The sequence below is a fragment of the Pseudomonas sp. P9_2 genome, from assembly GCF_034008255.1.
In the GTDB taxonomy this organism is placed as follows: domain Bacteria; phylum Pseudomonadota; class Gammaproteobacteria; order Pseudomonadales; family Pseudomonadaceae; genus Aquipseudomonas; species Aquipseudomonas synxantha_A.
The window spans coordinates 5,292,275-5,349,945 of the sequence record NZ_CP125376.1; the positions used below are offsets into that span (position 1 = coordinate 5,292,275).

At 62.4% G+C, this 57,671-nt stretch carries 47 protein-coding genes and 1 pseudogene (2 of these 48 running past the window's edge); 25 read left to right on the forward strand and 23 right to left on the reverse strand.

The window, feature by feature from the left end; genetic code table 11:
• The 4 genes from QMK52_RS23330 to QMK52_RS23345 form a co-directional block, all read right to left on the reverse strand.
• Positions 1-660 carry the 5' portion of a helix-turn-helix transcriptional regulator gene (locus QMK52_RS23330; protein ID WP_320403493.1) on the reverse strand. Its footprint begins 117 nt before the window's first position, so the window shows 660 of its 777 coding nt (coding positions 1-660); the start codon lies at positions 658-660; its stop codon lies off the left edge, out of view.
• Positions 661-776: 116 nt separating this feature from the next.
• On the reverse strand, positions 777-947 hold the full coding sequence (locus QMK52_RS23335; protein WP_032803483.1) for a metallothionein: 171 nt from the start codon (positions 945-947) through the stop codon (positions 777-779).
• 89 nt (positions 948-1,036) lie between these two features.
• Positions 1,037-1,492: a DMT family transporter gene (locus QMK52_RS23340; RefSeq protein WP_005787594.1), complete on the reverse strand. Its 456-nt coding sequence runs from the start codon at positions 1,490-1,492 to the stop codon at positions 1,037-1,039.
• A 4-nt stretch (positions 1,493-1,496) separates the two neighbouring features.
• On the reverse strand, positions 1,497-1,985 hold the full coding sequence (locus QMK52_RS23345; protein ID WP_194440523.1) for a DMT family transporter: 489 nt from the start codon (positions 1,983-1,985) through the stop codon (positions 1,497-1,499).
• A gap of 117 nt (positions 1,986-2,102) precedes the next feature.
• Here QMK52_RS23345 and QMK52_RS23350 point away from each other — a divergent pair, with 117 nt between their 5' ends.
• Positions 2,103-3,080, forward strand: coding sequence for a LysR family transcriptional regulator (locus QMK52_RS23350; RefSeq protein ID WP_032876356.1), 978 nt, complete (start codon positions 2,103-2,105; stop codon positions 3,078-3,080).
• Here the strand turns inward: QMK52_RS23350 and QMK52_RS23355 are convergent.
• From QMK52_RS23355 to QMK52_RS23375, 5 genes and pseudogenes are all read right to left on the reverse strand, one after another.
• Entirely contained in the window at positions 3,037-4,356 is a 1,320-nt protein-coding gene (locus tag QMK52_RS23355) for an Nramp family divalent metal transporter (RefSeq protein WP_005787588.1), read from the reverse strand. The two genes, QMK52_RS23350 and QMK52_RS23355, sit on opposite strands and share 44 nt — an antisense overlap.
• Positions 4,357-4,397: 41 nt before the next feature.
• Complete coding sequence (locus QMK52_RS23360; protein WP_194440520.1) at positions 4,398-5,951, reverse strand: DUF726 domain-containing protein; 1,554 nt, start codon at positions 5,949-5,951, stop codon at positions 4,398-4,400.
• A gap of 209 nt (positions 5,952-6,160) precedes the next feature.
• Positions 6,161-6,466, reverse strand: coding sequence for an XRE family transcriptional regulator (locus QMK52_RS23365; protein WP_005787584.1), 306 nt, complete (start codon positions 6,464-6,466; stop codon positions 6,161-6,163).
• Positions 6,459-6,829 (reverse strand): annotated as a pseudogene (locus QMK52_RS23370) (type II toxin-antitoxin system RelE/ParE family toxin). Before QMK52_RS23370 ends, QMK52_RS23365 begins: the two are co-directional and overlap by 8 nt.
• A gap of 200 nt (positions 6,830-7,029) precedes the next feature.
• Positions 7,030-18,420, reverse strand: coding sequence for an autotransporter-associated beta strand repeat-containing protein (locus tag QMK52_RS23375; RefSeq protein WP_320403494.1), 11,391 nt, complete (start codon positions 18,418-18,420; stop codon positions 7,030-7,032).
• 329 nt (positions 18,421-18,749) lie between these two features.
• On the opposite strand from QMK52_RS23375, the gene QMK52_RS23380 reads away from it, so the two are divergent.
• Both QMK52_RS23380 and QMK52_RS23385 read left to right on the forward strand, forming a co-directional pair.
• Positions 18,750-20,558, forward strand: coding sequence for a monovalent cation:proton antiporter-2 (CPA2) family protein (locus QMK52_RS23380; protein ID WP_005787577.1), 1,809 nt, complete (start codon positions 18,750-18,752; stop codon positions 20,556-20,558).
• Positions 20,559-20,630: 72 nt separating this feature from the next.
• Complete coding sequence (locus QMK52_RS23385) at positions 20,631-21,185, forward strand: hypothetical protein (protein ID WP_032876365.1); 555 nt, start codon at positions 20,631-20,633, stop codon at positions 21,183-21,185.
• Positions 21,186-21,213: 28 nt separating this feature from the next.
• Here the strand turns inward: QMK52_RS23385 and QMK52_RS23390 are convergent, their stop codons facing one another.
• From QMK52_RS23390 to QMK52_RS23420, 7 genes are all read right to left on the reverse strand, one after another.
• Positions 21,214-21,930 (reverse strand): alpha/beta hydrolase, encoded by a 717-nt coding sequence (locus QMK52_RS23390; RefSeq protein ID WP_320403495.1) that lies wholly within the window; start codon positions 21,928-21,930, stop codon positions 21,214-21,216.
• A 10-nt stretch (positions 21,931-21,940) separates the two neighbouring features.
• A complete protein-coding gene (cobF, locus tag QMK52_RS23395) occupies positions 21,941-22,696 on the reverse strand; it encodes a precorrin-6A synthase (deacetylating) (protein WP_005787570.1) in 756 nt (251 codons plus the stop codon).
• A gap of 45 nt (positions 22,697-22,741) precedes the next feature.
• Positions 22,742-23,296: a histidine phosphatase family protein gene (locus QMK52_RS23400; protein WP_005787569.1), complete on the reverse strand. Its 555-nt coding sequence runs from the start codon at positions 23,294-23,296 to the stop codon at positions 22,742-22,744.
• A gap of 85 nt (positions 23,297-23,381) precedes the next feature.
• On the reverse strand, positions 23,382-23,858 hold the full coding sequence (locus QMK52_RS23405; RefSeq protein WP_005787567.1) for a YbjN domain-containing protein: 477 nt from the start codon (positions 23,856-23,858) through the stop codon (positions 23,382-23,384).
• A 144-nt stretch (positions 23,859-24,002) separates the two neighbouring features.
• Positions 24,003-25,343, reverse strand: coding sequence for an MFS transporter (locus tag QMK52_RS23410; protein ID WP_194440517.1), 1,341 nt, complete (start codon positions 25,341-25,343; stop codon positions 24,003-24,005).
• Positions 25,344-25,376: 33 nt separating this feature from the next.
• Positions 25,377-26,906 (reverse strand): class I adenylate-forming enzyme family protein, encoded by a 1,530-nt coding sequence (locus QMK52_RS23415; RefSeq protein ID WP_320403496.1) that lies wholly within the window; start codon positions 26,904-26,906, stop codon positions 25,377-25,379.
• A gap of 3 nt (positions 26,907-26,909) precedes the next feature.
• Positions 26,910-28,088 carry an acetyl-CoA acetyltransferase gene (locus QMK52_RS23420; RefSeq protein WP_005787560.1) on the reverse strand — a complete coding sequence of 393 codons (1,179 nt, stop codon included), beginning with the start codon at positions 28,086-28,088 and terminating at the stop codon, positions 26,910-26,912.
• A 130-nt stretch (positions 28,089-28,218) separates the two neighbouring features.
• Here QMK52_RS23420 and QMK52_RS23425 point away from each other — a divergent pair, with 130 nt between their 5' ends.
• The 8 genes from QMK52_RS23425 (at position 28,219) to QMK52_RS23460 (ending at position 34,846) form a co-directional block, all read left to right on the forward strand.
• Entirely contained in the window at positions 28,219-28,791 is a 573-nt protein-coding gene (locus QMK52_RS23425; RefSeq protein ID WP_005787559.1) for a LuxR C-terminal-related transcriptional regulator, read from the forward strand.
• A gap of 184 nt (positions 28,792-28,975) precedes the next feature.
• Positions 28,976-29,902 (forward strand): citrulline utilization hydrolase CtlX, encoded by a 927-nt coding sequence (ctlX, locus tag QMK52_RS23430; RefSeq protein WP_320403497.1) that lies wholly within the window; start codon positions 28,976-28,978, stop codon positions 29,900-29,902.
• Positions 29,903-29,913: 11 nt separating this feature from the next.
• Entirely contained in the window at positions 29,914-30,960 is a 1,047-nt protein-coding gene (locus tag QMK52_RS23435; protein WP_320403498.1) for an ornithine cyclodeaminase, read from the forward strand.
• Positions 30,961-31,186: 226 nt separating this feature from the next.
• Positions 31,187-31,966 (forward strand): ABC transporter substrate-binding protein, encoded by a 780-nt coding sequence (locus QMK52_RS23440; protein ID WP_194440514.1) that lies wholly within the window; start codon positions 31,187-31,189, stop codon positions 31,964-31,966.
• Between the two features lie 132 nt (positions 31,967-32,098).
• A complete protein-coding gene (locus QMK52_RS23445) occupies positions 32,099-32,800 on the forward strand; it encodes an ABC transporter permease (protein ID WP_005787550.1) in 702 nt (233 codons plus the stop codon).
• The gene (locus QMK52_RS23450) at positions 32,797-33,510 is read left to right on the forward strand and encodes an ABC transporter permease (RefSeq protein ID WP_005787549.1); all 714 of its coding nucleotides are present in this window, start codon (positions 32,797-32,799) and stop codon (positions 33,508-33,510) included. The genes QMK52_RS23445 and QMK52_RS23450 overlap by 4 nt, the downstream gene beginning before the upstream one ends.
• Before the next feature lie 3 nt (positions 33,511-33,513).
• The gene (locus QMK52_RS23455) at positions 33,514-34,344 is read left to right on the forward strand and encodes an ABC transporter ATP-binding protein (protein WP_005787547.1); all 831 of its coding nucleotides are present in this window, start codon (positions 33,514-33,516) and stop codon (positions 34,342-34,344) included.
• A gap of 4 nt (positions 34,345-34,348) precedes the next feature.
• Positions 34,349-34,846, forward strand: a complete 498-nt coding sequence (locus QMK52_RS23460; protein ID WP_005787545.1) for an Lrp/AsnC family transcriptional regulator — start codon at positions 34,349-34,351, stop codon at positions 34,844-34,846.
• 67 nt (positions 34,847-34,913) lie between these two features.
• On the opposite strand, the gene QMK52_RS23465 is transcribed toward QMK52_RS23460, so the two are convergent.
• From QMK52_RS23465 to QMK52_RS23480, 4 genes are all read right to left on the reverse strand, one after another.
• Positions 34,914-35,795, reverse strand: coding sequence for a TIGR03915 family putative DNA repair protein (locus QMK52_RS23465; protein ID WP_005787544.1), 882 nt, complete (start codon positions 35,793-35,795; stop codon positions 34,914-34,916).
• The gene (locus QMK52_RS23470) at positions 35,792-37,012 is read right to left on the reverse strand and encodes a putative DNA modification/repair radical SAM protein (RefSeq protein ID WP_005787541.1); all 1,221 of its coding nucleotides are present in this window, start codon (positions 37,010-37,012) and stop codon (positions 35,792-35,794) included. Before QMK52_RS23470 ends, QMK52_RS23465 begins: the two co-directional genes overlap by 4 nt.
• A 79-nt stretch (positions 37,013-37,091) precedes the next feature.
• Complete coding sequence (locus QMK52_RS23475; protein WP_194440512.1) at positions 37,092-38,429, reverse strand: lysine N(6)-hydroxylase/L-ornithine N(5)-oxygenase family protein; 1,338 nt, start codon at positions 38,427-38,429, stop codon at positions 37,092-37,094.
• Positions 38,430-38,548: 119 nt separating this feature from the next.
• Complete coding sequence (locus QMK52_RS23480) at positions 38,549-39,031, reverse strand: sigma-70 family RNA polymerase sigma factor (protein WP_122733357.1); 483 nt, start codon at positions 39,029-39,031, stop codon at positions 38,549-38,551.
• Positions 39,032-39,286: 255 nt separating this feature from the next.
• Between QMK52_RS23480 and QMK52_RS23485 the strand changes: the two genes are divergently transcribed.
• From QMK52_RS23485 to QMK52_RS23550, 14 genes are all read left to right on the forward strand, one after another.
• Complete coding sequence (locus QMK52_RS23485; RefSeq protein ID WP_005787537.1) at positions 39,287-40,459, forward strand: efflux RND transporter periplasmic adaptor subunit; 1,173 nt, start codon at positions 39,287-39,289, stop codon at positions 40,457-40,459.
• Position 40,460: 1 nt separating this feature from the next.
• Positions 40,461-42,434 (forward strand): MacB family efflux pump subunit, encoded by a 1,974-nt coding sequence (locus QMK52_RS23490; protein WP_320403499.1) that lies wholly within the window; start codon positions 40,461-40,463, stop codon positions 42,432-42,434.
• Complete coding sequence (locus QMK52_RS23495; RefSeq protein ID WP_320403500.1) at positions 42,427-43,839, forward strand: efflux transporter outer membrane subunit; 1,413 nt, start codon at positions 42,427-42,429, stop codon at positions 43,837-43,839. The genes QMK52_RS23490 and QMK52_RS23495 overlap by 8 nt, the downstream gene beginning before the upstream one ends.
• Positions 43,840-43,945: 106 nt before the next feature.
• Positions 43,946-44,701, forward strand: a complete 756-nt coding sequence (locus tag QMK52_RS23500) for an alpha/beta hydrolase (protein WP_194440508.1) — start codon at positions 43,946-43,948, stop codon at positions 44,699-44,701.
• A gap of 108 nt (positions 44,702-44,809) precedes the next feature.
• A complete protein-coding gene (locus QMK52_RS23505; protein ID WP_005787529.1) occupies positions 44,810-45,577 on the forward strand; it encodes a FadR/GntR family transcriptional regulator in 768 nt (255 codons plus the stop codon).
• 220 nt (positions 45,578-45,797) lie between these two features.
• Positions 45,798-47,000, forward strand: coding sequence for an ABC transporter substrate-binding protein (locus tag QMK52_RS23510; protein ID WP_320403501.1), 1,203 nt, complete (start codon positions 45,798-45,800; stop codon positions 46,998-47,000).
• 56 nt (positions 47,001-47,056) lie between these two features.
• Positions 47,057-47,917: a branched-chain amino acid ABC transporter permease gene (locus tag QMK52_RS23515; RefSeq protein ID WP_032876425.1), complete on the forward strand. Its 861-nt coding sequence runs from the start codon at positions 47,057-47,059 to the stop codon at positions 47,915-47,917.
• A gap of 1 nt (position 47,918) precedes the next feature.
• Positions 47,919-48,929: a branched-chain amino acid ABC transporter permease gene (locus tag QMK52_RS23520; protein WP_005787521.1), complete on the forward strand. Its 1,011-nt coding sequence runs from the start codon at positions 47,919-47,921 to the stop codon at positions 48,927-48,929.
• Positions 48,926-49,675, forward strand: a complete 750-nt coding sequence (locus QMK52_RS23525; protein ID WP_320403502.1) for an ABC transporter ATP-binding protein — start codon at positions 48,926-48,928, stop codon at positions 49,673-49,675. The genes QMK52_RS23520 and QMK52_RS23525 overlap by 4 nt, the downstream gene beginning before the upstream one ends.
• A complete protein-coding gene (locus QMK52_RS23530) occupies positions 49,675-50,370 on the forward strand; it encodes an ABC transporter ATP-binding protein (RefSeq protein WP_005787517.1) in 696 nt (231 codons plus the stop codon). Before QMK52_RS23525 ends, QMK52_RS23530 begins: the two co-directional genes overlap by 1 nt.
• Positions 50,371-50,383: 13 nt before the next feature.
• On the forward strand, positions 50,384-51,652 hold the full coding sequence (locus tag QMK52_RS23535) for a Zn-dependent hydrolase (protein WP_320403503.1): 1,269 nt from the start codon (positions 50,384-50,386) through the stop codon (positions 51,650-51,652).
• Complete coding sequence (locus tag QMK52_RS23540) at positions 51,649-53,052, forward strand: amidase (RefSeq protein ID WP_194440505.1); 1,404 nt, start codon at positions 51,649-51,651, stop codon at positions 53,050-53,052. Before QMK52_RS23535 ends, QMK52_RS23540 begins: the two co-directional genes overlap by 4 nt.
• Before the next feature lie 91 nt (positions 53,053-53,143).
• Positions 53,144-54,007, forward strand: coding sequence for a LysR family transcriptional regulator (locus tag QMK52_RS23545; RefSeq protein WP_005787511.1), 864 nt, complete (start codon positions 53,144-53,146; stop codon positions 54,005-54,007).
• 58 nt (positions 54,008-54,065) lie between these two features.
• A complete protein-coding gene (locus QMK52_RS23550) occupies positions 54,066-55,070 on the forward strand; it encodes a LacI family DNA-binding transcriptional regulator (protein ID WP_320403504.1) in 1,005 nt (334 codons plus the stop codon).
• Here QMK52_RS23550 and QMK52_RS23555 read toward each other — a convergent pair.
• From QMK52_RS23555 to QMK52_RS23565, 3 genes are all read right to left on the reverse strand, one after another.
• Positions 55,067-55,792: an SDR family oxidoreductase gene (locus tag QMK52_RS23555; RefSeq protein WP_194440504.1), complete on the reverse strand. Its 726-nt coding sequence runs from the start codon at positions 55,790-55,792 to the stop codon at positions 55,067-55,069. The two genes, QMK52_RS23550 and QMK52_RS23555, sit on opposite strands and share 4 nt — an antisense overlap.
• A gap of 77 nt (positions 55,793-55,869) precedes the next feature.
• Complete coding sequence (locus tag QMK52_RS23560; RefSeq protein WP_194440503.1) at positions 55,870-57,402, reverse strand: FGGY-family carbohydrate kinase; 1,533 nt, start codon at positions 57,400-57,402, stop codon at positions 55,870-55,872.
• Positions 57,403-57,406: 4 nt separating this feature from the next.
• Positions 57,407-57,671, reverse strand: the 3' end of a protein-coding gene (locus QMK52_RS23565; RefSeq protein ID WP_320403505.1) for an alcohol dehydrogenase catalytic domain-containing protein. The gene runs 827 nt beyond the window's last position; the window shows 265 of its 1,092 coding nt (coding positions 828-1,092); the start codon falls outside the window, past its right edge — the gene reads right to left on this strand; it ends in the stop codon at positions 57,407-57,409.

Here is a 57,671-nt window from a genome sequence, read left to right on the forward strand (position 1 = left end):
GCCCTGGATCAGTTCCGCCGCCGCCGTCGCCAACTGCACTTGGCGCCGCCACTGCGCGAAGCCCATGCCCAGGTGGTTCTGGAACAACCGCGCCAGGGTGCGCACGCTGGCACCGACAGTTTCGGCGTGCTGCTCGAAAGGGATGTCCAGGGACGGCGCAGCCATGACCGCCCGGCATACACTGCTTAGCCGACGATCAGTCGCCACCGGCATGACGATACGGATTTGCGAGCGGCGTGCCCGTTGCAGCTCCAACAGGGCCAGGCCAACGAGCGCCTCGTAGTAGCCGGCATCGGCGTGATCGATCTGCTCCACTAACGTCACGATCAATTCACGCAATAACCGGCCCACCTCAATCACCTGCACCTGACTGTCCAGCGTCGCCGCCAACGCCGGGCGCAGGTAGATGTTGCGCATCTGCAAGTCGGAGACAACACGGATGCCGTGTTCGACTCCCGGCGGCAACCACACGGCGCGCTGCGGCGCAACTATCAGGGCTTCACGGGGCGTCTCGACCCACATCACGCCGCTCATCGCATAGAGCAACTGGCCCCAATCATGGCGATGGGGTTCCACATACAACCCACGCGGGTACGTGCGTGCCAGGGGCTGCACTGGGACGGCTTGATCGCTGAGGTCGGGGGGCGCAGCCAGGGCCATGGCGGGTATATGTCAATCAAGGGAAAGGCGACCATGGTAAAGACTGGCCGCCGACAAGCGAACTGTTTTTACTCACCCGGCAGGCCCGGGTTGTCCGAGCCTGCAGGTAGATCACGTCAGGTGCGGGCCGACTTGGCGCACTCACAGCCGGTCGCGGCGGCGCAGGGCTCACCGTGGGCATGGTGCTCGGCACAGCCTTGGCAGCAATAACCCTTACCGTCCTTCATGATCGCATCGGCACCCAGTACGCATTTGCAATGAGGGCAAGCACAGGTTTTATCTGGCATGGTCAGACTCCTTCTTCATGGTCGTCCCGGTGCAGCGAACGCCACACCTTAAGCAGTGACTCCACGCAGAGCGCCAAGGTTCAGCGCCGTCAGTCGGCTGCCCGGGTATTGCTGCGGTACATGAACACCAGTGCCAGCGCCAGGCACAGCATCGCCACGATGCGGCTGCCCGACAATTCGATCGCCGGGTTGCCCAGCCAGCCAAAGTTGTCGATCAGCATGCCCATGCCCAATTGCCCGACAATCACCGCCACCGTGGCGACCGCCGTGCCAACCACAGGCACCGCGCCGACCATCACCAGCATGTACACCACGCCGAACAAGGCGCCGGTCAATTGCCATTTCGGCACATCCAGCAGGCTGACGGCGTGGGCCGGCTCGAAGAAGAATATCAACAACGCCGTGGTGAGCGCGCCGACGGCAAAGGTCAGCAGGCTGCTGCGCAATACGCCTACCGCCTGGCCCAGACGCCCGTTGATGGCGGCCTGCACACTCAACACCGCCCCCGCTGCAATCACCACCACCAGTAACATCATCAGATTCATCGTCTTACCCTCGTGCAATCAGAACCAGCGCCGCCACAATCAACGCCAATGCAATCCAGCGCTCGCCATTGACGCGCTTGCGCGCCGTGCCGAACCAGCCGAAGTGGTCGATCAACACACTCTTGCCCACCTGCCCCGACAAAATCGCAATCATGGTCATCGCGATACCGATATGGGGCGTGGCCAGCGTCAACACCACCACGTACATCGGCCCCAAAAGTCCGCCAATCAACTGCCAGCGCGGCAGTTCGGTGAACGCCGGGCCCTTCTGCGGGCCGCTGAACAGCAGCAGTAGAAGGAGAATCGCGGTGCCGACGCCGAAGATGCTCAAGGTCGCCCACAAATGCCCGACCTGCGCGCCCAATGGCCCGAGCAGGCCAGCCTCCACGGACAGGCCCATGCCCGCCAGAATCACCAACGGCAACAACAGCAACCGCAGAAAATTTTTGTTAGGTCTGGCCTGCGCCACACCTTCGATAGAACGTGCCTGCATAGATCACCTGCGCATCGACAAAGAAAACATGGCGCGCATTATCCGGTGGCCGTCCTGTGCGATAAATGGGAGCATACAAACAACACCTTTGCGCAATACGCACAGCCAGGAGAGATGATGCAGGGTTTGAATGAGCTGAGTTTCAAGGCGCTGCGCCTGTTCGTCGCCGTGCTCGACCATGGCAGTTTTTCCGAAGTGGCCCGCCGCGAGAGCCTGGCGCCCTCCTCCATTTCGCGGCAAATTCAACTGATGGAACAGGCCCTCGGCCAGCAATTGCTGTACCGCCACACCCGCGCCGTAAGCCCCACCGAAGCCGGGCGCCTGCTGGGGCGTCACGCGCGGCTGGTACTGGAGCAGTTGGAAACGGCGAACCAAGCCCTGCAGGAACAAGACAGTGAGCCCAGCGGGCTGGTGCGTATCAACGCGCCGATGGTATTCGGCCAGCGCCACCTTTCACCGTGGTTGGGGCAACTGTGCCGGCGCTACCCGAAGCTGCAACTGGATATCCAGCAAACCGACACCTTCGTCGACCCACTGCAAGACGGCACCGACCTGCTGTTTCGCATTGGCGTGCTCAATGATTCGGGTATGCAGGCACGCATCTTCGCGCCCCAGCGCTTTCGCATCGCCGCAAGCCCCGCCTACCTGGCGCAACACGGCACGCCGCGCCACCCCGACGAACTGGTCGACCACCACTGCCTGGCCTACAAAGGCATCACGGGCCAGCAACGCTGGTTCTTCCGGCGCGGCCAAAGTGACTGGACCTCCTACAGCGTCAAGGGCCCGATCACCGGCAACCACGCCGACACCCTGACCCACGCCGCCGAACAGGGCCTGGGCCTGGTGGTGTTTCCGTCCTGGCTGATTGGCGAAAGCCTGCGCGCCGGCAGTTTGCAGGCCGTGCTGACTGAATATGAAGTGGCGACCACCCTGGAGCCCCAGCAGATAGCCGCACTGTGGCCGGGCAGCCGGAGATTGTCGTTGAAAGTGCGTACGGTGATCGACTATTTCGTGGAGTGTTTTGGGACGGTGCCGTATTGGGATCGGCAGATCAAAACAACCACTGCCCAATCAACCACGCATTCGCCCCACTGATCACCGCGAACAGGAACCACGCCAACAGCCGCGTGGGCAGTCGATTGACGAAAGGCCCCATCAACTGCTTGTCACCGGTCATGCGAATCAGTGGATACAGCGCGAACGGCAACTGCAGGCTGAGTACCACCTGGCTGAGAATCAGCAGCTTGCCAATGGCATCGTCGCCCATCAGCCATACCCCAAGGAACGCCGGGATCAACGCCAGTCCGCGAGTGATCAGGCGGCGTTGCCAGCAGGGTATGCGCAGGTTCAGGTAGCCCTCCATGATCACTTGCCCGGCAATGGTGCCGGTAAAGGTCGAACTCTGCCCCGATGCCAGCAACGCGATACCGAACAGGATGCTGGCGAAGGCGCCACCTACCAGTGGGTCGAGCAGGTGATAGGCGTCCTGGATTTCCACCACATCGGTATGGCCCGTCTTGTAGAACGCCGCAGCGGCCAGCACCAGGATCGCTGCGTTGACCAACAGGGCCAGGGCCAGGGAACCGATGGTGTCGATACGCGCCAGCTTGACCGCGTCCTGCTTGCTCGCCAGGTCCTTGCCGATCAGGCGCGTCTGCACGATGGAGGTGTGCAGGTAGAGGTTATGGGGCATGACCGTGGCGCCAAGGATGCCGATTGCCAGGTACAACGGCGCCGCGTCGCTGATCGCCGACAGTGAAGGCGTGAAACCGCTGAGCACGTCGGGCCAGTAGGGTTTGATCAGCACCAGTTCGATAAAGAAGCACACGCCGATGGTCGCCACCAGCGCCAGCATGATCGCTTCAAGGCGGCGGAAGCCGCGGTTTTGCAGGGCCAGGATCAACAGCGTGTCGAAGGCGGTGATGACAATGCCGGTGGTCAGCGACACGCCAAGCAGCAGGTGAAACGCCAGGGCGCAACCGAGCACTTCGGCAAGATCGGTGGCGATGATGGAGATTTCCGCCAACAGCCACTGGGTACGTGAGGAGCGCTTGCTGTAACGCTCGCGGCACAGCTGCGCCAGGTCCTTGCCAGTGGCGATGCCCAGCCGTGAGCACAGGCACTGCACCGCCATCCCCGCAAGGCTGGCCAGCAGCACCACAAATAGCAGGCTGTAGCCGTAGCGTGAACCGGCTTCAATGGCGGTCGCCCAATTGCCCGGGTCCATGTAGCCAATGGAGATCAACAAGCCGGGGCCGGCGAACATCAACATGCGCTTGAAAAACGACGCCTTGGGGTCAACGGCAACAGAGCCGGCCACTTCCGGCGGGCAGAAGGGGGCGGTAGCGATTTTCGGCAGGTTGAATTTCACGCGCAATTCCAGACAATACACTAGGCTTGGGCAGCAGCTTATCAGTCGGACGCGACTGTGCGCATCACCGTATCTCGCGGCAAATCAAAGGCCTCTACCACTTGCACCACCAGGTCCAGCTCCTGGTTCAGCGCCTCGCGCTCCATGCGCTGACGAATCACACCAACCACCAATACCGCCAAGGTGGTGATCGAATACGCCGGGCCGGAAAACGCTCGCACGCCGCTGACCAGCAACATCGCCGCAGCCAGCGCCTGGCCCACCACCGGAATCGCCGTGGCTGCACCCCGACGCAGGATAAACCCGGTCAGCCCGGCCAGCGCGGTACCGCTCAAGGCCGTGGCGGCTGAACGGCCCACGTCGAAGCGGGTGAACACCCCCTGCTCTTTTTGCGCGGCGGCCTTGAGTTCGGCGTCGAACGCCTGACGGTCGGCGCGGCTGAGTTTGTCCTTGTACTGCTCGATCAGTTTTTCAGCGGCCTGCGCTTCGATATCCGCCAGCGCCACGCTTTCAAGCGGCTCGTCGAACTTGATGCCCAGGCGTTGCGCCACCTCCTCGGCAATCTGGCGATAGCTCACCCCGTGACCACGGGCCAGGTTCATGAAGCTATCACCGCCCATGCGCTGCAACTCGATGGCCAGTTTCAGCGGTTCACGCACACTGGCGTCGATCGAGGCACTGCGCTTTTGCGCCATCAGCTCGGCTAAAAACTTCAGCTCTTCGGGCCGCGCCTGCACCAGCACCGGGAACAGTTCGGCATCTTCTTCGGCAAAGCGCACTTCGCTGCTGCGCAGGTCCGCGCGGATCAGGCCACGGCGCTCCTGCAGCAAGTCGGTGTACTGCACCACCGTCTTCAATTGCGGCCAATAAGCGGCATGATCGAAGCTGGCCAGATGCACATTGGTGACCTTGGTCTTGAGTGCAGGCGTGACGTCAATCGCATAACGGCCGATGCAGCGCTCGCTATCCGGTTTCAAGGCCAGCGCCCAGTCCTTGCTGGAATGGCAGTTGATCAGCCGCCCCTTGAGCGGCGCCGACACGTCATCCCAGGGGCTTGACGTACAGATCGCCCCGCCCATCAGCAACAGGTTATTCAACGGCAGCTCGCGGGCGATATCGGGGCTGGCCAACAGACTCTTGACCAGAATACGTGCGCCCAGGGAATGACCGATCAGGTTGATGCGCCGCACCGGCAGCGACTCGTCGTGCAGGTAGCCGGCCAGTTCAGGCAACAAGGTCCTGGCCACTTCATCGACCCGCGCCTCGACACTTTTGTAATGGTCAAGAAAATAGGCAATCGCCCTACCGACGCCCACCGTCGCTGCGCCCAGGCCACCACCGCCGAGCATCGAAGCGATCACATCCTTGAACGGCGCAAACAGGTTTTCCAGAAAGTGCCCCGCCGGCCAGAACAGCATCAGGTTGGTCGAGCCTTCGATACCCGCCAGTTGTGCCTTGAAATTGCCCAGTTGCTGGCGGTTGAAGAAGGCCGAATAACCGTGAACATAGAGATTGAGCACATCCCCCTGGGGCTCGCCACATAGAACGAATGTGGGCTTGCGGGTGCGGTGCATTTCATCCCACTGGTGTTGCATGGGCCGGTGACTCCTGGTGGCAAGGGATGGCGATAGTAACAAACAGTGCCCGCAAGGAAGGTGAATCCTGACGGGCGTTAGCCACGTTCGGAACAACGGGAATAGCCCGAGTCGAGCACACCACGGTTCAGCCAGAGCCAACACTTCACCTGTGTGGCGAGGGAGCTTGCTCCCGCAGCAGTTCCACTCTGGCGAAGAACACAGCGGCTTCAACAGGCAAAGTTGTCAATCTTGACCTGGCCATCCGGAAAGGTTGCGATGATTTCCAACTCGCCCCCCATCGCACGTATGTAGTCACGCAACGTACTGATGTACATATCAGTTCGACGCTCCATCTTCGAAACCGCTGCCTGGTTGATATTCAATGCCTTCGCCAGGCTTGCCTGACTCAACTGCTGAGCCTTGCGCAGCTCATGCAGTGGCATTTCTTTCAAATGTTGCTCGAATATCCGTTCGGCATCGGCGCGCGACTCGGGCGTCATGCGAGCTTTCAGTTCCGCGAATTTCTTAGCCATGGTCACGGCCCTCTTTACGCAATATGTCTAAATGTACGTCGTACAGCTTTTCAGCCAAGGGTACGTACTCGTGGTACCAACGGTGCTGTGCGGTTTTATCGCCACCTATCAGCAACACTGCACTGCGCCGAAAATCGAAGGCATACAACACTCTATAAGGTCGTCCTGCATGCTGTACCCGCAGCTCTCGCAGGTTGCCGTGTCGAGCGCCCTTGATATCGCTGCTATGAGGAAAGCGCAGCGCAGCCCCGGCCCGAACAGCTCCAGCAAATCAACACTGGCAGCTACCGAAGACTGCTCCTTTGCATCCAAGCCACCCCACCAGTCTCCGAATTCATCCGTGTATTCAATGTCCCAGACCATGCAAATATGCCACCCAAGGAATATAAACTCAAGGGCATAACTTTAGGTCGACGTTGGTTAGCCAGCCAGCCGCGCTCCGGAAGAAATTGTGTGTACATTCTTCAGCCTGGCGGGTGAGCAATAAACTCTGTGCATTCAGGAACCAGTATTACTTCAAAAAAAAACCGCCCTTTCGGGCGGTTGAAAAAACTCGGCCTTGATCAAAAACCGAGGGAGAAACTCACCGTCACTGCATGGTCCTTGTCGTTGCGCGAGAGTTGACCCGAGTAACCCAGGCCCAGCTTGCCGTTCTGGCTGATCTGGTAGTCCAGGCCCGCTTCCACCACCGCGCTGTCCTTGGCAATCGGCACGCCCTGGGTGCTGAACGAGCCACCGCCATTGATGAAGCTCAGGTCGGCGTCAGGCTTGGTATCGCCGAAGGCATGGCGCCAGCCGATGCTGCCCCGTGGGGTGATTTTCGAGCCGTTGCCCAAGGTAAAGGTCTGGCCGATGCGTACGCCCAAGGTCGAGTAGGTAATATTCTGGTCGGCATCGCCACGCAGGGCTGCCGAACCGCCTTTCTCCTTGATCGTATCGCTGTCGTAGTTGACGTAGGCCAGGCCAGCGAACGGTTCCAGGGCAACGCTGGCGGTTTGGATGGTGTAGCCGACCTCACCGAACACCTGGGCACTGCGTGCCTTGTAGTCGGCTTTCAGGCGTTGGCCCTCACCGCCGACCGCCACGTTGCGTTTGCTTTCGATGTCATGCCAGCTGTACGCCACGCCCATGCGTGCGGCGAAGGCTTCCTGCTGGTAGGCGGTGTAAGCCATCAAGTGGTAGCTGTCCACATCGGCACTGGAATTACGGCGCTTGGCATCCAGATCACTGCGGGTGTAGCCGGCGGCCACACCGACGCGCCAGGCGTCGTCCACTTGCTTGTCGGTGCCGAGCAGGAAGCCGCTGAGATTGCGATCCAGCTTGGCGGTGTTGCTGTCACCGCCCATATGGCCCCAGGTGCCGAGTACGCGCATCCAACCGACCATCTCGCCGTGGCAACCGGCGCTGCTCAGGTGGTTTTCGCTCGGCGCCAGGGCATTGCGTGGGTCGTCCTCGCGGTAGCAACCAGGTTGGCGCATACGCTCGTTGACCGCGTCACGTACGTAACGGGAATCTTCGAGCATCGCGCTGGCGGTGCTGGCATGAATCTCGCCAGACAAGCTGTCGAAGGCTGCACGCGCCCCGGCCACATCAGCGTTGAGCAACGCGTTCTGTACCGCCACGCCACCGACGGCTGCGCCGCTGCCCAGGGCCGCCGCCACGCCGCGCTGGTTAGCGGTAGCCGCCACACTGGCATAGCTGACGTTGTTGCGGCTGACCGCCAGTGCCACCTGGGTTGGGCTGTAGTTCAACGCAGTAGTCAGGAACGCCAGGTTCTCCAGGTTGGTGGTGGCAAAGGTGCCGTTGACCGCGCCCGCGGTCAGCAGGGTGTAGGTGGTCGCGCCGGCATACGGTGCCAGGTTGATCACATTCAAGGTGCCGCCCAGGTTGGCAGTGCCGCCCACGGCCAGGGAGCCGGTGGTGGATGGGGTAATCACCAGATTCAGCGCGCCCGTGCTGGCGTTGGTGAAGTTGCCGGCCACGGTCAACTTGCCGCCGTCAGGCGTCACTGAGCCGTTGTTGACCAGCGAACCGACACTGCCGTTGCCGGTCAGGCCCGCACCGTTGGCCACGGTGACCTGGCCACCGAGCACCGCGCCTGGGTTGGCCGCATTACCCACCTGCAGCACGCCCTCTTGCACCGCGACGGTGCCGCTGAACGGCTGGTTGCCGGTCAGCAACAGCGCACCGGTGCCTTGCTTGACCACCGCACCGGTGCCGCTCAAGGTGCCGTTGAATTGGCCATTACTGCTTTGGGCAAATACCAGACTGGCGTTGTCGAGGATGCTGCCTTGCAGGCTGGTGGTATTGCCCACCAGCGTACCGCCACTGACCGTAGTGCCGCCGGTGTAGGTATTGGCGCCGGTCAGCAGCAACGTGCCGGAATCCAACTTGTTGATCCCACCGGTTCCCACCAGCGGTGCATCGATCTGGGCAGTCACGCCGGAGTTGACCCGCACCGCAGCCAGGCTGCCATCCGCCGCATTGGTCGGGCTCAAGCTGCCCCCAGCGCCGGCCGTCAGGATGTAACCGGCGTCAAGGAATTGCAGGCCGGTAAAGCCTTGGTTACCGACAACCGTCACGGTGCCGCCCTGCCCGCCAAATACCGCGAACTGGTTGGTGGACGCCTGCCCTTGGGTACCGGTGGGGTCGGTCCAGTTGGTGCCCGGGCCCCAGGTGCCACTGCCACCGGTGATGGTGCCGTCGGGGTTGGTGGTGCCGCCGTTCCAGAACTGGATCTGCCCTGGCGCGTTTTGCACCACCAGGTTGAGCTGGTTGGCCAGCGCGGTTTGCAGGCTCACGTTGCCCAAGGCGACGGGCAAGGTGCCAAAGGTAAGGCCGTTATCGACCAAGCTGCCGCCATAGCGGAACAGTTGATACACGCCCAGACCGAAGCCGCCCGCATCGCTGACGTTGAGCGTACCGTCCAGGGTCAGGTTGCCAGCGACATTCACCGCAGTGCTCGAAGCACCCGGTGCGCCGAGGGCAAAGTCCAGCGTGGTACCCGACGACAAGGCCAGCGAGCCCACCGACAGTGGGGACGCCGAGCCCGCCTTGAGCATCGAACCGTCCGCCATGCTCACCGCACCGCCCAAGGTGCCGCTGCCACCCAGGGTCGCGCCGCCGGCAACTTGAACCGCAGCGCTGTTCAAGGTGCCGTTGACCAACAGGCTGCCGGTGTTGACGTTGGTAGTGCCGGTAAAGGTGTTGTTACCGGTCAGCAGCAACGCGCCGGTGCCGGTTTTGTTCAGTACGCCCGTGCCGGTGAGGTTGCCGGTGTAGGTGCCGTCGGTGGCTTGCTCAAAGGTCAATGCCGCATTGTTGGCGATGGCGCCTTGCAGGCTGTTGGTGTTACCGGTGGTGGTGCCACCGTTGAGCGTGGTGCCGCCACTGTAGGTGTTGGCACCCGCCAGCAGCAAGGCGCCGCTGCCGTTTTTCACCAGGCTGCCGGTGCCGCTGACGACGCCGTTGAGGGCCAGGTCATGGCTGCCGGCCAGGGTCAGCGGGCCGCCCAGGTTGACGGCATTGACCAGTTGCAGGTCAGTGCCACCATCCAGTTGCGCAGCGCCGCCGACAGTCAGGGCACCGCTGCCCAGTGCGGCGTTATTGCCCAGCACCAGTTGACCGGCGTTGAGGCCGGTGACGCCGCTGTAGCTGTTGGTGCCGTTGAGGGTCAAGGTTGCAGCGCCGTTTTTCACCAGGCTGCCGCTGCCGCTGATGTCACCATTGAGGGTCAGCGCGTTGCTGCCGCCAATCGCCAGGGCGCCGTTGAGTACCGCTGCATTGGCCAGGCTCACTGCCGCGTTGCTGTCCAGGGTGGTGCCCGCCGCGGCAGTCAGTACGCCGGTGCCCAGGGCACTGTTGTTGCCGACCACCAGGGTGCCGCCATTGAGCGCAGTGCCGCCGGTGTAGCCATTGGCGCCGTTGAGCACCAGGGTGCCGCTGTCGAGCTTGGCCAGGGTACCGGCACCATTGAGCGTGACGCCCAGGGTGGCGGTCACGTTCGGATCGACGCGCACCGCGGTGTTGCCGGTGCCGCCATTGACCAGGTTAAGCACACCCGCCGTGCCGGAGGCCAGGTTGTAGCCATCGGTGACAAACTGCATGCCGGTGATGTTTTGCGTGCCGTCCACCGTCACATTGCCGGCTGCACCCTGGAACACTGCGAAACTATTGGTCCAGCCTTGATTGAGCGTGCCGTCGACATTGGTCCAGTTGGTATTACCGGCGCTCCAGGTACCGTTACCACCGTCGATGGCAGCGTTGCCGATCAGGTTATTGCCATCCCAGAACTGCACAGTAGTGTTAGGTGCAGTCACCAGCAGGTTGACCTTGTTGCTGATGGCGGTCTGCACTTGCAGATCGCCCGGCACCACGCTGCCCGGCAGTATGCCGAGGGTCAGGCCGTTGTCGGTAAGCGCCCCGCCGTAGTTGATGAGGTTATAGACGCCGCTGCCAAAGCCGCCGATATCGGTGACGTTGAGGTTGCCGTCCAGGGTCAGGTCGCCGCCGACATTCAGCAGCCCGGTGCCGCCGCCCACAACTGGGGTGCCTAGACCGACATCCAGATTGGAGTTGCCGCCCAGCACCAGCGAGCCCACCGACAGCGTGCTGCCGGTGTTCAGGCCGATATGGCCGCCGTCGGCGACAGTCACGGCACCACCAAGAGCACCGCTGCCGGTCAGGGTCGCGCCGTTGTTGACCGTCACCGTGGCACTGGCCAGCGAGCCTGTGACATTCAAGGTGCCGCCATTGACGTTGGCTGCGCCGCTGATGCCATTGGTGCCGCTCAGGTTGAGCACACCGCTGCCGTTTTTATCCAGGCCGCCGGTACCGCCCAGCGAACCGCCAAAGGTGTTGTCCAGGTTGCTGCCGCCCACCGCCAGCGTGCTACCGCCCGCCACCTGCACCGCGCCGTTGCCGGCCAGCGTGTTGAGGCTGGCATTGCCGCCCAGGTTGAGGCTGGCGCCGCTGCCGACAGTAACGCCGGAAGTGCTGCCCAGTGCGCCGTTACCCAACGTAGTCACGCTGCCGCCGGCCACAGTCAGCGGGCCGCTGAAACTGTTATTGCCAGTGAGCAACAGGTCCGCCGCGCCATTTTTGATCAGCGCCGCATTGCCGGCCAGTACCCCGGCCAGGGTCAGGTTATTGCTGCCTGCGACGGTCAGGTCGCCATTCAGATTGACCGCGTTGGCCAGCACCAGCGGCGTGCTGTTGGCCAGGGTCGCCGCACCGCCGACGGTCAAGGCGCCCGACCCCAGAGCTGTGGCGTTGCCCAAGGTCAACGTACCGGCATTGAGGGTTGTGCCACCGCTGTAGGTGTTGGCGCCGTTGAGCGTCAGGTTGGCGCCGCCGGCCTTGGTCAGGGAACCGCTGCCATCGACTACGCCATCAAGGCTCAGATCATTGCTGCCGCCGACTGTCAGCGCAGCATTCAGGCTGGTGTTATTGGCCAGGGCCAGTGCAGCGCTGGTATCCAGAGTCGCGACGCCATTGACTGCCAGAGCACCGCTCCCCAGGGCCGATGCGTTGCCCAGGGTCAACGACCCCGCGTTCAGTTGGGTGCCACCGAGGTAGGCATTGGCGCCATTAAGGGTCAGGTTGCCCGCACCGGTTTTGGTCAGGCCGCCGGCACCACTGACCACACCGTTCAAGCTCAGGTCGGCAGTCCCCAGAATGTCCAGATTACCGGCCAGGTTCAGGGTATTGGCCAAAGCCACCGCGGTGCTGCTGTCGAGGCTGGTACCGGCTGCCGCGTTCAACGCGCCACTGCCCAGTGCGCTATTGGAGCCCAGAATCAAGGCGCCGACGTTGAGTGCGGTTGGCCCGGCGTAAGTGTTGTTACCACTGAGGGTCAGGTTGGCGATGCCATTTTTGATCAGGCTGCCGGTGCCTGCCACGGTGCCGGCCAGGGTCAAGGCGTTGCTGCCGCCAACAGTCAACGTACCGTTGACGTTCACATTGTTGGCCAGGTTGACCGCAGCGTTGCTGTCCAAAGTGGTGCCATTGGCGGTGGTCAACACGCCACTGCCCAGGGCACTGTCATTGCCGACCACCAGCGTGCCGCCATTGAGCGCGGTGCCACCGGTGTAGCTGTTGGCCCCGTTGAGTACCAGGGTGCCGGTGTCCAGCTTGGCCAGGGTACCGCCGCCATTGAGCGTGACGCCCAGGGTCGCGGTGACGCCAGGGTCGACCCGCACGGCGGTGGTGCCGCCGGTGCCATTGAACAGGGTCAAGGCCCCCGCCGTGCCACCCGCCAGGTTGTAGCCATCGGTGACGAACTGCAACCCAGTGATAGCTTGCGCGCCGTCAACGGTGACGGTGCCCGCTGTGCCCTGGAATACCGCAAAGCTGTTCGGCGCCCAGGTTGTATTGAATGCGCCGTTGACGCCGGTCCAGGCGCCGGTGCCTGTGTTCCAGGTGCCGCTGCCGCCTTCGATGGTACCGTTGCCGGTGACTTGACTGCCGTCCCAGAACTGCACGTTGGTACTGCCGTTGACCAACAGGTTGACCTGGTTGCCGATGGCTGTTTGCAGGTCCAGGTCAGCGGCCGGGATATTCACCGGCAGGCTGCCCAGTTGCAGGCCGTTGTTGGTCAGGCCGCCGGTGTAGTCGATCAGGCGATAGATACCGGTGCCGAAGCCGCCGATATCACTCACGTTGAGCGTACCGTCCAGGGTCAGGTTGCCGTTGACCTGTACCAGCGCCGTACCGCCGGTGGATGGCGCGCCAAGGCCGGCATCCAGGTTGGAGTTGGCATTGAGCAACAACGAGCCGGTGGTCAGGGTAGCGCCCGAGTTGACCGCCAGGTGGCCGCCATCGGCGATGACCACATTGCCCAGCAAGGTACCGACACCGCCCAGGGTTGCGCCGCTGCCCACGCTCACATTGGCGCTGGCCAATGAGCCGTTGACGAGTAGGCTGCCGCCATTGACCAGCGTATCGCCGGTCAGCGCGCTGAGGCCACCGAGGGTCAGGGCGCCCGTGCCGTCCTTGGCAAAGTTGCCGAGCCCGGCCAATACGCCGTCGAACGTGCTGTCGAGGTTATTACCGCCAACGCTCAACGTGCTGCCCGCCCCGACTGTCGCCAGCCCTGTGCCGGTGAGCGCGCCCAGGCTGGCGGTACCGCCCAGGTTCAAGGAGGTACCGACCGCCAGATTGACGCCGGCACCGACACCCAATGCCCCATTGCCCACTGTGGTAAGGCTGCCCGATTGCACATCGAACAAGCCGTTGAAGGTGTTGTTGCCGGTCAGGCTCAAATCAGCCGTGCCGGTTTTGATCAGGTCACCACTGCCTGCCAGCACACCCGCGAGGGTCAGGTTGTTATTGAGACCACCCACTGTCAGGCCTGCATTGAGGTTGACCGCGTTGGCCAGCACCAGCGGTGTGCTGTTGGCCAAGGTGGCCGCACCGCCGACCGTCAAAGCACCGGTACCCAGCGCCGCTGCCGTACCGAGGGTCAAGGTGCCCGCATTGAGGGTGGTACCGCCTTGATAGGTATTGACGCCATTGAGCGTCAGATCGGCGGCGCCGTTCTTGACCAGCTCGCCAGTGCCACTGAGCAGGCCACCCAGGGTCAAGTCATTGCTGCCGGCCACGGTCAGCGCCGCGTTCAAGACGGCATTGTTACCGATGGTCAAGGCTGCATTGTTATCCAGGGTTGCGGCGCCACCGACGGTGAGATTGCCCAACCCCAGCGCCGCCGCATTACCCAGGGTCAGCGTACCAGCGTTCAGTGTGGTGCCGCCGAGAAAGGCATTGGCACCCGTCAGGGTGAGGTTGGCAGCGCCGTCTTTAGTCAGGCTGCCGGCGCCATTGATCGCCCCCGTCAGGGCCAGGTCGGCGGTGCCGCCGATGCCTAGATTGCCCGCCAGGTTGATTGCATTGTTGACGCTCAGCGCAGTGCTTGCATCCAGGGTTGTACCGCCTGCCGCATTGAGCACGCCAACGCCCAACGCGCTATTGGCCGCCAGCACCAGACCACCCGCATTCAAGGCCACCGGGCCAAGGAAGATATTGCTGCCACCCAGGGTCACAGTGGCCGCGCCATTTTTGATCAAGCCGCCCGTGCCGCCAATCACGCCGTTGAGCGCCAACGCGTTGCTGCCCGCCAGGTTCAGGTCGCCGTTGAGGGTGACGTCATTGCCAAGCGCTGCCGCGGTATTGCTGTCCAGCGTGGTGCCCGCCGCAGCGGTCAGGGCGCCAGTGCCCAGCGCGGTGTTGCTGCCGACCACCAACGTACCGCCATCGAGCAAGGTGCCACCGGTGTAGCTGTTGGCGCCACCGAGTACCAGTGTGCCGGTATCGAGTTTATTCAGGGCACCTGCCCCGGTGATATCGACGCCAATGGTCGCGGTTGCCAGCGGGTCGACACGCACCGCGAAGTTGCCACTGCCGGTGCTCAATTGCCCCCCGGTGCCATTGACCAGATTGTAGCCATCGGTGACGAATTGCATGCCAGTAAGGGTCTGCGCACCTTCCACGCTGACGGTACCCGCCGCGCCCTGGAACACCGCAAAACCGCCGCCCCAGGTCTGGTTGAGAATGCCGTCGGCCGAGGTCCAGTTGGTGCCGCCCGCCGTCCAGGTGCCGCTGCCACCGTCAACACTGCCGTTGGGCACGGTGTTGCTGCCGTCCCAGAAACGGATGTTCGGTGCCGACACCACCAGATTGACCTGGCTGCCCACCGAGGTTTGTACCAACAGGTCACCCAGGCCATAGCCCAACGGCACGCTGTTGACGTTCAATGCGCCGGCCAGGCTGCCGGTATAGTTGATCAACCGATACACACCGGCACCGAAACCACCGGCATCGCTGACGTTCAGGTTACCGGCCAGGTTCACATTGCCACCGACATTCAGCAACGAAGTCAGCGAAGGTGCACCGAGGGCCACATCCAGATTGCCGCCGGCGCTCATGTTCAAGCTGCCGGCGGATAAGGTCGCCCCGCTACCCAGGGCCAAGTGCCCGCCGTTGTTGATATTCACCGCACCCAACAGCGAACCGCTGCCGGTCAGCGTGCCGCCGCTATTCACGTCAACCACCGCACTGCCCAGGGAACCGGTGAGGTTCAAGGTGCCTGCGTTGATCGCCGTGTTACCACTGATGCCGTTGATCCCGGTGAGGTCCAGCGTGCCGGTGCCGACCTTGATCAAGCCACCCGCGCCACTGAGGCTACCGTCAAAGGTACTGCTGGTGCTCAGGCCGCCTACGGTGAGATTGAAACCACCGCCCACCGCCACGTCGCCCGTGCCGCTGAGGCCGGCCAGGCTGGAATCGACATTCAGGTTCAGCGCCGCACCGGCTGCCACGTTGGCGCCGGAACTGCCCGCCAGGGCATCGGCGCTCAACAGCGTGACGCTGCCAGACAGGATATCCACGGCGCCAGTGAAGGTGTTGCTGCCCGACAGGGCCAGATCGGCCAGGCCATTTTTGATCAGCGCACCCGCGCCGCTGATCACGCCGTTCAGGGCCAGGTCGTTATTGCCCGCGAGGCTCAAGTCGGCATTCAGTGCAATGTTGTTGCCGATCCCGAAGGCCGCGCTGTTATCCAGGGTGGCTGCGCCGCCGACCGTCAAGGCGCCACTGCCCAGCGCGCCCGCTGTGCCCAGGGTCAAGGTACCGGCATTGAGGGTGGCGCCGCCGCTGAAGGTGTTGGTGCCGTTGAGGGTCAGATTGGCCAGGCCGTCCTTGATCAGCGGGCCCGCGCCGCTGATTGTATTGCCCAGGGTCAGCGCATTGGTGCCGCCAACGGTCAGCCCGGCATTGAGGACAATGCCATTGCTCAGCGCAACCGGGGCGCTGCTGTCCAGAGTCGCCGCGCCGCCGACAGTCAGGTCGCCAAGGCCTAGCGCCGAGTTGCTGCCGACGGTCAGTGTGCCCGCATTCAAGGTGGTGCCACCCAGGAAGCCATTGGCGCCACTGAGAATCAGGTTGGCCGCGCCGGTTTTGGTCAGGCTACCGGCACCATTGATGCCACCGCTCAGGGTCAGATCGGCGGTGCCGCCGATGCCCAGGTTGCCCGCCAGGTTGACCGCGTTGGTCAAGGTGACGGCCGTGCTGGCGTCCAGGGTCGTGCCCGCCGCCGCATTTAATGCTCCGGAGCCCAACGCGGTAGCGGAACCTACCACCAGCCCACCGGCATTCAGCGCAGTAATCCCGGTGCGGGTGTTGTTGCCGGTCAAGGTCAACAGGCCCGCACCGGTTTTGATCAAGCTGCCGGCGCCGGACATCACCCCGCCCAGCGTCAGCGGGTTGGTGCCGGTCAGCGTCAGGTTGGCGCCCAGCGCCACGTTGTTGGTGAGTAACGACGCACCGCCAGCATCAAGGTTCGCAGCACCCGTCACACTCAAGCCACCGCTGCCTAATGCGGTGTTATTGCCCAGCACCAGTGTGCCGGCGCCCAGGCTGGTGGTGCCGCTGTAGCCACTGTTGACGCCATTGAGGGTCAAGCTGCCCGCACCGCTGTGGGTGATCCCACTGGTGCCGGAAATCGCACCGCCCAAGGTCAGCGCGCCGGCGACGTCGGTGGTCAGGTTGCCGTTCAGGGTCAGCGCATTACCCAGGCTGACAGTACCGGGGGCCTGCAAGGTGGTGGCTGCACTGACCGTCACTGCGCTGCTGCTCAAGGCCAGGTTATTGCCCAGTTGCACCGAACCGCCGGCCAGGTTCGTCGCACCGGTGTAAGTATTGGCGCCGCTGAGGATCAGTTGCCCGGTACCGGCCTTGGTCAAGCCGCCCGCGCCCGAGAGCACACCGCTGAGGGTCAGCCCGGTCGAGGCACCCTGCACCGTCAAGCCGCCAGTGCCCAGGGTCAGTAAATTGGACAGGGTCAAGCCATTGCCGGTGGCCTCGATGGTCCCGCCGTTGGCGGTCAACACACCGGTGCCGAAGGTGGTGTTGTTATTGAACTGCGAAATGCCGCCATTGAGGGTGGTGCTACCGCTGACCAAAGGTCCTTGCAGGGTCCAGGTGCCGCTGTTGATGGTCAGGTTGTTGAAGTTGACATAGTTGGCGCTCGACGCTGTGCCAGCCCCCGTAATACCGCCGCCGACACCCGTGGTGTTCTGCAGGATCAAGGTATTGCTACCCAGCGCCCCGCCGTCCACTTGGCCGGTGGGCGCGAATGTCAGGTTCACACCGAGCAGTCCGCCCAGGCTCGCGCCGATGCCGCCGCCGTTCGTTACGCTCGAACCGGTGACAGCGGTGAAGGTGTTGGTGCTGCCGGCCCCCATCGACACACCGCCGGAGATTATCCCGGTGTTGAGGAAGGTGTTACCAGCGGTGGAGCTTTCGAACGCCACGCGCCCGGTCAGGGTGCCGTTGTTGGTCATGTTGACTTGCCCGCCGCCTTGCACCGCCACCACAGGGGTGTCGGATGTGAACAGTGACAAGCCGAGCAAGGACGAAGAACCGATGGTGCCGTTGTTGACGATGGTGGTGATGCCGCCTGCGCCGTTGGTGGCGTTCAGGGCCATGCCATCGAGCGAAGCCAGGTTGAGCCCGAGCAGCGCACCGGTGCCGCGCATGATGCCGCTGGCGGTGTTGGTGATGTTCAATGCGCTGGCTGCCGTGTTGCCGATCACTACGCCACCGCTCAGCACTGAAACCAATCCCAGGAGTGCCGGGTCAATAGTGCCGGAGTTATTCAACGTGGCGTTGTTACCGGTCAGGGTCAACGCTTTGCCGCCCAGCGTCGCATTGAGTTGCGCTCCGGCGCTGACGTTGACCGTCAGGTCGTTGACCGCGCTGCTGAAGGTGTTGAGGAACAATGGCAATGACGGTACGCCCGTACAGGTCACCGTCGCGCCGGCTGCAGGACTTGCCGGCGTACAGGCGGCGAACACATCCGGGCTTGCCAGGCCCATGACCAAACCGGCCACGCCCAGGCGGATAGCAAGAGAAAGCGCAGAAATACGAGGTACAGCGGCAGTCGCAAGTCTTCTATCCACGTTCTACTCCTTGTGGTGCAAGCGTTTCGTCCATGAATGCGTATAAAGCCCGGGTTTAACCTTCCACACGCATCGAATTCGAAATACCTGACCGTGTTGACTAACAATCCAGTTTGTCGAAACGTTAGTAGAGCCACGGAAAAGTCATTGAATTAAATGGTATTAATACTTTCGTAAAACCCGTGAACGAATGGGGTAACAACCAACATCCATTGACTGTCGCGACAAAAATACAAGTTTCAAAATGTGAAAAAGCGTTCTAATAGCGCCCTATCTCCCTCGCCACAGCAATAGTTAGCCGTTGATCCAAGTAAACAATGGAGTTCGCAATGCCCCATGAAGGCAACCTGTTACAAGCGGCCGTAGTGTTCCTGCTCGCTGCCGTGCTCACCGTGCCCCTGGCCAAGCGCCTGCAATTGGGCGCGGTGCTGGGCTATCTGTTTGCCGGTGTGATCATCGGCCCGTCGGTACTCGGCCTGATCGGCAACCCGCAAAGCGTGGCGCAGTTCTCTGAATTGGGGGTGGTGCTGCTGTTGTTCATCATCGGCCTGGAGCTGTCGCCCAAACGCCTGTGGGTGATGCGCAAGGCCGTGTTCGGTGTCGGACTGGCCCAGGTGCTGCTCACCGGGTTGGTCATGGGCGCGGTGGCGCTGTGGCTGTTTGGCCAGCCATGGAACAGCGCCATCGTGCTGGGCCTGGGCCTGGCGCTGTCCTCCACCGCGTTTGGCCTGCAAAGCCTGGCCGAGCGCAAGGAGCTCAACCAGCCCCACGGGCGTCTGGCTTTCGCCATCCTGCTGTTTCAGGACATCGCAGCCATCCCGCTGATCGCCCTCGTCCCCTTGCTGGCCGGCGGCAGCCACCCAACCACCGAAGCCGAGGGCCTGCGCCATGGCTTGCAGGTACTGGGCAGCATCGCCGTGGTGATCATCGGCGGGCGCTACCTGTTGCGTCCGGTGTTTCGCATCGTCGCCAAGACCGGTCTGCGCGAAGTGTCCACCGCGACCGCGCTGCTGGTGGTGATCGGCACCGCCTGGCTGATGGAACTGGTGGGCGTGTCCATGGCCCTGGGGGCGTTCCTCGCCGGCCTGCTGCTGGCAGATTCGGAATACCGCCACGAACTGGAATCCCAGATCGAACCCTTCAAGGGCCTGTTGCTGGGGCTGTTCTTTATCAGCGTGGGCATGGGCGCCAACCTCAGCCTGCTGCTCAGTACGCCACTGGTGGTGATCGGCCTGACCCTGCTGTTGATCGGGTTGAAACTGCCCCTGCTGTACGCCGTTGGCCGCATGGTCGGCGACCTCAATCGCGAAAGCGCCTTGCGCCTCGGCGTGGTGCTGGCGGCCGGGGGTGAATTCGCCTTCGTGGTGTTCAAGATCGGCCGCGACCAAGGCCTGTTCGAACCGCACCTTTACGATGTGCTGGTGCTGACCATCACCCTGTCGATGGCCTTGACTCCGCTGTTGCTGCTGGTGTGTCCGAAGCTGTTCAAACCCAAGGTCAAGCCGGTGGAAGTGCCGGAGGAATACCGCGCCATCGAAAGCGACGCGCCCCGCGTGGTCATTGCCGGCATGGGGCGGATGGGTCAGATTGTGGCGCGGATCCTGCGGGCGCAGAACATTTCGTTTATCGCCCTCGACACCTCGGTGGAAACCATCGAGCTGACCCGCAGTTTTGGCGGTATGCCGGTGTTCTACGGTGACCCCCAGCGCCCGGAAATTCTCCACGCGGCCAAGGTCGATCAGGCGGAGTTCTTCGTCATTGCCATGGACGATCCGGAGATCAACATCAAGACCGCCGCTCTGGTGCGCAGCCTCTACCCGCACATGAAGATCATCGCCCGTGCCCGTAACCGCCAGCACGTACACCGCTTGGTGGACCTGGACGCTTCACCGGTGCGCGAAACCTTCTACTCCAGCCTGGAAATGAGCCGCCGCACCCTGGTCGGCCTTGGTTTGAGCCAGGCTCAGGCCGACGCGCGCATCAACCGCTTCAAGACCCACGACCAGCAAGTGCTCGCCGCGCAACACGCAGTGTACGACGATGCAGCCAAAGTCATGCAAACCGCTCAGGAAGCCCGTACGGAACTGGCGCGCTTGTTTGAAATGGACAGGCTTGAGGAAGAGTCCGACAAGGTGTGACATGGAGAATGAACGAAATTGCGAATTTTCTGACAGAATACGCCGCAATTTCGTTCATCCCTGGAGCGCTACATGGCCACGTTCACCAAGACCGCAGTGCTGCTGGCCCTCGCGCTTACCGCCGGCAGCGTGTTCGCTGCCGCCAAGCCAACCACGCAAAAAATCTCCACCTTGGGTGGCAAGTTCACCTTCAACCTGCCCAAGGCTTACAGCGCTGACACCCTGCCCTCCGGCAAGGCTGAGGACGGCACCGCTGATACCCAGGGCACGCTGTATGCCAACTCGACAACGAAAAGTGTGGTGATCGTCGCCGAAACCGTGCGCAACGATGGGGCAACCATCAAGGATAACGACCCGCAGTTCCTCGATGGTGCCGTGGCCGATTTCGTCAAGGACCAGAGCGCCGCCCTGCCCGATTTCAAGAAGCTGGGCGAGAAGAAACTCACTTACAAGGGTCTCGGCCTGCGCCAGGTTGACAGCAGCGCCACCCAGGGCGGCGGCAAGACCTTGAACTCCACGTTCCTGGGCGGTTCCGGCAACCATCTGCTGGTGATCCAGGCGATTTCCCGGGCCGATGATGTGAAGGGGCATGCGGCATTGGTGAAGCAGATTACGGGCGGCAAGTAACCGCCCCTCCCACATTTTTTACTGCATTTCACTTCAGGCTTTTCTCTAGCCAGGCTTTCAAGTCCTGCACTTCCGCTTCGCTGATCGTGTGATTCATCCCCGGGTATTCATGAAACTCCGGCTTGAGCCCCAACCCCACCAGCACCTTATCTGCCTGCGTGGCCGAGCTGAAGGGCAGCGCCTGGTCCAAGGTGCCATGGCCGATAAAAATCGCCAGTTTGCTCATGGACGCATCAGGCTTCAGCGCAGACCTGAGTACCGGTAGCACGCTGCCACTGAGCGCGGCGATACCGCGTACCAACTCGGGTTCACGCAAGGCCACCTCGTAAGACATGATCGCGCCCTGGCTGAACCCCACCAGGAATACCCGATCGCTTTGGGTGTGGTACTTGGCGGTAGCCTTGACCACAAAGTCCCTGATCAGTCGGGCGCTGCTGAACAGTTCATCGGTCTCGCCGTTGTACTCAGGCTCATCAGTCTTGGTAAACCAACGATAACCGCGAAGTTCCACCGGCAGCGGCGCACGCACCGACAGGTAGGTCCAGGTGGATGGCAACGCGTCCTTGATACCAAACAGGTCTTCCTCGTTGCTGCCAAAACCATGCAGGAAGATCACCAGCGGCTGGTTGCGCGCATCGCTCTGGGTTTGTTCCAGGTAGGACAACGGCAAGTCGGTGTGCAAGCCGGTATCGGCATGAACGGCGCCGGCCACCAGGGCCAATGCGAGGGCAAGCTGTTTGAGCATCGGATTTACCTCAGGGTTTGCGCAACAAATAGGTGTCCATGATCCAGCCGTTTTCCAGGCGCGCCGCCTTGCGTACCCGTTCAATCTCTTGCGCCACGTGGGCCACTTTACCGCTGATCAGGATTTCGTCAGGCGTGCCCAGGTAGGCGCCCCAGTAAATATCCAGGTCCTGATCCGCTACGCTGCGGTAGGAATCTTCTGCGTCGAGCATCACCACCAGGGTATCGGCATCACTGGCCTGCCCCGCCGCCAGGCGACGTCCCGTGGTGATTTCGACGGACTTGCCGATACGGTTCAACGGCACCTTATGCTGGGCCGCCAGCGCCTGCACGCTGGTGATGCCGGGGATCACCTCGAACTCGAACACGCACCGGCCACTGGCCAGGATCGCCTGCAAGATACGAATGGTGCTGTCGTACAGCGCAGGATCCCCCCAGGCCAGGAACGCCCCCACTTCACCGTCGGCCATTTCTTCGTTGATCATGCGCTCGAAGGTGTGCTGCTTATCGCGGTTAAGGTCCTGCACGGCGGTGGTGTAGTCGATGTCACCGCGTACGCGCTCAGGGCAATCGGCCTCGACAAAACGGTAGCCGGGCTCGGTGATGTAGGTCTGGCAGATCTCACGGCGCAGGTCGATCAGCTTGTCCTTGCTCTGGCCCTTGTCCATCAGGAAGAACACGTCGGTACGGTTCAGCGCCTTCACGGCCTGCATCGTGATGTAGTCAGGGTTGCCGGCGCCAATGCCGATGATCAGGATGCGTTTCATGGGGTGCTCTCAGTGCGGGGCGTTGATTTTGCCATGATCTGCACGTCAGGCGTGAGTTTCCAGGCGCAGGCGCCACACACCATTGAAGCGCAACTCAGTGGCCGACAGGGGCTCGACGTCGATCCGATAGAACATCGAGACCGGGAACTGCATGACGGAGAGCATCGCGGCGCGAATCACGAACGGGTGGGTCACGGCGACTGTATGGCCAGGGTGGGTTTCGAGAGATTCGAGCCATTGGCCCACACGCGCACAGAGCTGATCCACCGACTCGCCGCCATGGGGTGCGCGGGTGCTGTCGGCGCTCCAGGCCTTTAATTCCTGGCTATCGAGTTGGCTGATGTCCTGGCCTTTCCATGAACCGAGATCAACATCGCGCAACGCCATTTCCACCTCGGCGTGGGCGCCGAACAAGCCGGCTGTCTGGCGGGCCCTGGCTTCGGGGCCGCAGAGCAGGCGTGGCTGTTTTTTGTAGCGTCCGGCCAGGGAGCAAGCAGCACTTTGCCAGTCCATCGAGACGGACTCATCGTCGGGAAAACGCCCATGTTTTTGCAGGGGGGTGATGGCGTGGCAGATCAGGGTCAAACGGGTGGCGAGCATCGCACTTCACTCTGTTTTCGGTATGTTACTGCACCCCCAGTGTGAAGGATGTACCTGTGGGAGGGGCTTGCCCCCCCACATTTAATCAGGCGGATGCACTTTCACTGAGCGGCGCGGCTACGGCCTGGGCCTGCAACTGCGCGGCTTGCTGGCTGTATTCGCGCAGGTAGACGATAAATTCCTGCAACAGGCGGTCCCACAGTTCCAACTGGCTACGCAGATGCGAAGCGCCGACACCGGCAACCACCACGTCCATCTCCATCAACAGAAACTCACCCTGCACCGACAACCGCGCAAAGCGCCGCGAGGCATTCCACACCTGAGCCAGCCCCTCGGGCAATTCACCCTGCACCCGCAGGGCGCAGCTGTAGGTAAAGTCCACATAACTGCCCTGCTCGGCCGCCGGGTTGCCAAAGCGCACGGCAAAACCGATGCCCTGACTGGCGCTGAGCAATTGCACAACGCCGTTCTGCTCAGACTGGTTGACCCGATACCCGGCTTCCTGCAACAGCTCGGTGAGGCTTTGAATGGATACGCTGGTGATCAGTTGAACATCGCTCATAGTGGTCTCTTCCTTGTTGATCATTGATTAAGGCGGTGTGCGAGCATCGAACCGATTAAGGTATAGCTCATCGCCAAAACCTTGGGTCAATTCATTGGAAATGACCCATTCTCATCACAACAACGGCTGACCACCTTTTTTCGATCATGCTGCATCAGTCAGATAAGCGTCGGCTATGAGGCCGTCTTCGGGAGCAGGCCCCCTCCCACATGCGACAAAATCCTCCTTGCGCAACACCACCAATGCCACCAACGACACCACCCCGGTGGCCACGTAGAAGTACCACGGCGAAGTAATGTCCCCGGTCACCTTGATCAACCAGGTGGAAATCAACGGCGCACTGCCGCCAAACACCGCCACCGGCACGTTGTATGCCACTGCAATCCCGGTGGAGCGAATCCGCGTCGGCAGCAGCTCACTCATCAACGCGTAGGTCGACGACGCATACAGCCCGAACAGAATCGCCACCGCCATCAACGGTGCGAAGAACGACGCCGGGGTCGCGGTAGGTGCCGACTTGAACAGCCAGAACATCGCCAGGGTCGCCAGCGTGCCGATCACCATCAGGAACGGCTTGCGCCCGTATTTATCGGTAAATGCCCCGCCAAACGGCATCACGAAGGCGGCCGAGAAACTGGCAACGAACACGTAGAGCAAGGTGGTGCCGCTGTCGAACTTGAGGATCTTGGCCATGTAGGTCGAGGCGAAGGTCAGCACCAGGTAGAAGATCGAGCTGTGCAAGGTGATGATAAAGAACACCAGGGCAATCGCGCGCTTCCACTGCCAGACCTCCCGCAGCGGCGCCCGCGAGGTTTGCCCGGCGCGTTGCAGGGCTAAAAACTCGGGGCTGTCTTCAAGCTTGAGGCGGATGTACATGGAGATAAAGCCCAGGGGCGCAGCGATCAGGAACGGTACGCGCCAGGCCCATTCCTGCATGACCTCGGCGCCCAGCACCCAGGTCATGCCATTGGCCACGGCGCCGCCCAGCAACAGGCCGAGCACAGCGGTGACCATCAACCAGCAGGTGGCGAAGCCGCGGCGACCGGGCCCGGCGTATTCGGAGATAAAGCTGGTGACCGTGCCGATTTCGCCGCCCGCCGAGAAGCCCTGCACGCAGCGCACCAGGATCAGCAGGATCGGCGCGGCGATGCCCAGGCTGGCGTAGGTCGGCAACAACCCCAGCATCACCGTGGAACCGGTCATCATCACCAGCGCCATGATCAGGGTTTTGCGCCGGCCGATCTTGTCTGCCAGCGGGCCGAAGAACAGCCCACCCAGAGGGCGGATAAAGAAGCTCAGGGCAAACGCGGCGAAGCTGGCCAGCAGGCTGGTGGTGGGGTCATCGGAGACGAAGAACGCCTGGCCGATATAGACCGCGAGAAACCCATAGACGCCGTAGTCGTACCACTCGATCAAGTGGCCCGAGGTGGCGCCCAGAAACGCTCGGCGGCGCTTGCGGACAGTGTCTTGTGCGGGATTGCCCATCGTGGGGACTCCTTGTCTGATTATCGATCCATGTCAAAGCGCGGCGATACTCGCTGCTTTCAACCACTGCCGCAAGTCGGTCTTGAGAATCTTGCCGTAGCTGTTCTTGGGCAAGTCGCTGCGCCACACATATTTTTTCGGTTTCTTGAACGAGGCCATGCGCGCCAGGAACCAGGCGGTGAGTTCGCCCTCATCCAGGGGCTGGCCGCTGCGCGTCACCACAAATGCCACCACCGACTCGCCCCACTGAGCGTCCGGCTCGCCCACCACGCACACCTCAAACACCTGCGGATGCTGGGCCAGTACTTCCTCGACTTCACGCGGGTAGACGTTGCTGCCGCCGCTGATGATCACGTCCTTGGAGCGATCCGTCAGGGTCAGATAGCCGGCCGCGTCGAGATAGCCGATATCACCGGTCAGCAGCCAGCCGTCCACCAAGGTTTGGCCAGTGGCCTGCGGGTTGCGCCAGTAGCCTTGCATCACGGTGGCGCCACGCACCGCGATTTCGCCGCGCTCGCCGGTGGGCAAAGGCTGGTGCGCAGTATCGAGAATACGGATTTCCACACAGGACTGCGCGTGGCCCACCGAAGCGGCCAGGCTGGCCCAGTCGGGGCGTTGGCGATCGGCAATCACTGCACGGGGCAACACGCTGATGGTCATGGGGCTCTCGCCCTGACCGTAGATCTGCACCAGGCGCGGCCCGAAGGTGTCGGCGGCTTCACGCAGATCGGCCAGGTACATCGGGCCGCCGCCATACACGATGGTCTTGATGCCAGCGCCGTGATAATCCTGGCGCCGTGCCTGCTCGACCATGCACTTGACCATGGTCGGCGCGGCAAACAGCGACACATTGCCCACCTGCTCGGCCAGCCCGAACAGCTCGGCGGCGTCGAAGCCATGGGAGGCCGGCACCACGTGGCGTGCGCCGCAGCGCACATGGATGAAGTTATACAGGCCAGCACCGTGGGACATCGGCGCGGCATACACTGCCGCATCGTCGGTGCTGACCGCATCGACATCTGTGGCGTAGCACAGCGACATGGCGACCAGGTTGCCGTGGGACAGCATCACGCCCTTGGAGCGCCCTGTCGTGCCGGAGGTATAGAACAGCCAGGCGAGGTCCTGGTCGTGGCGTGGCACCGGTTGTTCCAGGGTCGGCCAGCCAGTGTTGGGAGGTAAGAGGTGGCCGTCCAGCTCCTTGCAGCGCGGGGGCAAATCCCGCGATGAGAACACCCGGCCGCCATCGGTAAAGATCAAGCGTGCCTCGGCGTTATCGGCAATCCACGCCGCTTCGCTGGGATGCAGTTTGGCATTGATCGGCACTGCCACGGCGCCCATCCACCAGATGGCGTAGAGCAACTCCAGGTAGTCGCAGCTGTTTTTCATCAGCAGCGCCACCGCGTCCCCCGGCACCAGGCCGTGCTGGTCCACCAGGTGCGCGGCGCGTTGGCGCACGTGGGCGGCGAAGGTGGCGTAGTCGGCCACTTGGGTGGTGCCGTTGAACAGCGCCGGGCGTTGCGGGGCCCGACGCTGGGTGTCGTGCAGCCAGTTGGCAATGTTCATGGCTCAGCTCCGGCGTGCCTGCAGGACCGATGCGTAGTTGGCCACCGCCATGCCGCCCATGTTGAACACCAGGCCGAACTCCGGGTTGGGCACCGCCAGGCCAATCGGTTCGCCGGTCAATTGCCGGAACGCCAAGGCATGCATGGACACCCCCGTTGCACCGACCGGATGCCCCTTGGCCTTGAGCCCGCCGGAAAGGTTGACCGGCAAGCGCCCGCCGGCGCGCACCACGCCGCTGTCGAGCACGCGATGCCCTTCGCCTTTGGGCGCCAGGCCCATGGCTTCGTAGATCAGCAGCTCGGCAATGGTGAAACAGTCGTGCACCTCGGCGAAGCTCAGGTCTGCCAGGGTCACATTCGCTGCGCGCAGCGCCGCATGGATCGCTCGTTGCGGGCCTTCAAAGGCGAGGATGTCGCGCTGGGCGATGGGCAAGGTGTCATTGACCTGGGTCATCGCCCGGATCTGCACCTCGCGACGAAACGCCCGCGCACGTTTGGGTGACGCCAGAATAATCGCGGCGGCGCCGTCGCTGATCAGCGAGCAGTCCGTCAGGCGCAGGGAGTCGGCCACGAACGGGTTGCTTTGGGACACATTGTTGCAGTGCTCGAAATTCATCTCCCGATGCATCTGCGCCAGCGGGTTGGCCATGGCGTTGGAGTGATTCTTGGTGGCGATGGCGGCCATCGAGCCCAGCGGGCAGTGATAGCGCTCGGCGTATTGCCGGGCGGCGCGGCCGAACAATTGCGGGAAACTCAGGCCGGCTTCGGCCGGGTCGTTCTGATAGCCGGCGCCGGCCAGCGCTTGGGTGACCGCGGCGGTGCTGGTGTGGGTCATCTTTTCGGCGCCCACCACCAGCACCAACTCGGCGCTGCCGGAGAGAATCGCGTTGACTCCCGCCTGAATCGCCGCCGAACCCGAAGCGCAGGCGTTTTCGCAGCGGGTGGCAGGTTTGAAGCGCAGCCCGGGGTCGGCCTGCAACAGCAACGAGGCGGCAAAGCCGTCGGGCACCAGCCCCGAGTTGAAATGCCCCAGGAACAGCGCGTCGATTTGCGACGCATCAATCGCAGCGTCGCTCAGGGCTTCACGGGTAACCTGGACGATCAGGTCTTCCAGCGTGGTGCCTTCCAGGCGACCAAAGCGGGAGTGACCAGCGGCAACAATGGAGACGCAATCAGCAGGCATAATCAATTTCTTCTGTTCTTGATCCGGACTTTACTTACAATGACCCCCCCCTGGTCCCGCGCCAATTCGTGTAACTACTTACATGGGTAAGTAGCGCGCCAGGGCATTGAACAACGAGGCAGGATGCCCCATGAACGCGCTTGCACAGCAATTTCCCGACCTCGAACGCCTGGCGTTCAAGCTGTCCCCAGCCCCGCAGATCGTCACCAGCGACCGGGTAATACTCGACTGCAACGATGCCTTCCTGAAGCTGTTCGGCTATACGCGCCAGGCGCTGGTCAATCAGTTAACCCTGCTGATCTACCCGTCCCAGGCCGACTACCATGCCATCGGCAAGCGCAGCCATGACTGGCTGCTCGACAGCGACAACGGCTTTTATTCCGATGAGCGCTTCATGCAGCACCATAATGGCGAAGTGTTCTGGGCCAAGTCCCACGGCTACACCCTCACCCCCAAAGACCCGTTCAAGCTGATGATCTGGCACTTCGAACGCCTGGATCGCCTGCATCAGGGCACCGGCGACCTCACACCGCGGGAGCGGGAAATCGCCATGCACATCGTCAATGGTTTCAAGTCCAAGGAAATCGCCCTGCGCCTGGCGATTTCCCACCGCACGGTGGAAGTGCACCGGGCGCGGTTGATGAAGAAATTGCAGGCCAAGACCGTGGTGGAGTTGGTGTCGAAGATCATTATGGTGGCGTGACAGGTAACGGCTATTGAGCAGGTTGCCCCCCTACATGTGAGCACATTTCAATCCGGCAGCCGATTCAGCTGCCTTATCCACCTTTTCAGCTTTCCCGGCTGAGCCGCCCCGCTGTTTCAGCCGGGATCCTCCCACCCTATGGCACAAAATAGCTTCACAAGATCCCCCATGGACCCGTGCCCCCATGCAAACCACCAACACCGTCCTGATGATTCGCCCGGCGCGTTTTGCCTTCAACCCGGATACCGCGATCAACAACCGTTTTCAACGCCCGCCGCCGGACCCGCTCAGTGCACAGCACAAAGCGCTGGAAGAATTCGACGGCTATGTCGACACCCTGCGCAGTCACGGCGTGGAGGTGCTGGTGGTGCAGGACACTCCGGCCCCTCACACCCCGGACTCGATCTTTCCCAATAATTGGTGGAGCAGCCACGCCGACGGCAGCCTGGTGCTCTATCCCATGCAAGGCCAGAACCGACGACTGGAGCGCAACAAGGGCGTGCTGCAAGTTCTGGAGCAGCGCTTTGCGATCAACACCACCATCGACCTCAGCCACCTGGAACAACAGGACATCTTCCTCGAAGGCACCGGCAGTATGGTGCTCGACCGCCAGCACCGCATCAGCTACGCCTGCCACTCCGGGCGCACCCATCACGCGGCGCTGCGCCAGTTTGCCGAACGTCTGGACTACAAACTCTGCGTGTTCCACGCCCTGGACCGCCACCACGCGCCGATCTACCACAGCAACGTGATGATGAGCGTCGGTCGCGACCTCGCAGTGGTGTGCCTGCAAGCCCTGCCCGACGAGCGCGAGCGCCTGGCCCTGGAACGCTCACTGCGCGACACCGGCAAGGACATCCTCGCCCTCGACTTCGACCAGTTGGAAGCCTTCGCCGGCAACATGCTCGAAGTCCACGACCGTGACGGCCAACCGCTGCTGGTGATGTCCGCCAGCGCCTGGCGCGCGTTGCAACCGGCGCAGCGCCAGCAGGTGGAGCGCCATACGCGACCAGTGGTGGTGAATATCGACAACATCGAACGCATCGGCGGCGGCAGTGCCCGTTGCATGTTGGCCGAAGTGCATCTGCCGATCCGCCCCTCATTTCAATAAGGAGTCTTGCCATGACCCGTTATATCGACGTCAACGACCTCAGCTACCTGGTTTCGCAAAAAGGTGTGCAAACCTGCATCACCGAGATGGCCGAGTACATCCGTGCCGACTACCTGCGCTGGCAGGACTTCGAGAAATGCGCACGCCTGGCCAACCATTCACTGGATGGCGTGATCGAGTTGATGCCCGTCTCGGACGCCTCGCTGTACGCGTTCAAATACGTCAACGGCCACCCGAAAAACACTCTGGCCGGTATGTTGACCGTGATGGCCTTTGGCGCCTTGGGCGATGTGGATACCGGCAAACCCGTGCTGCTGGCGGAAATGACCCTGACTACCGCCATCCGCACCGCTGCCACCTCGGCCCTGGTCGCCCGCTACCTGGCGCGCGACAACAGCCGCAGCATGGCGTTGATCGGCAACGGCTGCCAAAGCGAATTCCAGGCCCTGGCCTTCCACGCCATGCTTGGCATTAACGAAATTCGCCTGTTCGATATCGACGCCAAGGCCACCGCCAAACTCGCCGCCAACCTCAAGGCGTTTCCGGCGATCAAGGTGATCCTCGCTGACAGCGTGGCCGAGGCGGTCAAAGGCGCGGATATCGTCACCACCGTCACCGCCGACAAGGCTTATGCAACCATCCTCACCGACGAGATGATCGAACCGGGTATGCACCTCAATGCCGTGGGTGGCGATTGCCCGGGCAAGACCGAGCTGGACCGGCGCATCGTCGAACGCGCCCGGGTGATCGTGGAATACGAACCGCAAAGCCGCATCGAAGGTGAGATCCAGCACATGCCTGAGGATTCGCCGGTGACCGAGTTGTGGCAAGTGATCAACGGCCAGCAGCCCGGCCGCGAGAATGCGCGCCAGATCACTCTGTTCGACTCGGTGGGTTTTGCCATCGAAGACTACTCGGCCCTGCGCTATGTACTGGACGTCGCCACGGCGTTGGACGTGGGCAGCGAGCTGGAACTGGTACCCGACCTGGCTGACCCCAAAGACCTGTTTGCCCGCCTGGCCCGGCAACCGGTCGCACAGCACAAAAAGCGCGCCTGAGACCGCTCTGGCCTGCCGCTTTGCGTCGAGGGCAGGCCGGACCTCGCTGGGTTAAAAGCCGATTCAGCGGGTGCAACAGCCGATTGCGCTGCATTGTTGGTTTTAACAGCGCAATTTGCGCTTTGTGCAGGGGGTAAACGACACAAAAAACGCACCATCATGAAGCATTCTCTGCTCCCAGTTATTCACTGCCCTGACATCAATTACAAAATATAGGGACCTCCACATGACTCCACTGCGATCACTCTTCGCTGCGTTGCTGTTGCCTCTGTGCGCCACCGCCGCCCACGCCCAGGACTGGAAAGAAATCCGTTTCGGCGTGTTCCCCGAATACCCACCCTTCGAATCCGTGGCCGCCGACGGCAGCCTGCAAGGCTTCGATATTGAACTGGGCAACGCGATCTGCGCCAGGCTCGAAGTGAAATGCACCTGGGTGCACAATGAATTCGACGGCATGATCCCGGCCCTGCGTGCGCGCAAGTTCGACGCCATCATGTCCTCCATGGCCGTGACCCCCGCTCGCGAAAAAGTCATCGACTTTACCGATCGCCTGTTCCTCAGCCCCACCTCGGTGATCACGCGCAAAGGCGCCGACTTCGGCGATACCCCGGAATCGCTCAAGGGCAAGCAGGTCGGCGTGCTGCAAGGCTCGCTGCAGGAAGCCTACGCCCGAGCGCACCTGGCCAGGCTGGGCGCGCAGATCAAGGCGTACCAGTCTCAAGAGCAGAACTACGCCGACCTGCAAAACGGGCGCCTCGACGCCACCCTGACCGACAAACTCGAAGCCCAGCTCAACTTCCTGTCCAAGCCCGAAGGCGCCGACTTCAAGACCGGCCCGGCCTTCAAGGACCCGACCCTGCCGCTGGACATCGCCATGGGCCTGCGCAAGAACGACCAGGCACTGCGTGAGCTGATCAACAAAGGCATCGCCGCCGTCCAGGCCGATGGCACCTACGCGCAGATCCAGAAGAAATACTTCGGCGATCAAGATATCTACAACGAGTGATGTCCGCGCCCCTGTAGGAGCGAGCTTGCTCGCGAAAAGCGTCAACGATAACGCGTTAAGCCAGCATGAACGCGGCGCCCTTGAGTTTTTCGCGAGCAAGCTCGCTCCTACATATAAAGAGATCTCCTTCCCATGAACGAACTCCTCAACCTGCAAGGCTACGGCCCAATGCTGGCCCAGGGTGCCTGGATGACGCTCAAGCTGGCCTTCCTCGCCCTGGCCCTGAGCCTCACTCTGGGCCTGGTCGCCGCGGGCGCAAAACTTTCCAGCGCCAGATGGCTGCGCGTACCGGCCACCCTCTACACCACACTGATCCGCAGCGTGCCGGACCTGGTGTTGATCCTGCTGATCTTCTACAGCCTGCAACTGTGGCTCAACGACCTGACTGAAGTGTTCGGCTGGGACTACTTTGAAATCGACCCGTTCACCGCCGGGGTGGTCACCCTGGGATTTATCTACGGCGCGTATTTCACCGAGAACTTCCGTGGCGCGATCCTCAGCGTACCGGTGGGCCAGTTGGAAGCCGCGACGGCTTATGGCCTGAGCCGCTGGCAGCGCTTCCACCTGGTGCTGTTCCCACAACTGATGCGTTTTGCCCTGCCGGGCCTGGGCAATAACTGGCTGGTGCTGCTCAAGTCCACGGCGCTGGTGTCGATCATCGGCCTGTCAGACCTGGTCAAGGCCGCGCAAAACGCCGGCAAGTCCACCAGCGAGCCACTGTACTTCCTGATCCTCGCGGGCCTGGTGTACCTGCTGATCACTACCCTCTCCAACCGCATCTTCAAGCGCCTCGAACGGCGCTATAACCTGGGCATCAAGGGGATGGCGCGATGATAGAACTGTTCCAGCAATACGGCCTGGCCTACCTGTTCAGCGATGGCAGCGGCTTGTCCGGCGTCGCCATGACCTTGTGGCTGTTCATCATCTCGGTGGTGCTCGGTTTTTGCCTGTCGATCCCCCTGGCGCTAGCGCGGGTTTCGCAGCATTTCTGGCTGCGCTGGCCGGTGGAGGTCTACACCTATCTGTTCCGTGGCACGCCGCTGTATATCCAACTGTTGATCTGCTACACCGGGCTGTACAGCCTGGAGGTGGTGCAGGACAACGCCCTGCTCAACCAGTTTTTCCGCAATGCGCTGAACTGCACCTTGTTGGCGTTTGTGCTCAACACCTGTGCCTACACCGTGGAAATCTTCGCCGGGGCGATCCGCAATATTCCCCACGGCGAAATCGAAGCGGCACGCGCCTATGGCCTGCACGGCTGGCGCCTGAATCTGTTCGTGGTGGTACCCGCCGCATTGCGCCGCGCATTACCGGCCTACAGCAATGAAATGATCCTGATGCTGCACGCCACGTCACTGGCGTTTACCGCCACCGTTGCCGACATCCTCAAGGTAGCCCGCGATGCGAATGCCGAAACCTTCCTGACCTTTCAGGCGTTTGGTATCGCTGCCCTGCTCTACATGTTGCTGTCCTTTGCACTGGTGGGCCTGTTTCGGCTGGCCGAACGTCGCTGGATGCGTTTTCTTGTTCCTACCCGAGGCTAACCCATGAATCAGTCCGCGCAGGCCCTGGCCGCTTATCCGGTGGATGTACCGGTTGTCGAAACTGCAACCGCCGCCATCAAGCTTCAAGTCGAAGGCATTCATAAACGCTACGGCGAACACGAAGTGCTCAAAGGTGTGTCCCTCAATGCCCGTCAAGGCGATGTGATCAGTCTGATCGGCGCCAGCGGCTCGGGCAAAAGCACCATGCTGCGTTGCATCAACTTTCTTGAACAGCCGGACGCAGGCGTCATCACCCTGGACGGCATCAGCATCGAAATGCAGCGAGGCCGTGCCGGCTCCCGCGCGCCGCACCAGGCACAACTGCAAAACCTGCGCACGCGCCTGGCCATGGTGTTCCAGCACTTCAACCTGTGGAGTCACATGACGGTGCTGGAAAACATCACCATGGCCCCGCGCCGGGTGCTGAATGTGAGCGCCACCGAGGCGGAAAAACGTGCGCGCCTGTACCTGGACAAAGTCGGCTTGCCAGGCCGCGTGGCGGATCAATACCCGGCGTTCCTCTCGGGTGGCCAGCAGCAACGCGTGGCGATTGCGCGGGCATTGGCGATGGAGCCGGAGATTATCCTGTTCGACGAACCGACCTCAGCCCTCGACCCGGAACTTGTAGGCGAAGTGCTCAAAGTCATACAGACGTTGGCCGAGGAAGGCCGTACCATGTTGATGGTCACCCACGAAATGGGCTTTGCCCGCCAGGTGTCCAGCCAAGTGCTGTTCCTGCATCAGGGCCGGGTCGAGGAACACGGCGGCGCCGAGATCCTCGACCACCCCAACAGCGAACGCTTGCAGCAATTTCTTTCCAACCGTTTGAAGTGAACTCATGGATACCAAGGCCAACGGACCCCACTCCTCCCCTGCGCTGGATCGCATCGACGAGGCGATCATCGACGTGCTCAGGCACCAGGGGCGCATCACCTATGAAAAACTCTCGTCGCTGGTGCACCTGACCCCCAGGCCATGCCTGGAGCGGGTGCGCAAGTTGGAGCGACGCGGGGTGATCCGTGGGTATGGGGCGATCATCGATGTGCAGATGGTCTCACCAGGGCTGTCGCTGCTGGTGCTGGTGGCCTTGTCCAACCAGAGCGGGCGCTCGGCGCAAAAGGCCTTCGAAGCCTGCGTCAAAGCCTGCCCGCAGGTGTTCGAATGCCAGTTGATCAGCGGGCCGTTCGACTACAGCCTGCGTATGCGCTGCCGGGATATGGAGCATTATCGGGTGCTGACCGAGATCTGGTTGAACAATGACGAGTTGCACATCGATAAGCTGGTGGCGCATCCGGAGCTCGCGGTGGTCAAGAACACCGCCACCGAACTGGCCTGATACCCACTCCCCCAGGCTGCGAAAACCAAATGTGGGAGCTGGCTTGCCTGCGATAGCGGTGCATCAGTCACCCCACATCTGACTGGTCGACCGCTATCGCAGGCAAGCCAGCTCCCACATTGACCGGGTTTGCAATTCTTTTGCCTGGCTTGGCCCCCACCAGCTTCGCCTGCCCATCCTTCTGCTTGCCCGTACGCGCCTCGCTGATCAGCCCCGGGATCAACTTGCCCTCCGGCAAATTTTTCCAGAACCGACTGGGCAAGTGCCCTTCCATCACCTTGGGATTCAGCCGCGCCGGGTTGAAGATGTGACTGTAGTAGGTCAGCCACATGGCGCTGTGGGGGTCTTCGACATTTTGCGCCAGTTGCTGCCACGCCTCGGGGCAGCGGCGTTGGTGAACCAACTGCTCGCCGTCGTAATACACCCCGTCCAGGGGCGTCGCGATCATCCACCGATGGCGGCCCATGCGCCCGACAAAGTGCTGGCTGGCACTTTTGAGAATGTCATGGGCCGGTTCATGCCAGGCCACGTATTCAGGAAGTTCGGGCCCCGCCTCGGCCGGCAGGGCAATAAAGCGCACAAACGCATGCAGGTGATGGGCCTCGCGGCTGACTTGCTTGATGCGTCGCTGCAACTCGCTGCCCAGCTTGTCCCCCGCCAGCATCGCCGTGCGATCACCGTGGCTGACCCGCCACAGCACTTCATACAGCAGGCTCCAGCGTTGATCACCGTGATAACAGGCGGCAGACTCCAGCAACTCCAACAGCGCCTTGGGAATGCGTGCCTGGAACGGCCCCAACCCTGGCGGGATCGGCTCATCGGTAGCGAACAGGTCAGCTGCTTGTGCCTCGCCCCAGCTCACCTGGCTGGGGTCGACCTGATGGCTGAGCAGCCAGCGCGCCTGTTCGCGCCAAGTACTGAACAGGTTGTCGCATTCCAGGCTGATCATCCCCACAACCCCATCTGTTGCGGTTGCGGACGGTCGCGCAATTGCTCGCGCAGCAACACGCTTGTGCTGTCGGCCTGTTGCGGGTGGTAGTCACTGGTGATGAAGAACGGTTTGGCCTTGGCCAGTACGCAGCGCATACGCGCCAGGTCTTCGAAGCGGATCTTGCGCTCGCGGCGCAGATCCACCAGGCGTTGGGTGGTGCGCAGGCCAATACCGGGGATGCGCGCAATCAGGGTGGGCTCTGCGCGGTTCAGGTCCAGAGGGAACACTTCGCGATGCTCCAGGGCCCAGGCCAGCTTGGGGTCGATATCCAGGGCCAGGTGGCCGGGGCCGGCAAACAGCTCCCTGGCGCTGAAACCGTAGCTGCGCAGCAGGAAATCGGCCTGGTACAAGCGGTGCTCGCGCATCAACGGCGGCGCGGCCAGGGGCACGCTTTTCGGGCTGTTGGGGATGGGACTGAACGCCGAGTAGTACACTCGCCGCAGCTTGAAATTGCCATACAACGCCTCGGCACCGTGGAGGATGGTGCTGTCATCAGTGTCGTCGGCGCCGACGATCATCTGCGTGCTCTGCCCGGCCGGGGCGAAACGCGGGGCGCGAGGCTCGTTGAACACCGTCTGCTCGCCGGTGTAGATGGTCTGCATCGCCTGCTTGATCGACACAATCTGCTTCTCCGGCGCCAGGGTCTGCAGGCTGGCCTCGGTGGGCAGTTCGATATTCACGCTCAGGCGATCGGCATAACGACCAGCCTCGGCAATCAATGCAGGATCCGCATCGGGAATGGTCTTGAGGTGGATATAGCCGCGAAAGTCATGCTCTTCGCGCAGCAGTTTGGCGACCCGCACCAATTGCTCCATGGTGTAGTCCGACGAACGGATGATGCCGGAGCTGAGAAACAGCCCGCTGACGCAATTGCGCTTGTAGAAATCCAGGGTCAGGGTGACCACCTCTTCCGGGCTGAAACGCGCACGGGGCACGTCGCTGGAACGGCGGTTGACGCAATACTGGCAGTCGTAGAGGCAGAAGTTGGTGAGCAACACCTTGAGCAGCGACACGCAACGGCCATCGGGCGTGTAGCTGTGGCAGATGCCCATGCCGTCGGTGGAACCCAACCCCGCCTTGCCCTCGGAGCTGCGCTTGGGCGCGCCGCTGCTGGCGCACGACGCGTCGTACTTGGCGGCGTCGGCGAGGATGCTGAGTTTTTCGATCAACTGCATGGCGGGCTACCGATACTGGTTTTTTGTACAGTACCAATAGCCGCACGTTGTCACAAGTGCCGTCTGTAGGAGGGGCAGGTCAGCTGGCAGTGGCCAGGAGCAGGTCCTGCACCGAACGGCCCTTGTCACGGTTTCGATCGTTGGCATACAACGATGCCGCAATCTCATCCGCGCGAATCGGCAGCACCGACAGCAAGGTATCGCTCAAGCCATGGCTGGCCTGGCTGAAGCCCTGGATGTAGATACCCGCCTTGCAGCGCTCGTCGGTGACGATGCGGTAGTCGCGGGCCACTTCGAAGTCGCCCATGTAGGCTTGCAGCGGCGCCAACAGTTCGCGGTGCATCTGGCGCTCATAGCCGGTGGCGAGGATCACGGCGTCGTAGTGGTTGACACTGGTTTCGCCCGTGGCGTTGTTGCGCAATACCAGTTCGATACCCAGCGGCCCGGGCGTGGCCTTCTCCACCACGGTCATGGTGCGGAACGCCTGGCGGGCGATGCCGGAGACTTTCTGACGGTAGAAAATCCCGTAGATGCGCTCGATCAGGTCCAGGTCCACCACCGAATAGTTGGTGTTCTGGTACTCGGCGACCAAACGCTCGCGTTCGGCCCCCACTTGCTGGAACACCAGGTCGGTAAACGCCGGCGAGAACACTTCGTTGACGAAGGGGCTGTCATCGGCCGGTTTGAGCGCCGAGCCGCGCAGGATCATATCGACCTGCACCGACGGGAAGCTGTCATTGAGGTCGATAAAGGCCTCGGCCGCGCTTTGACCACCGCCGATCACCGCAATGCGCATGGCCTTGCCATCCACGCAGGGCTGGCTCGCCATGCGCTCCAGATACTGGGAATGATGGAACACGCGGCTGTCGCCCTTGAGCGCCTTGAAGGCTTCGGGGATACGCGCAGTGCCGCCGGCGCTGACCACCACCGAGCGGGTGGTACGCACATGCTGCTCGCCCTGGGCATCGCGGGAAATAACGCGCAAGGCCTCCACCTGCTGCTGGTGCAGGATCGGTTCGATGGCCAGCACTTCCTCACCGTAGTTGGCCTGGGCCTGGAACTGCCCGGCCACCCAGCGCAGGTAGTCGTTGTACTCCATGCGGCAGGGGTAGAAGGTGCCCAGGTTGATGAAGTCCACCAGGCGATCGTGAGCCTTGAGGTAATTGACGAAGGAGTACGGGCTGGTGGGGTTGCGCAGGGTCACCAGGTCCTTGAGGAAGGAGATCTGCAGCTCACTCTGGGTCACCAGGGTATTGCCGTGCCAGCGGTAGTCGGCTTGTTTGTCGAGAAACAGCACGTCCAGCTTGCCCTGGGCCTTTTCACGCTCCTGCAGGGCGATGGCCAGCGCCAGGTTCGAAGGGCCGAAGCCGATACCGATCAGGTCGTGAACCGCGGGCGAAGCAATTGCCTGTGTCATTCCAGTGTCCTCTGGATAAGCCCCTTGGCGGTGGGGCGGGAATACCTTCATGGCCTGAACAACAGGCCGTGTGTTGATAGGAAACGAGGACAGTGAAATAAAATTTAACCAACTGGCGATCAGTGCGCTTCCCACTCACGCATACGCACCCGGCAATGCTTCATGGCGTTGACGATGTGTTTTTCCACCAGGCTGCGGGAAATCCCCAGGCGCTCGGCAATTTGCACATGGGACAGACCCTCAAGCTTGCGCAGCAGGAAACTGTCGCGACACACCGCCGGCAACTCGGCCAGAGCGCGCTCAAGCATCTCCAGGCGCTGGTTGTGGTCATGACTGGCGTGGGGTGAACAGGGGGCGAAGCGTTCTTCGCTGTCCAGCACCTCAAGAGGCTCGGACTGACGCAAGGCGTTGCGCCGGTGGCCGTCGATCACCAGGTTCAGGGCCGTGCGGTACAGGAAGGCGCGGGGCTGTTCGATCGGGATGTCGCTGGAACGCTCCAGCACCCGTACATAAGCGTCATGCACCACATCTTCGGCCACCTGACGGTTGCCCAGCTTGGCGTTCAGGAAACACACCAGCTCGCGATAGTAGTTTTCCAACATGACTCCTGGCCCCGTGGCCGTGGTGCTAACGATCCCAGCCCGTTAGGAGCGAGCCCATCGATGATGGCAGTTTGAGTGTGTGCAATTTATAGTAATTCTCATCTACTTTTAAAGGAGTCTTGCACCAACGGTGCATTTTTTTTCGTCGCACGAGCTGTTACCACATGTGTAACAACCTAAATTCCCGAGCTTTTTTCTCGTATAACTGTCAACTCCCCGCTCCTGCGGTCAACACCTCCTGGCTGGAACCAAGACATGAAACGCCCTCGACCTGCCCGACGCGCCCTGCTTGTGCTGGCGTGCCTGCTCCCCATCCTTGTGGTGGCTGCCTGGCAAGTGCTGCCGTCGGGACGCGACAGCCTACCCACGGTCACCGTAACCCGCGGCGACATTGAAAATAGCGTTACGTCACTGGGCACCCTGCAACCGCGCCGTTATGTGGACGTGGGTGCCCAGGCGTCCGGACAGATTCGCAAGATCCATGTGGAGGCTGGTGATCAAGTCAAGGAAGGCGATCTGCTGGTGGAAATCGATCCCGCCACGCAACAGGCCAAGCTCGACGCCAGCCGCTATTCCATTGAAAACCTCAAGGCGCAGTTGCAGGAACAGAAAGCCCAGCACGAACTCGCACGCCAGAAATACCAGCGCCAGCAACGCTTGGTTGCAGGCAACGCCACCCGCGAAGAAGATGTGCAAACCGCCAAAGCCGAACTGAGTGCCACCCAAGCACGTGTCGATATGTTCCAGGCACAGATCCGCCAAGCCCAGGCCAGCCTGCGCAGTGACGAGGCCGAACTGGGCTATACGCGGATTTACGCGCCCATGAGCGGCACCGTGGTGGCGGTAGATGCGCGAGTCGGCCAAACCCTCAACGCCCAACAACAAACGCCGTTGATCCTGCGCATCGCCAAATTGTCACCGATGACCGTATGGGCCGAAGTGTCCGAAGCCGATATCGGCCACGTCAAACCGGGCATGAGCGCCTATTTCACTACCCTCGCCGGCGGCAACCGGCGCTGGAGCAGCACCGTGCGCCAGATCCTGCCGATACCGCCCAAGCCGCTGAATGAAACCAGCCAGGGCAGTGGCAGCCCCAGTAGCACGAGCAAAACCGGTAGTGGCCGCGTAGTGCTGTACACCGTACTGCTGGATGTGGACAACACTGACAATGCACTGATGGCCGAAATGACCACCCAGGTGTTTTTCGTAGCCAGCCAGGTCAAGGACGCTCTCACCATCCCGGTCGCAGCGCTGCTCGGCAGCCAAGGCAGCGACAAGCAGATCGCGCGGGTCGTGACCAAAAACGGTGCCATCCAGAAGCGAGAAGTACAGCTGGGTATCAGTGACCGCCTGCGAGTTGAAGTGTTGGATGGCCTGGACGAAGGCGATCACCTGTTGATCGGCCCCGCCAGCAGCAGCGGGGGTTGATGTGACCACGCCACTGATCGAACTCAAGAACATCCGCAAATCCTACGGCGGCGGCGACAGCCCGCAGGTCGACGTATTGCGCGGGATCAACCTGTCGATCCATGCAGGAGAGTTCGTTGCCATCGTCGGCGCCTCGGGCTCCGGCAAATCCACACTGATGAACATCCTCGGTTGCCTCGACCGCCCCACCGTGGGCGACTACCTGTTCGCCGGGGAAAACGTCGCGCACCTGGACAGCGACGCACTGGCCTGGCTGCGCCGCGAAGCCTTTGGTTTCGTGTTCCAGGGCTACCACCTGATCCCGTCCGGCTCGGCCCAGGAAAACGTCGAGATGCCGGCGATCTATGCCGGCATCAGCGCTGCCGAACGCCATGCCCGCGCCAAGGCTCTGCTGACCCGCCTGGGCCTGGCCGATCGCACCAACAACCGCCCGCACCAGCTCTCCGGTGGTCAGCAGCAGCGCGTCTCGATTGCCCGTGCGTTGATGAACGGCGGGCATATCATCCTTGCCGACGAACCCACCGGTGCCCTCGACAGCCACAGCGGTGCCGAGGTGATGGTGCTGCTGGATGAATTGGCGAGCCAGGGCCACGTGGTTATTCTGATTACCCACGACCGCGAAGTCGCGGCGCACGCCAACCGCATCATCGAGATCAGCGACGGCCTGATCATCAGCGATTCGGCGTGGAGCCCCCCCCACGTGCCCGTCACGGCTGGCAGCGACGCATTGCAAGCCGTGGACCTGCGCCAGCGCCTGGCCGACGGCGCCGAACACAATGGTGCCTGGAAAGCCGAGCTGCTGGACGCGGTGCAGGCGGCGTGGCGGGTGATGTGGATCAACCGCTTCCGCACCGCGCTGACGCTGCTGGGGATCATCATCGGCGTGGCGTCGGTGGTGGTGATGCTGGCGGTAGGCGAAGGCAGCAAGCGCCAGGTCATGGCGCAGATGGCGGCCTTCGGCTCCAACATTATCTACCTGAGCGGTTTTTCGCCTAACCCGCGCACACCGCCAGGTATCGTGACCCTCAATGATGTGGCCGCATTGGCTACATTGCCCCAGGTCAAGCGCATCATGCCAGTGAACGGCACCTACGCCGGTGTTCGCTTCGGCAACGTCGATTACATGGCCTATGTAGGCGGTAACGACACCAACTTCCCGGACATCTTCAACTGGCCAGTGGCCGAGGGTAGCTACTTTACCGAAGCCGACGAGCGCGCCGGGGCCACGGTGGCGGTGATCGGTCATCGCGTGCGCGAAAAGCTGTTCAAAGGCCAGCTAGACCCCATCGGGCAATACATCCTGATCGAAAACGTGCCCTTCCAGGTGATTGGCGTGTTGGCGGAAAAAGGCTCCAGCTCCGGCATGCAAGACAGCGATGACCGTGTCGCCATTCCCTATACCGCCGCTAGCGTGCGCCTGTTCGGCACCTATAACCCCGAATACGTTGCCATTGCCGCCGCCGATGCGCGCAAGGTGCAAGAGGCCGAGCAGGCCATCAGTCAGCTTATGCAAACGCTGCACGGCGGCAAACGCGACTTCCACCTGACGAACGACGCCGCGATGATCCAGGCCGAAGCGCGGACCCAGAACACCCTGTCGCTGATGCTCGGCTCGATTGCCGCGATTTCCCTGCTGGTGGGCGGTATCGGCGTGATGAATATCATGTTGATGACCGTGCGCGAACGCACCCGCGAAATCGGCATCCGCATGGCCACCGGGGCGCGCCAGAGCGACATCCTGCGCCAGTTCCTCACCGAGGCGGTGATGCTCTCGGTGGTCGGCGGTCTGTTCGGAATCGCCCTGGCATTGCTGGTGGGCGGCGTGCTGGTGCTAGCCGAAGTAGCGGTGCAGTTTTCCCTGGTGGCGGTGTTCGGCGCGTTTGGCTGTGCGCTGGTCACCGGCGTCGTATTCGGCTTTATGCCGGCCCGTAAAGCTGCCCGGCTCGATCCGGTTAAGGCATTGACCAGTGAATAAACGATCCATCGCACCGCACCTGTCGACACTCAGCCTGTGCCTGTTGCTCAATGCCTGTGCCGGCACCTCGCCTGCCCTCGACAGCGGCATTGCCGCGCCCGTCGTCTGGCAATATGCCGAACGCGACGCCGACCAGGCCACCAACCAGCGTTGGTGGACGCAGTTTGGCAGCCCTGTGCTGAACCGCCTGATCGATCAGGCCCGCCGTGACAGCTTTGACGTGGCTGCGGCCATGGCGCGGGTGCGGCAGGCCCAGGCGACAGCGGTGATTGCTGGCGCACCGTTGCTGCCCGAGGTGAAGTTCAACCTCAGCGCCAGCCGTCAAAGACTGTTGCGCGGCAGCGGCAACTCGGACCTGGACGCCACCGAGAGCAACAAGACGGTCAATAACTATGACGCCAACCTCACGGCCAGCTACGAAATCGACTTCTGGGGTGGCCGCGCCGCTGCGCGAGACAGCGCTGTGCATAGCCTGCACGCCAGTGAGTTCGATCAGGCCAACGTGGAGTTGACCTTGCTCAGCAATGTCGCCGACCGCTATGCGCAAACCCTGGCCGCGCACCAGCGCCTGCAGATCGCCGAGCTGAACCTGGCCAATGCGCGCAATGTGCTGGACCTGGTGCAAACCCGCTACGATGCCGGTTCCGCCACGGCCCTGGAGTTCGCGCAACAGAAGAGCCTGGTGGCCGGCCAGCAACGGCAACTGCCGCTGATCCAGCAATCGGCCGAAGAATCGCGCATCACCCTCGCCGCCTTGCTCGGCCAGCCGGTACAGGCCCTGGCGCTGGGCAGCGAGCCGTTCCAGGCACTGACCTGGCCGAATATCGGCCCCGGTGTTCCTAGCCAGTTGTTGCGCCGCCGCCCTGACATCGCCCAGGCCGAGGCACAGCTGGCGGCGGCCAATGCCGACGTCACGGTGGCCCGTGCGGCCATGCTGCCCTCGGTGACATTGGGCGCAACCCTCGGCTCGGGTGCGTACAAGGCTGAAGATGTTCTGCGCAGCCCGTTCTACACCCTGACCTCGGGCCTGATCGCACCGATCTTCAACAACGGTCGGCTGAGTGCCGAGCGCGATAAAGCCCGTGCGCGCCAGGATGAGCTGCTGCAAACCTACCGCGGGGCGATCATTAACGGCTTTGCCGATGTGGAAAAAGCCCTCAGCAGCCTGACTCGCCTGGACCAGCAACGTCAATGGCAAACTGAAGAACTGCAGCAGGCGCAAACGGCCTTTGAGATTGCGCAAAGCCGCTACGAGGCCGGCGCCGAAGACCTGCTCACGGTGCTGGAAACCCAACGCACCCTCTATGCCGCCCAGGACCTGAACGTGCAACTGCGCCTGTCGCGGCTGCAAGCCAGTATCGCGCTGTACAAGGCATTAGGGGGTGGATGGAAGACCGATAGCTGATAAGCAAAATCGGTATTTCTTACACAAACTGTTTCTTAGCCTTACATTCTCCACCCCCAGGTCCTTGGTAAAAAAGCTGTTACATACGGCTGCCCGGGACCTCGTGATGACACCCAGCGTTCTTGTAAAAACCCTGGTGTGCATAAGCTGCTGGCTTATAGCAAACGCAGTGCGCGCTGAGCCCTTGATCGTGCCCACTGCAATCGACTGGCTGTTGGATTGCCCCCTCACTACCACTGCGCGCCTGGACCCTGAGGTGGTCGGGCGCACCCAATGCGGCCTGGTCAGTGTGCCGCGGGACCACGCCGCTCCCGGGCGCGGTCGTATACGCCTGAACGTGACGCGTGTGGGCGCAAGGCAACCGCTCAACCGCGAGGGCGTGGTGTTCATCCAGGCCGGCGAACCGCCCCGGCCCGCCAACGCGCCTTTCGTGCAGCACCTGGCCAGCCACTGGGAGTCGCTTGCCACCCGCGCTTATCGCACGCTGGTGGACCGTTATGACGTGATCGAACTGAGCACCCGCGACCTGCGCCAACCAAACGCAGTCGAGCAGGCGGTGCTGGACATGGAATATGTGCGCGGGCAGCTCGGCGAAGCGCGCCTGCACTACCTGGGCAGCGCCGCCGCGACCCGTCTTGGCAGCCGCTACGGCACGCTGTTTCCCGAGCGCATCGCACGCATGGTGCTGATTAATGCGGCGCCGGGCGATCCTATTGCTGTGGGCGTCGAGCAGTTATTGCTCAAGGAGTCCAAGCAGTCGGGCGCCGACGGCTGTGTCACCCGCTGGCTGGGGGATTTCCTCGCCTATGGCAAACAGCCGCCAGCCTCCGCGCGCTGCCTTGACCTGGGTGCCTGGGAGTAACCGGCGCATTTGCGACCTGTTGCCATCGAAAACGACACGCTGCGTTGACGCTCCGATGCAATCGTTATTAAGTGCTATTTATCCGCATTAATACGATAAATCAAACCCATGCTGACTCGCCCGCTACGCCGCAAACGCCAGAAGCTGTCCGACGTGATTGTCGAGTCGGTCAAGCGCTCCATCGTCACCGATGCCTTGAAGCCCGGCGACCGCTTGCCCACCGAACGCGAGCTGATGGAAAGCTTCCAGTGCTCCAAGGGCTCGGCACGCGAAGCGCTCAAGGCATTGGAGGTCGAAGGGTTGGTCAATACGCGCACCGGCCCCAGTGGCGGGGCTTATCTGAACCAGGCCGGCACTGAACCTGCCAGCCGCGCCTTGCGCAACTACCTGCACTTCCAGCATCTGGATGGCGAGCAGGTGTATCAGTTGCGCAAGGTCATCGAAGTGGAACTGGCGCTATCGGTGCTCGGGCGCTTGAGCGAAGACGACTATCAGGCCCTGCAAGCCAATGTGGATTTTTGCAGCGCCCCCGAAGACAGCGAAGCCGGCCAGCGCGAACAGCGCCTGGCGGAACTGGAGTTCCACAACCTGCTGGCCCGGGCGTGCCCCAACCCGCTGCTGAGTTTTATGGCGCAGTTTCTCAACGACCTGCTGCGCGACCTGGTGGTGCTGAAGAAAGCCTACAAGCCCAAGCGCAAGCAGTTCGACGCGGCCAACCTCGACTATCACAAACAACTGCTGATCGCCTTTCGTGCCGGGGATGAAAGCGCCGTGCGCAGTTTGATGCATGAGCATATGTGCGATGCCGAACACCACATGACTGCGCTGGAAGGCCAGGTCAGCCCGCACTTCCTTCTGGAGTTTGATCACCGTTAGGAACAAAACCCGATCAATGTGGGAGCTGGCTTGCCTGCGATGGCATCGACTCGGTCCCCCTGTAACACCGAGGCGCCCGCATCGCAGGCAAGCCAGCTCCTACATTTGACCGTGTCCATCTGTTGAACCGAGTTACCCAATAACAAGCCTGCCCACAGGCCCTTGCACCACCGTATCGCCCTTGCCGCTCCTGCCAATAACTAAACCAGGGAGTCACCCCATGCAGCGTCGTACGTTATTGAAAGCCAGCCTCACCGCGGCCGCCGCCCTCAGCTTGCCGCTGAGCGTGCGTTCGGCCTTCGCCGCCGAGCCCTTTACCTTTTACGGCCTCAAGTCCATGTCTGGCGCGTTTGCCAGCTATGGCAAATTTGCCGACATGGGTTCGCGCCTGGCCGTGCAACAGCAAGCCGAGATCCTCGGCCGCCCGCTGACCTACAAGGTTATCGACACCGAAGGCAACGCCGGCAAGGCGGTGCGCAAGGTGCAGGAGGCAATCGCGCAGGACGGCGCACGCTTTTTCCAGGGTTGCACACTGTCGTCTTCCGCCCTGGCGGTGGCCAAGGAAGTCGATAAAGTCGGCGGCGTTTTCATGACCCCGGTGGGTGCTGATGAAGTCACCGGCAAGGATTGCAACAAGGCGACCTTTCGCTGGTCAGTGCCCACCTACGGCGCGATCCGCGAAACCATGGTGCCGCTGATCAAACTGTTGCCGGACGCCAAACGCTGGTACACCATCACGCCGCAATACGTGTTCGGCGAAGCCTTGCTCGAAGGCGCAAAGAGCGTGCTGAAGGAACACGGCCTGGAGCATGTCGGCAACAGCTACCACTCGCTGCAGGAGCAGGAATTCTCCGGCTACCTGACCAACGCCATTTCCACCCGGCCCGACGTGCTGGTACTGCTCAACTTCGGCAGCCAGTCGTCCAACACCTTGCGCCAGGCGGTGAACTTCGGCATCAAGGAACGCATGAAGGTGCTGCTGGTATGGTCGGCCGGCCTTGATCAATTCCAGGAACTGGGCAGCGATGTGCTCGAAGGCGTGTACCTCGGCGCGCAGTACTGGCATCAGGTCGATACGCCACTCAACCGCGAACTGGTCAAGCTGACCCAGGCCAAATACGGCATCAACCCCACCTACCCGCTGGCCGCCGACTACATCAGCACCAAGGTCATGCTCGACACCATCATCGCCACCGGCAGCTTCGACGGCGCAACCGTGGCCAAGGCCATGCAAGGCTTGAGCTATGAAGGCCCGACCGGCAAGGAGTCGATCCGCTCCGGCGACCATCAGGTGATCAAGGATTACTACCTGCTGGTCGGCAAGGCCAGCGGCGACATGGCCGACAAGGACGACCTGGCCAAGGTGCTCAGCGCCGGCCAATCGTTCCCACCGGTCGAGGCGACGGGCTGCACGCTCGGCTGACTGCTTACTTTTGTCGCGCAGGGCCGCGCAAGCGGCCGCCTGCAGAGGGTTCCTGCATGCTCAATTTGTACCTGTTCCAGATTCTCAACGGCCTTGGGCTGGGGATGATCTACTTCCTGATCGCGGTCGGGCTGACGATCATTTTCGGCCTGCTCAACTTCGTCAACTTCGCCCACGGCGCGTTTTTCCTGCTGGGCGCCTACATCTGCTACACCGCCGTGAGCCTCACCGGCAGCTTCTGGCTGGCGCTGCTCGTCGCGCCGCTGGTGGTGGCTGCGCTGGCCTGGGTGATCGAGCGTGTGCTGATCCAGCGGATCTACCACTTGCCGCACATGTTCCAGATTCTGGTAACCCTGGGGATCGCGCTGATTATCCAGGAAGCCAGCGTGATGATCTGGGGCCCGGTGGGCAAAAGTGTCGCCGTACCGGAGTTGCTGCGCGGCGTGCTGGTGGTGGGGGATTTTGTCTACCCCTACTACCGCCTGTTTCTCATCGTGTTTTCCGGGCTGGTCGGCCTGGGCCTGTGGCTGCTGCTGGAACGCACGCGCTTCGGCGCCCTGGTGCGCGCCGGCAGTGAGAGCACTGAAACCGTGTCATTGCTGGGCACCAATATTTTCCGCCTGTTCTCCATGACCTTCGCCCTCGGCGTGGCCCTGGCCGGTGTCGCCGGGGTGTTGTTCGCACCGTTGCGCGGCGCCCAGCCCTTTGTCGGCCCGGAGATTCTCGGGGTGGCGTTCGTGGTGGTGGTGATCGGCGGCATGGGCTCGTTCAGCGGTGCGCTGGTCGGCGGTTTGCTGGTAGGCGTCGTGCAAAGCCTGATGACCACACTCTGGCCCCAGGGTGCGAGCCTGATGATCTACGGCGCGATGGCCGTGGTGATTCTGGTCCGCCCCTACGGCCTGTTCGGGAGAGCCTGACATGAGCGAGAAAAATCCCCTGCCGTTTGCCAAAACCCAATCCAAAGCGATGCTGCTGTGGGTATTGGCGGTGCTGATCGGCCTGCCGTTGATACTGCCCTCGGCAACCCTGGCCACCGAGATCCTGATCTTTGCCATGGCCGCCCTGGCTTGCAACCTGTTGCTGGGCTACACCGGCTTGCTGTCATTCGGCCAAGGCATCTTCTTCGGGGCCGGCGCCTACTGCGCGGCGTTGCTGATGATCCACCTGCAACTGGGGTTGTTCACCGCACTGCTGGGTGCCGCAATCGCCGGCGGTTTCCTGGCATTGCTGGTGGGCGCCCTGGCGATTCGGCGCACCGGCATTTACTTCGTGATGCTCACGCTGGCGTTCAGCCAGATGGCCTATTTCGTCGCCTACACCCTGAGCGACTGGACCGGCGGCGACAACGGCCTGCTCAGCGTGCCGCGCCCGGAAATCCGTGTGGGTGAAACCGTGCTGCTGTCCTTGGCCGATGCCCGTGCCTTCTATGGATTTGTCGCGGTGCTGTTCCTGCTGATCTTTATCGGCGCTCGCCGGGTGATCGCTTCGCCGTTCGGCAGCACGCTGATGGCGATCCGTGAGAACGAAACCCGGGCCTCGGCCATCGGCTACGACACGCGGCACTTCAAGATCCTGGTGTTCGTGCTGTCCGGGGCGGTCACCGGGATTGCCGGGGCGCTGTACGCCATGCTGCTGCACTTTGTGCCACTGTCCAATATTGACCTGGCGATGTCCGAGAACATTCTGATCATGACCATCGTCGGCGGCACGGGCTCGTTGTTCGGCTCATTGCTGGGCGCCGGCTCCATTGTGCTGCTGGGGGATTTCCTCTCCGACCTGTGGCCGCGCTGGCTGATGCTGCTGGGGGTGATCCTGATCCTGGTGGTGATCTTCATGCGCGGCGGTTTGTGGGGCGGCCTGGCGTCGCTGTTCGAGAAGCTGCGCGGCAATCGCAAAACTGCGGCCGTCGCCAAGGAGCCAGGGCTATGAGCATCCTGCTGGAAACCCAGAACCTGGAACTGGCCTATGGCGCGTTCCATGCGGTCAATGGCGTCAACCTCAAGGTCGAGGCCGGCACTATCCACACCATTATCGGCCCCAATGGCGCTGGCAAGACCAGCCTGTTTCATTGCCTGACAGGTGAGCGCCAGGCCACTGCCGGAGCGATCCATTTCGACGGCAACAACCTGATGCGCAAGCCCGCCCATGCCCGCGTCGGCCTGGGCATGGCGCGTTCGTTCCAGCTCACCAGCCTGTTCCAGAACCTCAGCGTGCGCGAAAACCTGCGACTGACCGCCCAGGGCCGCGATGGCGCCCGGGCCTTGAACTTCTGGCGCCGAGTGGACAGCAAGCGCGAACACCTGGAGATGGCCGACCAGGTCCTTGAGCGCCTGCAACTCACTGCCCGCGCCGACACCCTGGCCGGCGAGTTGTCCCACGGCCAGCAGCGGGTACTGGAGGTGGGCATGTCGATCTGCTCCAAACCCAAACTGCTGATGCTCGACGAGCCCACTTCGGGCATGGGCATCGACGACATCCCGATCATGACCCAACTGATCAGCGACCTCGGCCGCGACCACACGGTGCTGCTGATCGAACACAACATGAGCATTGTCATGTCCATCAGCCAACGCATTACGGTAATGAGCCACGGCCAGATCCTGGTGGAAGGCACGCCAGATTTCGTGCGTGCCGATGAACGTGTGCGCACTGCATACCTTGGGGAGGCCGCCTGATGCTGATCGTCGAGAATATCCATTCCTACTACGACAAGAGCCATGTGCTGGAAGGCGTGTCATTGACCGTCAACCCTGGCGAACTGGTGACCCTGCTGGGTCGCAATGGCGCCGGCAAGACCACCACCCTGCGCAGCATCCTCGGCATCATTTGCCCGCGTCAGGGCCAGATTCACTTCAATGGCCAGGCGCTGGTGGGGCAGAAAATCTTTGAAATTGCACGCCAGGGCTTGGCACTGGTGCCGGAGAACCGCGGGATTTTCCGCCTGCTCAGCGTCGAGGAAAACCTGCGCATCGCCGTACGCAAAAGCAGCCGTTGGCAACTGGACGATGTATACGCCATGTTCCCGCGCCTCAAGGAACGGCGCAAAAACGCCGGCCATGCGCTATCCGGCGGCGAACAGCAAATGCTCGCCATCGCCCGCGCCCTGCTCAACGACCCCAAGCTGCTGATCCTCGACGAACCCACCGAGGGCCTGGCCCCGGTGATCGTCGACGAGCTGGTGAAGATCCTGCGCAAGGTCAAGGACGACGGCCTGCCGGTGCTGCTGGTGGAGCAGAACCTGATGGTCTGCGACAAGCTCGCCGACCGTCATTACGTACTCGAACAGGGCCGCGTGGTGTACGAAGGCAGCGCCGCTGACTTCCGTGCCGACCCGTCGATCAAGAACCGTTATCTGGCCTTGAGTGCCTGACTGGAGATCTCTGATGAATAGTGTTGCGCAACCGCTCCAGAGCAACGCCCCGCTGATCAACCGTGACCGCCTGTGGCAATCGCTGATGGACCTGGCCCGACTCGGCGCCACGGCCAAGGGTGGCGTGTGTCGCCTGGCCCTCACCGATCTGGACCGCCAGGCCCGCGACCTGTTTGTGCAGTGGTGCGAAGCGGCTGGGTGCAGCGTCACTGTCGACGCCATCGGCAATATCTTTGCGCGTCGTGCCGGACGCAACCCCGCCCTGCCCCCGGTGATGACCGGCAGCCACATCGACACCCAACCCACCGGCGGCAAGTTCGACGGCTGCTACGGGGTGATGGCCGGGCTGGAAGTGATCCGCACCTTGAATGACTTGCAGATCCAGACCCAGGCGCCGATTGAAGTGGTGGTGTGGACCAACGAAGAAGGCTCGCGCTTCCCGCCGTGCATGATGGGCTCCGGGGTGTTTGCCGGGAAGTTCGACTTGCAGGACACCCTCGACAAACGCGACGACCAGGGCCTGTCGGTAGGTGCCGAACTACAGCGCATTGGCTATGCCGGTTCCCGTACGGTTCTGGGCCATCCGGTCGGCGCCTACTTCGAAGCCCATATAGAGCAAGGCCCGGTACTGGAAGACCAGGCCACCACTATCGGCGTGGTCATGGGCTGCCTGGGCCAGAAATGGTTCGACCTGACCCTCACAGGCGTCGAAGCCCACGCCGGCCCCACCCCGATGCACCTGCGCAAGGATGCCCTGGTCGGCGCCGCCGAGGTGGTCAGCGCGGTCAACCGTATCGCCCATCAACAACAGCCCCATGCCTGCGGCACCGTTGGTTGCCTGAGCCTGCACCCGGGTTCGCGCAATGTGATTCCCGGCCAGGTGCAGATGACCCTCGACTTGCGTCACCTGCATGGGGACAAACTGCAAGCCATGGTCGATGAAGTACGCGCAGTGATCGAAACCACGGCCGACCGACACGGCTTGACCTTTGAACTGACACCCACCGCCGACTTCCCGCCGCTGGACTTCAACCCGGCCTGCGTCAATGCCGTGCGCGATGGCGCGAGGGCCTTGGGCTTGAGCCATATGGACATCGTCAGCGGCGCTGGGCATGACGCGATTTTCGTCGCCGAACGGGGCCCCGCCGGGATGATCTTCGTGCCGTGCGAAGGCGGCATCAGCCATAACGAAATCGAAAACGCCGCGCCGGATGATCTGGCGGCTGGCTGCGCGGTGTTGCTGCGGGCCATGGTCAACGCGGCTCAGGGAGTTCAAGCATGAGTGAGATCGGCCAACTGACGGCGGTGCAACTGCTCAAGCATTATCGCGACAAGAGCTTGTCACCGGTAGAGGTCACCGAAGATGCGTTGCTGCGCATCGAACGCTACAACCCGGTGGTGAACGCCTACTGCCATGTCGATCCTGAGGGTGCATTGAACGCGGCGCGGGCCTCGGAACAACGTTGGTTAAAAGGTGCCCCTTGCGGCGCCCTGGATGGCGTACCAGCGTCTATAAAAGACCTCACGCTGACCCTCGGCATGCCCACGCGCAAGGGCTCGCGCACCTCATCCGCCGAGGGGCCCTGGAATGTGGACGCGCCCTTCTCGCACTTCATGCGCAAGGCCGGTGCGGTGCTGCTGGGCAAGACCAGCACCCCGGAGTTCGGCTGGAAAGGCGTCACCGACAACCCGCTGTACGGCATCACCCGCAACCCGTGGGATACACGCACCACCGCGGGCGGCTCGTCGGGTGGCGCTGGGGCGGCGGCGGCGTTGAACCTCGGCGTGTTGCATCAGGGCAGCGATGCGGGCGGCTCGATTCGCATCCCGTGTGCGTTCACCGGAACGTTCGGGATCAAGCCAACCTTCGGTTATGTACCGCAGTGGCCGGCCAGTTCCATGACCATCCTCTCGCATCTTGGGCCCATGACCCGCACCGTGGAAGACAGCGTCCTGATGCTACAGACCGTGGCACAAATGGATGTGCGCGATGGCCTGATCGGGGCGCCAAGGACCACGCCCTGGCTCACCCCAGGGACGGATCTGAAGGGCTTGCGCGTGGCTTATAGCCCCACGTTCGGCTATGTGGATGTCGACCCGCAAGTCGCCAAGGTCGTCACCCAGGCGGTGGAGCGCCTGGTGCAATTGGGCGCCCATGTCGAGCAGATCGACCCGGGTTTCAGCGACCCGCTTGAGGTGTTCAGCACCCTGTGGGCCGCCGGTGCCGCGCGCCTGACCGGGGCGATGAGCGATGCGCAAAAGCAACTGCTGGACCCAGGGCTGCTGCGTATTGCGCAACGGGGCGAGCGTCTGAGCCTGGACGACTTCAACGCCGCCCTGCAAGCGCGCGCCGCACTGGTTGCGCGCATGGCGGCGTTCCATGAGCACTACGACGTGCTGGTATCGCCGATGATGCCGATTACCGCGTTCGAAGCCGGGCACAACGTACCGCCCGGCTCGGGGATGAACGAGTGGATGCAATGGACGCCGTTCAGCTACCCCTTCAACCTCACCCAGCAACCGGCTGCGTCGGTGCCGTGCGGGTTGGCCGCCAATGGTTTGCCGGTGGGGTTGCATGTGGTGGCTGCGCGGTTTGCCGATGAGCAGGTGTTGAGGGTGTGTCATGCCTATGCAAAAGCCTTCCCTACCGAGCATTTGCAAGCCCCTGAAACCCTGAGCTGAGATTCAATCGAAAATGTGGGAGGCATACCCGCTCCCACAGTTTTTACCGCATTCCACTACAATGCCCTCCATTCATCTTCCGGGGGGCTTCATGGACATCGAACTGGCACGCACCTTCCTCGAAATCACCCGCTGCGGCAGCCTCGCCGCAGCGGCGGAGAAACTGCACGTCACCCAGACTGCCATCACCGCCCGGGTCAAGAACCTGGAGAGCCAGTTGGGCAGCACGCTGTTTATTCGCAACCGTGCCGGTGCACGCCTGACCGCCGATGGCGAGGCCTTTGTGGTGTACGCCAACCAGTTGCTGCAAACCTGGGAAGCGGCACGCCGTGACCTGCCGTTACCCGATGGCTATCGCAATGTGCTGCATATCGGCGGTGAGGTCAGCCTGTGCAACCCGCTGATGCTCGGTTGGGCCAAGGCGCTGCGCGAGCATATTCCCGGACATGCACTGCGTACCGAAATTCGCGAGGGCGAGTACCTGTTGCGTCAACTGGAGTTGGGCGTGCTCGATGCCGCGCTGGTGTTCCAGCCGCAGTACTGGCCAGGTTTGCAGGTAGAGCAAGTGCTGGAAGAAAAACTGATCCTGGTGCAATTGGCGAGCAAACCCGAGCCCTATGTGTATATCGACTGGGGCCAGGGTTTCCGCCAGCAGCATGACGCCGCCCTGCCCGACCGCGCACGTGCCGCCGTGAGTTTCAACCTGGGCCCATTGGCGCTGCAGTACATCCTGGAAAACGGCGGCGCCGGGTATTTCCGCACGCGGGTGGTGCAAAGCTATCTGGACAGTGGCGTGATGCAGCGCGTGCCCAAGGCGCCGGAGTTCAGTTTCCCGACTTACCTGGTGTATTCGCGGGCGCGAGATTCGGCGGTGTTGCAGCAGGCGCTGGCGTTGCTGCGCGAGGTGGTCAAGGCTGAAGGTGACTGGTCGCAACGCTGGGACCCGCTGATTTGAATCACACTGGGCCTGCACACATGCTAGCCTGCTGATGTGTCCTCTCGCAGCCTTACCGATGAACAAGAAAAAGTCCGTCACCATCAGCGACATTGCCAAACGGGTCGGCATGACCACCATCACCGTGTCCCGGGCGCTGAGCAAACCTGACCTGGTCAAACCCGCGACCCTGGCGCGCATCCTGGAGGTGGCACGCGAACTCGACTACGTGCCCAACGCCTTCGCGCGCGGGCTCAAGCGCAGTGAAAGCCTGATCATCGGCGTGATCACCGCGTCGGTCGACAACCCGTTCTACAGCGAGATGATCAAGGCGATTTCCCGCGAGGCGAAAAAGCACGGCTACACCATCATGCTGGTGGATACCGACGAACTGGAAGAACTGGAAAGCAAGGCGGTCGATACGCTGCTGGGTTACCGCGTGGCGGGGATCATCCTGTCGCCGGTCTCCGATGAGCCCAGCTACCAGCCCGACTACCTGGAACGCCTGGGTAACGGCAAGACCCCCGTGGTGCTGCTGGATCGTACGATCCACGATAGCCCGTTCAGCCGCGTGGTGCTCGACAACTACCACAGCGGCATCCAGGCCGCGCACTACTTGTTGCGCCAGACGCCGCACCTCAAGCGCCTGCTGGTGCTGACCGGCCCCGAGCACTCGCGCATCACCGTGGAGCGCCTCAAAGGCTTGCGCGAAGTGCTGGCCGAGCATCCCCAGGTGCACGTTGAAGTGCAGGCGGGCGACTACACGCTGATGCCATCCTACCTGCACACCCTGGACTACCTCGCCGAACATTCGGCGCCGGACGCGATCATGGGTTTTAACCAGTTGATCACCCTCGGCGCACTGCGCGCACTGCGCATGCACAACATCTCCCATGACAGCCTGACCATCTGCGGCATCGACCGCCTGCCCTTCGCCGATATCTTTGGCGTGCCGATCGCCTGCGTGGCCCACGACGCGTCACTGGCTGGCAGCAGCGCGGTACGTTTGCTGCTCGATCGCCTGGAAGATCCGTACAAGCCGCGGGACAAGGTGGTCATCGCCGGCCAGTTGGAAAACGGCTAGCGGCTGGTGTAACCGCCGTCGATGGGCAGGCTCACGCCGCTGATCATGCTGGCTGCGTCGCTCAGCAGGAACAGCACCGGCAACGCCACTTCCGCCGGTTGCGCAAAACGCCCCAAGGGGATCGCCGCCAGCGCCGGATCGCGCTTGGCCGGGTCGGACCAGGCCATGCTTGCCATCGGCGTCAAGGTCACCGTGGGGTTGACGCCATTGACGCGGATACCAAAACGGCCCCACTCAGCGCACTGCACACGGGTGATCGCATCCAGCGCAGCCTTGGAGGCGCAGTAACCAAGATGGTCATCCAGTGCCACCAACGACGCCTGACTTGAGACGTTGACGATACTGCCGGCGACGTTCGCCGCGATCATCTTTGCCGCGACACGACTGGCCACCTGGGCCGCGGCGCGAGCGTTAACGTTCATTACCTGGTCGAAAGCCTCGGCGCTGATGGCAGCGGCGGGTTCCAGGCGCGAGATGCCGGCGCAGTTGACCAGGCCGTGCATGAGGGGCAGGTCTTGCAGCGCTTTATCGAGGGCTGCGCTGTCGGCAATGTCCACACAGAGGGAGTGGCAGCCCAGTTCGGCCAACGCTTGGGCGTCGCGGCCAAGGGCGAAGACTTCGGCGCCGTTGTTGATCAGTTGGAGCGCGATTTCGCGACCGATGCCGCTGCTGGCGCCGGTGACGAGGATGCGCTGGTGGGTGAAGTTGAAGACTGCGTTCATAGATAGAAATCCCAAGAACAATGAAGATCCACTGTGGGAGGGAGCAAGCCCCCTCCCACATTTTTAACCGTGTTGGGTCAGGTAGCTTGCAGGTTGTGCATGATCGGTTTCAGGGCCGGATACAGCTTCAGGTACTCAGTAAACGCCCGGTCATAGGCCATGACATTCTCGCGCTTGGGCTGCGCCCGTTGCTCCAGTTGCACCCAGCCTGTGTCCATCGCCTCATCACTGACCAACCCCACCGTATGCGCCGCCAGCAACGCCGCGCCCAAAGCCGCTTCAACCTCCTGGACAATGGTGTACACCGGGTAGCGGGTGACATCGGCAATGATCTGCATCCACAAATCCGAATGGCTGGCCCCACCCACCACGATCAAACGCGGGTCAAGGGAATGCGCGCCCTGGGTGCCCGCTTCGATATTGTGGCGCAGGGCAAAACTCACGCCCTCCAGCACCGCGCGGTACAGGTGAATGCGGCTGTGATACAGGTTGAGCCCGACAAAACTGCCGCTGGCGCGGTCGTCCCATACCGGGCTGCGCTCGCCCATCAGGTACGGCAGGAACACCACGCCTTCACTGCCCGCCGGGATCTTCCTGGCACTCTGCTCCAGCAGCACCAGGCTGTCTTGCCCGGTTGCCTGGGCTTGCTGCTCTTCGGCCTGGCAGAACTGCTCGCGAAACCAGCTGACCGACGCTCCGGCGGTGATCGCACCGCCGAAGATGTACAGGTCGCGGTGGCCGTTATAGACATGCGGCATGCTCACCAGGCCGTGGTGCGCATCCACCTGCTGGTTGAGGTAGCCCCAGCACATGCTGGTGCCGATCATCGCCACATGATTACCCGGCTGGGTGACGCCTGCGGCCAGGGTGGCCATGGCCGCATCTACGCCGCCGGCGAGGATCGGCATGCCCGCCTGCAAACCCAGGCGTGCCGCCCAGTCCGGCAACAGCTCACCCACCACCTCACCGGAATACACCAACCGCTCGGGCATCATCGACCGCGCAATACCCAGCGCATCCAGCATCTCGCCTGACCAGTTGCGCGCCGCCACGTCGTAGACACCGCCGATATTGCCGGCGCTGCTGTGGTCCACCGCCAACTCGCCGGTCAGGCACCAGTTGATGTAGCTGTTGGGCGGCAGCAGGTAGCGAGTGTTCGCCCACACCTGCGGTTGATGCTGCTTGAGCCAGAGCATCTTGGTGAAACCGTAGTAGCTGTCCACCGAGTTGCCGGTGACCGCGAACAGCCGCTCCAGATCCACATGCTCACGCACCCACTCGACCTGCTCGCCAGCGCGGCGGTCCATCCAGATCAGGCACGGGTGCAACGGTGTCATCTGCGCATCCACGGCAATCCCCGAGCCGCCGTACAGGCTGCTGATGCACAGCGCCTTGACTTGCCCCGCCGGCACGCCAGCCTTGGCCATGCACTGGGCAACGCAGGCCTGCACGGCGTCCAGCCACACCTGCGGCCATTGCTCGGCCCAGCGCACTTTGGGGGTATCCACGCGATAGCCCTGGCTGTGCTGGGCAATGATCGTGCCTTGGGCATCCACCAGCAGCGCCTTGGTGCTCTGGGTGCCGATGTCGACACCCATGACGTAGTTCATGTTGTTACTCATGGGCGGGCAGCACCGGTTTCAACAGCACCTTGATCGACTTGGTCGAGTTCGCCAGTTCGAACGCTTCGGCCCAGTCGTCCAGCGGGAAATCGTGGGTGACGATGCCTTTGGACGTGACCAGGCCACGCTCGAACAGGTCGATGGCAATCGGGTAGCAATACGGCCCCAGGTGCGCGCCGCGTACATCGAGTTCCTTGCGGTCGCCGATGATCGACCAGTCCACGCTGGTCTCGGCGCCAAACACGCTGAACTCCACA

Bases quoted from the DNA above. Each gene is read 5' to 3' on its own strand.
- QMK52_RS23335 (WP_032803483.1), bottom strand. From the start codon at position 947: ATGCCAGATAAAACCTGTGCTTGCCCTCATTGCAAATGCGTACTGGGT.
- QMK52_RS23340 (WP_005787594.1), bottom strand. From the start codon at position 1,492: ATGAATCTGATGATGTTACTGGTGGTGGTGATTGCAGCGGGGGCGGTG.
- QMK52_RS23345 (WP_194440523.1), bottom strand. From the start codon at position 1,985: ATGCAGGCACGTTCTATCGAAGGTGTGGCGCAGGCCAGACCTAACAAA.
- QMK52_RS23350 (WP_032876356.1), top strand. From the start codon at position 2,103: ATGCAGGGTTTGAATGAGCTGAGTTTCAAGGCGCTGCGCCTGTTCGTC.
- QMK52_RS23360 (WP_194440520.1), bottom strand. From the start codon at position 5,951: ATGCAACACCAGTGGGATGAAATGCACCGCACCCGCAAGCCCACATTC.
- QMK52_RS23365 (WP_005787584.1), bottom strand. From the start codon at position 6,466: ATGGCTAAGAAATTCGCGGAACTGAAAGCTCGCATGACGCCCGAGTCG.
- QMK52_RS23380 (WP_005787577.1), top strand. From the start codon at position 18,750: ATGCCCCATGAAGGCAACCTGTTACAAGCGGCCGTAGTGTTCCTGCTC.
- QMK52_RS23385 (WP_032876365.1), top strand. From the start codon at position 20,631: ATGGCCACGTTCACCAAGACCGCAGTGCTGCTGGCCCTCGCGCTTACC.
- QMK52_RS23390 (WP_320403495.1), bottom strand. From the start codon at position 21,930: ATGCTCAAACAGCTTGCCCTCGCATTGGCCCTGGTGGCCGGCGCCGTT.
- cobF (WP_005787570.1), bottom strand. From the start codon at position 22,696: ATGAAACGCATCCTGATCATCGGCATTGGCGCCGGCAACCCTGACTAC.
- QMK52_RS23400 (WP_005787569.1), bottom strand. From the start codon at position 23,296: ATGCTCGCCACCCGTTTGACCCTGATCTGCCACGCCATCACCCCCCTG.
- QMK52_RS23405 (WP_005787567.1), bottom strand. From the start codon at position 23,858: ATGAGCGATGTTCAACTGATCACCAGCGTATCCATTCAAAGCCTCACC.
- QMK52_RS23410 (WP_194440517.1), bottom strand. From the start codon at position 25,343: ATGGGCAATCCCGCACAAGACACTGTCCGCAAGCGCCGCCGAGCGTTT.
- QMK52_RS23415 (WP_320403496.1), bottom strand. From the start codon at position 26,906: ATGAACATTGCCAACTGGCTGCACGACACCCAGCGTCGGGCCCCGCAA.
- QMK52_RS23420 (WP_005787560.1), bottom strand. From the start codon at position 28,088: ATGCCTGCTGATTGCGTCTCCATTGTTGCCGCTGGTCACTCCCGCTTT.
- QMK52_RS23425 (WP_005787559.1), top strand. From the start codon at position 28,219: ATGAACGCGCTTGCACAGCAATTTCCCGACCTCGAACGCCTGGCGTTC.
- ctlX (WP_320403497.1), top strand. From the start codon at position 28,976: ATGCAAACCACCAACACCGTCCTGATGATTCGCCCGGCGCGTTTTGCC.
- QMK52_RS23435 (WP_320403498.1), top strand. From the start codon at position 29,914: ATGACCCGTTATATCGACGTCAACGACCTCAGCTACCTGGTTTCGCAA.
- QMK52_RS23440 (WP_194440514.1), top strand. From the start codon at position 31,187: ATGACTCCACTGCGATCACTCTTCGCTGCGTTGCTGTTGCCTCTGTGC.
- QMK52_RS23445 (WP_005787550.1), top strand. From the start codon at position 32,099: ATGAACGAACTCCTCAACCTGCAAGGCTACGGCCCAATGCTGGCCCAG.
- QMK52_RS23450 (WP_005787549.1), top strand. From the start codon at position 32,797: ATGATAGAACTGTTCCAGCAATACGGCCTGGCCTACCTGTTCAGCGAT.
- QMK52_RS23455 (WP_005787547.1), top strand. From the start codon at position 33,514: ATGAATCAGTCCGCGCAGGCCCTGGCCGCTTATCCGGTGGATGTACCG.
- QMK52_RS23460 (WP_005787545.1), top strand. From the start codon at position 34,349: ATGGATACCAAGGCCAACGGACCCCACTCCTCCCCTGCGCTGGATCGC.
- QMK52_RS23465 (WP_005787544.1), bottom strand. From the start codon at position 35,795: ATGATCAGCCTGGAATGCGACAACCTGTTCAGTACTTGGCGCGAACAG.
- QMK52_RS23470 (WP_005787541.1), bottom strand. From the start codon at position 37,012: ATGCAGTTGATCGAAAAACTCAGCATCCTCGCCGACGCCGCCAAGTAC.
- QMK52_RS23475 (WP_194440512.1), bottom strand. From the start codon at position 38,429: ATGACACAGGCAATTGCTTCGCCCGCGGTTCACGACCTGATCGGTATC.
- QMK52_RS23480 (WP_122733357.1), bottom strand. From the start codon at position 39,031: ATGTTGGAAAACTACTATCGCGAGCTGGTGTGTTTCCTGAACGCCAAG.
- QMK52_RS23485 (WP_005787537.1), top strand. From the start codon at position 39,287: ATGAAACGCCCTCGACCTGCCCGACGCGCCCTGCTTGTGCTGGCGTGC.
- QMK52_RS23500 (WP_194440508.1), top strand. From the start codon at position 43,946: ATGACACCCAGCGTTCTTGTAAAAACCCTGGTGTGCATAAGCTGCTGG.
- QMK52_RS23505 (WP_005787529.1), top strand. From the start codon at position 44,810: ATGCTGACTCGCCCGCTACGCCGCAAACGCCAGAAGCTGTCCGACGTG.
- QMK52_RS23510 (WP_320403501.1), top strand. From the start codon at position 45,798: ATGCAGCGTCGTACGTTATTGAAAGCCAGCCTCACCGCGGCCGCCGCC.
- QMK52_RS23515 (WP_032876425.1), top strand. From the start codon at position 47,057: ATGCTCAATTTGTACCTGTTCCAGATTCTCAACGGCCTTGGGCTGGGG.
- QMK52_RS23520 (WP_005787521.1), top strand. From the start codon at position 47,919: ATGAGCGAGAAAAATCCCCTGCCGTTTGCCAAAACCCAATCCAAAGCG.
- QMK52_RS23525 (WP_320403502.1), top strand. From the start codon at position 48,926: ATGAGCATCCTGCTGGAAACCCAGAACCTGGAACTGGCCTATGGCGCG.
- QMK52_RS23530 (WP_005787517.1), top strand. From the start codon at position 49,675: ATGCTGATCGTCGAGAATATCCATTCCTACTACGACAAGAGCCATGTG.
- QMK52_RS23535 (WP_320403503.1), top strand. From the start codon at position 50,384: ATGAATAGTGTTGCGCAACCGCTCCAGAGCAACGCCCCGCTGATCAAC.
- QMK52_RS23540 (WP_194440505.1), top strand. From the start codon at position 51,649: ATGAGTGAGATCGGCCAACTGACGGCGGTGCAACTGCTCAAGCATTAT.
- QMK52_RS23545 (WP_005787511.1), top strand. From the start codon at position 53,144: ATGGACATCGAACTGGCACGCACCTTCCTCGAAATCACCCGCTGCGGC.
- QMK52_RS23550 (WP_320403504.1), top strand. From the start codon at position 54,066: ATGAACAAGAAAAAGTCCGTCACCATCAGCGACATTGCCAAACGGGTC.
- QMK52_RS23555 (WP_194440504.1), bottom strand. From the start codon at position 55,792: ATGAACGCAGTCTTCAACTTCACCCACCAGCGCATCCTCGTCACCGGC.
- QMK52_RS23560 (WP_194440503.1), bottom strand. From the start codon at position 57,402: ATGAACTACGTCATGGGTGTCGACATCGGCACCCAGAGCACCAAGGCG.